Origin of the sequence: Hungatella hominis (assembly GCF_014288005.1) — a bacterium.
Taxonomy (GTDB): Bacteria; Bacillota; Clostridia; order Lachnospirales; family Lachnospiraceae; genus Hungatella; species Hungatella effluvii.
Genome location: NZ_JACOPB010000021.1, coordinates 1 through 57,671 on the forward strand (window position 1 = coordinate 1; position 57,671 = coordinate 57,671).

Genomic DNA, 57,671 nt, shown 5'->3' on the forward strand with positions numbered 1-57,671 from the left:
AATTGGACATCTAATTTTAAAATCTCCATGTAGCTAGGCTTATTTAAGTTACCCTTTTTTAGGATAATAAAAATATCAACTTTTTTCACATCACCTCTTGACATTTCTTAGCTGGACTTTAATTTTTAGATATATTATTTTTTCTGTGAAAACATCTTTAAGATGAGGCCAACTACCAGCCAGCCTGCTACGATCAGCCACTCTACCGGCTTTAAGGCCGCCGGGCTCATCGGGATAACCATTAATGCAATAATGATGGAACCGGCCAGGCAGGCGGCTCCGATTCCCAGCTTGCCGCCGGGTACTTTATACGGTCTTGGAAGATCCGGTTCCGTCGTTCTCATACGCAGACAAGCGAAGCTCACCATGGTGCAGGAGAAAATAAATGCCAGCGCAGATACATTGGTCAGCGGGACCAGCATTTTCTTGCCCAGGAACGGTCCGACTATAGTTAAGCATGCAAGAAGTATGTTGGCCATTTTCGGCGCACCGCTTTTCGGATCAATTTCAGCAAATTTCTCCGGAAGCTGACCCTTTCGTCCCATGGCAAGCATGATTCGGCTGGTGGCGCCATAGAAGGAGTTCATCGGTCCCATCGGCCCCAGGGTTGCGATTACCAGCATAATGACATACAGGAACATGTTGATGTCTCTTAAACAGGCCAGAGCCGGTACGGAGCTCTTTACAAAATCGGACCATGGAATAATGGTTCCGAAGGAATAGATACAGATCATATAGAAGCCGCCGGCAGCCAAAAGCGCCATGCTGATTACCTTGCCGAACTTATTCCAATCGAGGCCTTCCGCCGCCTCCTCCGCCTGCTGCGGAATCGTATCAAATCCCGCATAGAAGAACGGTGTCATGACAAGGACGGATACAATTCCGGCAAACATGTTTGTTGCGCTCGTAGAGGAACCGGCACCATCCACCTGTCCGAAAGCAGGTAAAATATTGTGCGGACCGCCTTTTACAAAAGATATAGCCATAGCCAGAAGCATACCGCCCAGCAGCGCCTTTGTTAAGAACGCCTGCAGCTTGGCGGCGGAACTCGCGCCTTTAAAGTTTAAGAAGATTACGTAGCACGCAAAGCCCAGAGCGATGATTGTCGGGAACAGATACACATCGGCCCCCATAATCGTATAGAGCTTTACGGAGCGAAGAAACGGCAGCATATCGCCGAACATATCAGAAACCAGTGTGGAGATTGCGATTGCCTCCCACGGACATAGGATTCCGTTTCCAAGCGCCAGGAACCAGCCCGTTATGTATGAAACGTTTTTGCCGAAGGTTCTGTCCACGTACTCGACGATACCTCCGGATATCGGTATTGCCGCCGTCAGTTCTCCGAACACCGCGCCAATCGGAAGCAGAAATAACGCACCGATGAAAAATGCAATCATTGCAGCGATGGGACCGCCGCCGATAATCATCCAGTCACCCACCAGGAGCACCCAGCCCGTCCCGATGATCGCGCCGAAACCTATTGTGAAATAGTTCCAGATGGATAGGGTTTTCTGCATACCCGTTCCTTCCGGAGCTGTCTGTTTGGAACCAACCATAGAATTAATTCCCCCTTTTATTTGGTATATGTGTCACTTGACAAATGCCATTTTAACTCTTATGATTTTATAGTCAATTATCTGTGCAGAAAAGACATTTTTCATGTCAGAAACGGCACCTGATTTAGCTATTTTTAATCTGTCCGCACCGGCGGACGGATTCGGAAAGGGGAAGCCATATGTATAAAGTTGCAATATGTGATGACAATCCGGCAGACCTGCAGTTAATAACGGATTATCTGACAGAACCTGAATTTCACTATCCGCTGGAGCTGTCCTCCTTCCACGACGGAGTAGAGCTGGCGCAGGCATATAAAAAGGAAGGACAGTTCGACTTAATTATCCTCGATATGATGATGGACCGGTTAAACGGGATCGAAACTGCCTTGAAGATACGAAAAGTGGATCAGAATGTGGCCATTCTCATCGTGACGGCAACTGTGGAATACGCCATCGAGGGCTATAAGATCAATGCGGCCCGTTACATCGTCAAACCTGTATCAAAGCCGGAATTTCAGAAAATCACAAAGAACATCTTCGCCTCCATCGATAAAAAGAGGGGGGCTTATTACCGTTTTCCCAGCAAGAGCGGGACTACCGTCATATCCATGGAAGATATCTTCTATTTTGAATCGGATATCCGGTCTATCCACATCTCCTCCAGACAGGGCGACTATACCTTTACCGGACGGATCAGCGCCGTTGAGGAGCAGACGGAAGGCCATGGCTTTCTCAGGATTCATAAGAGCTTCATCGTAAACCTGAAGCACGTTCACAACATTTTTAAGGATTCTGTAACACTGGATAACGGAGAAGTGATTCCCTTGAGCCGTCACCGCCACAGGGAAGTAAACCAGAAATTTTTAGATTATATGGAGGAGCAGATCATATGACGGTTTATTACCAGCTGCTTCTGGACACAATTCTGTCATGTGCCGAGACACTGATTCTGTTTCAGATGTACCGTGCCTTCTTAAGGCGTAACTCCCGCCCCAATCAATACTATTACCTGGGGCTTTTTTCGTATTTCGTTTTTCAGCTTGTCACGTATGCCGGCCGCTGGCCGCTGTTTTCCGCGTGGACCTACTATCTTTTGTTTACGCTTCTGCTGGCCTGCCTCTTTTTCGCGGATGCGCTTCAGATTAAGATCCTCGTGACGTACCTCTTTGTCACCCTGCATTACTCCTGCAAGCTGGCCTGTTCCACATTTTTCATGGCGCTAAAGCACGCGGATCTGCCGTCGGTCCCTTCCAATCTGATTCAGAGCCCTCTGTCACAGATTGCGGCCTGCGTCGTCTTTATCCTGTTTACCTGGCTGTTCATCTACTTCCGAAGCATGCGCCGCCACAATAAATACAACCTGTATTCCGCCATCACCTACTTAGCACCGGCCGGAATCCTCTTTATCGTCATACATCAGTTTTATCTGCGGACCATCAACCAGACCGCTCCGTTTTATTTATCGGAATCCGGGATTCTCATGTGTACGTCCTTCGCGCTGTTCTATCTGATCGACAAGACCGAGATGATCGACGAGGCCAGCGAGCGGAGTCTGATGGCGTCCAAGCTTCTGGAACATCAGAAAGATTATTACAAGAGTGTGGAAAAGTCCCAGCACGAGGTCGCGGCCATGCGCCACGATCTGAAAAACCATCTGCACTGCATCGCATCCTTCATCGAACTGGAGCAGTATCAGGATGCGCTTCATTACATCGACGAGATTTACACCGATTCCAGACACCTGTCTTCCACGGTCAACATTGGGAACAATTTGATCAGCATCCTGCTGAACGATGCCAAAGAACGAGCCTGCCTGAACAGCATCCGCATGACAGTAAATGTCATGGTTCCGCCGGACTTACCGATCGACAACGTGGACTTATGCATTATTCTGGGAAACTTACTGGACAACGCCCAGGAAGCCTGCTGCCGCATGGAGGGAGACACGGAGGACCGTTTTATTGACGTGGAAATTCTGTTTAAGAAGTCCTTTCTTATTATCAAGGTCACAAACTCTTATAACGGCCAGTACATCCTGAAGGAAAACCAGTATGAAAGTGTAAAAAAAGGCCAGCATTTCTGCGGAATCGGACTCTCCAACGTTCGCACGACGGTGGAAAAGTACGACGGAGAGATGAAGGTCACACCGAACGAAAAGGAGTTTGTCGTTACGGTGATGTTAATGCTGCTGGGTAACTGAAAAACCAGGGCAGAGAAAACAATTTTCCTGAAACAAGAATTGTTTTCTCTGCCCTGGTTTTCTATTATAGATTCCCGTCATCCCACAGGCTGCCTCTCACAATTACAAAAAGAACATCTTCCAGAGAGCGGAGCCTGTCATGATCAGGGCGAAGGCGTAACTGATCACCATACAGATCTGAAGTACCCTCGGAGTCTTTAATCCGGCATTAACGTCTTTGCGGAAAATCAGCCGGCAGACGAAGAATCCGCCAAACGGCGTAGCGATCGCAGTTGCAATATTGGCAATGAAGATCAGCTGAGTGGGGGAACCGCCGTAGCTGTAACAGATGACTGCCGCAAAAGCGATGCAAAGAAGGCAGCCCCAGCGGATAAACTTCGTCTCCAGCCCCACCGGCTTATCGATTCCGGCGGCAAGCAGCACCATACCGCGCTGTGTATTTCCAAGCAGTGAGGAAAACCCTGCTGCAAGCAGCGCAATGCCCATGACGACCGGCGCGGCTTTGCCTAAAAATGGAATCAGCAGATCGCCCAGCTGGGCCGGAGCCTTGATTGCCGTTCCTGTCGGATGCAGTACTATCGCACCGACTAAAACTATCGCCCCTGATATCAGGATGACAGCGGCCACATGGGCGATGGCGTCAGCAAGCATGATTCCGTTGAACAAATCTTCTTTTTTCCACTTCTTTTCAACGCCCAGATACGTTCCGTAAATGCCCGCTGTGATGGCCGCATTGGTGCTTATGTAGGCCAGCGCCGTAGTGAGGCTGCCATCCGCGACCTTCCAGTGGGTAAGCCCCCTGCCAAGCTCTCCCCATGCCGGTCCGCCCGTGGCAGCCAGCGTGGCATAAAAGCAGATAATCATTCCCAGAATACACAGCGTGATCAGTTTTTCCACTTTGGAATAAACCCCTTTGGTAAAATAACACACCAGAATAACAGCTATCATAATAAGAGAGCCCAACTTCCAGTTCATTCCAAAGATGAGGTTCATACCGGCTCCCGATCCTGTGATATTACCCATGGTAAAGAACAGGCACGAGAAAAATGTGGCCATGCCAACAATCACTGCCGCCCCTTTTCCATAGTAATGCCGTATTGCATGGATTACCGGCATTCCCGTAAGCATAGAGAGCCGATATGTCGTAAGCATAAATGTGATTCCCATAAATGCGATGGGAATCACCAGCCATATCATGGAATACCCATAGTTGGAGCCCAGCATTGCAGATGTCGTTATGTTTCCGGGTCCGATTACGACCCCCGCCAGAATAATACCCGGACCAATACGTTTTAACAGTTCCAGAATTGATGCTTTTTTGACTTTTGTCTGGTCAAATTCTTCCCCCATATTTTCACCTCTCCTGTAAAGAGGCGGTGTCGGCTGCCTCCGGCACCGCCTCTTTATAATCCTTTCGATTCTCTGATTTTACAACTGGATTTCATTACTGATTACTGAAACTGGCTCATGTCCACTTTTTCCATGCCGCTGTTCTTAAGTCCCAGCGCGATCCAGTCCTTCTCTTCCTGGTTCAGGGGAAGCACAGGCTTACGCATTAAACCGCTGGAGAATATGCCGCGCTGTACGAGTGCCTCTTTCAGCCGTGCATGGGCCTCGCCGGATGGCTGGCCGCCGCCGTAAATAGCCTGTGAAATGTGATAGATCCGGTCTGACCAGTCCTGGGCCTCTTTTAATGTGTGATTTTCCGGATTGGCGAATACCTCGCGGGCCGGGCAGATGATCTCCGGTACACAGCCTGCAAAGCCGATTAAGGCGCCGTCCATTCCCGGGAACCAGCTGACACAGAGTGTCTCATCATGGCATGTAATCAGAGAGATATCCGGGCATTCCTGACGAAGGAGGCGAACGTCGTGCTCATAGATGGAGGTAACACGGGTTCCCATCTTGATACATTTTACGTGGTCGATTTCTTTACACATCTTAATCAGTGTCTCGACCGGATAAAACGCCTTGCTGGTGGCCGGATAAAGGTGAATGATGATATCAATATCCGCGCCCTCTGCCACGTCCTTCACATACTCAAACGGCGCGTCCGCATGCATGCCAAAGCGCAGCCACATGTGAGGAGGCATCAGCAGGATTCCGTCCGCTCCGGCTTCCTTTGCTTCCTTTGCCATCTCAATGGATTCTATGGTGTTCTCGCAGTTGATTCCGGAAATGATCGTCATAATATCGCCGCATTCCTCGCTGCAGATTTCAACCACACGCTTCCGCTCCGCACGGGAAAGGCCTGTGATCTCACCTGTATGGCCGTTGCACACCAGTCCCTGGATTCCCTTATTATAGAAAGTCTTCATCCAACGAAGGTAAGCACGGAACTCCGGTTCATTGATTGTATAGTCATCATTTAAAGGTACGGATACTGCCGGGAAAATTGTTTTAAAATTTTTTACTTTTGCCATAATTCTAATCTCCTTCTCATTTTATAAGCCTGATCTGTTTTATTCAATCTGCCTTATTTAATCTGTTTTTCCAATCTGTTTATTCAATTTGAATGTCATCTGACACAGCGGTCTGCCCCGAAATCTACTTCACCATCGCGCGCTGGTGTTTCAGCTTCGTTTATGCAATCGTTTGTATGTCTGTAGCTCCTTTATACCATACCGCAATGCGGTGGTCAATAGATATGGCCCGACCTGCAATTTATTGCATACAGCCTACAAATATTTGTATAAAGTATAGTATATTTTGTTTATACCTATAGTTTTTGTGCAAATTCACCGTCTTTTGTATAAATCGGACCGTGTTACGCTTAAGAAAAGAAGGTTTTAATCTTCCCCGTAATTCTTTCGTATTTCTCCCGCATTTTGCTTGTAATCCGCTTTAAACTGTACTATATTGTTATTATAGGCAAACGATTGTATATAATGTTCTGCAAAAATAAATGGAAAAGGATTGATCTTATGGCTACTTTAAAAGATGTTGCAAGACTGGCATGTGTCGATGTAAGCACGGTTTCCCGGGCGCTGAACAATACTTCCTATGTCCATCCAGATACAAAGGCCCGAATTTTCGCAGCCGTGAAGGAATTAAGCTATCAGCCCAACGTTCTTGCCCAGGGACTGCGTCAGGGAAAACGCCATACCATCGGCGTCGTCGTTCCCCGCCTTCATTTGACGCTGTTCGCCGATATTACTCAGAGTATCGAATCGGAATCCCGAAAGCTGGGGTATGCGACGCTCATCTGTCACACGGAGGATGACCCGGTCATCGAGAAAGAGTGTTTAAACCGCCTGCGCAATGGTTTCGTGGATGGCATTATCATAGCCGGTACAGGGCGTAATGGCCACCTCCTGCGGGATATCCACGCCGGAGGCATTGCGGTGACCCAAATCGTCCGGAAGCAGGAAGGAAGCATCAGCAGCGTCATTGCCGATTACGACGCCTGCGGCTACGACACCGTCAGATATCTCTATTCCAGGGGCTGCCGGGAAATCGGCCTGATTAACGGCACCACAAGCCTTGCGCCCTACCGGGAACGCTATAACGGCTATCACCGGGCCATGGAAGAGCTGGGGCTGACAGAAACCTGCGCCACCTCTCCGATGCCGGGCAACAATTTTGAATACGGGTATCAGTGTACAGAAGATCTTCTGAATCAGAATCCGGAACTGGACGCCATCATGGCGGCCGTGGATATTCAGGGGATGGCGGCGATCCGCGCCTTAAAAGACAGAAATATCCGCGTTCCGGAGCAGATCCGGCTGGTAAGCCTAACCGGTCACTCCATTGGCGGACTCTTAGAGACGACCATGACATCGCTGGAGATTCCCGCCCACGAGATGGGCGAAAAAGCGACACATATGGTCATCGATGAAATTGAAGCGCCTTCCGATAATAAACCGAGCGTGCAGCATCTGGTATTCTCTGCATCGCTGGTGGAGAGGGAAAGCAGTTAAACCGGCTCAGGTTTAACTTATACGAAGCTTTCTCCTCTCTCCAGAAGGCTTTGAAACATATCTAAAATAACTCCATCATTAAACAGCTGGTTATTTTTCTCCTCCCTAAACTCATAATCATCTTCTTCGTCTTCAAAATCATGGAGCTCAAAAAAACGTTCCTCGGCTGCCATCCTTGCTCCCGAAAGGTCTATCTTAAATAAACTCTGTAATGCTTCTATACTTTCCAGGTATTCATCACAGTCACTTTCATAATCAATATTCTGTATATGTTCTTCTGCAATATTGTCTCTGAAATCCTCCAAAGCCAGATAAACATCAGGAAAATTTAACGCGTCAATTTCGAGAGGGCATTCAGACAATAAGTCACGAAACAACATAAAATCCTCTATAGAATAAATGATAGACCAGAAAAACCATGCCTGTAAATATTCAAACACTTTATCATACTTCATTCGTACCAGACTCTCTCCGTAACCGGCAGCTTTTAATCCTTCCAGTATCTCCCGTAATTCATGTGGCGCTACTTTCAAGCAGCAGTTTTCGTTTGTCATATTTTTTTGCTCTTCTTCTAACAGGTCTGGTATCTTATCAATGAATTCTTTTACCATCTTATGAAATTCCGGAAACTTGAGATTTTTATTAATACGTGCTAATTTAACTGCCCTGTTTCCCATCACTTGAAATCCGCCGCACTCATACTGGACTCCACTGTTATATGTCCTTTTAACTGCATCAATCAGAGAATTCCGTTGAGCTATACATAAATCTTCATTAAATCCGGCTAGCTGAATGCTTAAATCAAAATCTTGCGCCCCCTCGCAAAGCATCCGATACTCCACATCATTTTCCAGTAAATACCCCTGAATAAAGTCGCGTACGGAAGGATTATGATAGGAAATATGCGACCTGTCGATTATAATAAAAGTTCCTTCTGTCTCCCTCAAGGCATCCTTAAAGTCGATACTTGACAAAGATCGGTTTTCCAAAATAGTCTTATGACGATGGTAAGGTTCATAACACTCTTTTAGCCTGGCAACAGAGACCGGACTACTGAATGAACACACCAGAAGCAATAAGTCTCTTGCGGCGGGACTGATCTGACGGCAGAACGACTTTTCCCACAGCTTATCCGGATGAGATAAAGTATTCATAAAGAACTCGTAAAATTTACCACCGCCACCACTATGGTAAAGATTCATAACACTTTCAATCAACCGCGGACTATAATTGGGATGATTAATAATATTCATAATCCGTTTGTTTACTAACAGATCCTCAATACATGCGTTAGAAATGTTATAAAAACATAGATGATTATACAAAATCCGGGCCCGGTCAGCTTTCGTATAATCCTCCAAAGAAATCACACATTTATCATACTTAAAGTCCTGCCTTGCAAGCTCTTCATCACTTTGGCATGCCTGATTAAGAATATACTCTCTGGTAGTCAGGATAAACTTTTTTCCCTTCTGCCTGGAAATATGTTTCATAAAAGAGATCAGTTCTTTCCCTTCATTTTTATTAGCCTTTATCTCCAAAGCCGTATCTCCCAAAAAATCGTCATATAAAAAAACCTGTTTGACACCGGGAGTATACGCCTTAAGCGCCTCCTTTATATCCGATTGAATTTTAACAATTTGATAATCCTGATCAAGATAGTATATCAACAGTATCTCAGCAAGCGTGGTTTTTCCAATTCCTGGAATTCCCGATATAATACAGCAATTATAATTATCAAGTACTTTTCTAGCCTTTCCATATGCAGTCTGGCTTTGAACATACAATTTAAGTTTATCTTTAATTTCTTCCTGAAGAATCTCGCTCTGCTGATAAACCTCACTATGAAGAATTTTCTCTAAAACTGCAGTACTGGTAAGCCATAATTTATAATGAACACGCTCTACTTCAGGATGCTCACGAAGAAGAGAATTCACTTCATTTCCACCCAATATATCATCGATTGACTTACAGTATGGTTTTAAGACATCAAATAGTCTTTCTTTTTCTCCAGGTGTTAAAGGATAGGATGTTATTAGCAGATAGCGCTCAGGATTAAGCTTCTTAATTTTGGAATATTCTTTAACCACAGCGCGATAAAGACCAGAAAAAGGCGTATTAGCAAAATGCTTACACTGAACAACAATTCGCCCTTGAGACGTTCCGGCATACCGCAGATCGATACCTAAGTCCTTTCCTCTGCGAAAGTTTTCTATCCTCTTTTTTAATAACGCACTTAACAAATCACAGCACAACAACTCAAAATCATAGTCAAACAACGATTTAAAATCATACTCCATAACTTGTCCTCACTCTGTTATTACACTTTCCCTCCGCTTTTATTTTATTAAAAACAGAGTTTCCTTAGTTAAATTGTAACATATTTTGGGGGAAATATTTATGAATGGGAATCTTTCATCAGCTTAAATCACTCTTTCGAGAACAAACAGATTGTGACAATACGAAATAAAAGCCCCAACCCCGCAACTCTCAGTCTGCAAAATCGGAACTTTTTCGTGCGCCTTCAGGGACTCGAACCCTGGACAAATAGATTAAGAGTCTACTGCTCTACCAACTGAGCTAAAGGCGCTTCTCTTCAGTTTTGTGTGCCTGTCTCGGTGACACGTGTGTTATTATATAACTGCGTTTGACAAAAGTCAACCCCTTTTTTACAAAATATTTACAACTCTTTCATAATTATTTATTTTTCTTCTTTTTAGGGGAGGAAGTACCGAGAGTTTTGTTCACTTCCACGAAGGATTTCTTCCATTGCAGTGCCTTCTTGTTGAGCTCCGTCTTATCGCTTGTCGCCTGGAGAAGTTTTACGGTTACCTTGTCTTTCATTCCCATATGGACCGCTCCTGTCATATCCTGTTAACTCCATTATATGACAGGCGGTCTCCGGCGTGCCAGTCCCTTTTCCCGGTTACTTCCTTTTCCGTTCCGCAACCAGCTTAAATATGGCGTTACCCATAGAAGAAAACTTTTCCTCATATTCCGTCATGATATTTCCCTCTGCCATGTCGGAATGGTGTAAGTCGTACGTATACTCTCTGATCTCCCATCCGGCCGCAGGCACGGATTCCAGGGAATAGTCAAACAGTCCGCGGTTGTCCGTCTTAAACTCCACGACACCATCCGGGGCCAGAATCTTATTATACACTTCCATAAACGGTTCCGATGTCAGACGCCTCTTCGCGTGGCGGTCCTTGGGCCATGGATCGGAAAAATTAAGATAAATCTTCTTTACCTCGCCCGGAGCGAAAATATCAGAAAGCTCTCTCGCATCCACACACATAAAGTAGATATTGGAAAGCTCCATCTCCTGGCGTTTCTGAATTCCTCTCAGCAGGACGCTGCAGTACCGCTCAATACCCACATAATTGATCCCGGGGTTTTTGGACGCCAGTTCCATGATAAACCGTCCCTTTCCCATGCCTACTTCTATTTCAATTGGATTATCATTACCAAAGAACTCGCTCCAGCGCCCCTTCTTCTCTTCCGGGTTTGAAACCACGTAAGGGCTGTTTGCGATCTCTTCCTCCGAGCCTGGAATATGGCGTAATCTCATATTCATATCCTCCAGTACCTGTATAATTTTTTCGTTCTGATTGTACCATAGAATACGATTCGAACGCAAGTGCGGGCTTTTTGAAGGGGATTTATTATGGTTTTGCTATTTTTTACTTTTCTCTTACAAATAAAAAACTTCAAAATAATAGGTGCACAATTACAGATAATCTAGTATAATATCTGTATATTGGTATACGATCGTTTTTTGCAAAGGAGGAAGCATATGGGAACTACAGACAACAACAACTGGACAAAGGTCCAGCAAAGTGTCCGGGAGGCAGAACGTCTCATCGGCCAGAAGCAGTATAATCTGGCCATGATCAAATCCCGCCAGGCACTGGAATTTATGGTAAACTGCCTTGGAGAGAAGGCTTTGATTGTAGATGGGGATCTGGCGGACAGCATCGATCAGTTGTTTGAAGGCCACTGGATATCCCAGGCCACAAAAGACCACTATCACAGAATTCGGGTACTTGGCAACAAAGCTGTTCATGATGGTAATGACAGCCCTTATGATGCGAATGAAGCGTATCAGCTTCTTTCCCAGGAAGCTGCTGCCTTTGCAAATATCTATAGCGGCAGACGCCGCAGTACCACCCCCGCCAAGCCACAGCAGCGGCCTGCGGCAAGATCCGCACAGTCGGCTCAGAGAAGCACCGGCCAGAGGAGTTCGTCTCCCCAGAGAAGCGGTCAGCGAAGCAGCCAGAGACCGTCTTCGGCAAACCGGAGCAGGCGGCGCTCAAAGAAAAAAGGATTTGATCCCTACGACCTGTTAAGACCGGCAGTAATCTTCCTGATTATTCTCGTTATCGTTCTGGCGGCCATGGGCCTCTTCAAGCTTTTCGGCGGCAAGGATGATAAGAAGGAGACAAGCGCTCCGTCCAGTTCTCCGGAAGTTACCACCGAAGCGACTGTAGCGCCGGAACCGGCGACAGAACCGGAGCCATCGACGGAAGCCCCGAAGATTTATAAGACCACAGCCAGCCCCAGACTGAACGTCAGAGCAGAACCTTCACAGACCGGCGCAGTATTGGGAACACTGGTTCCCGGAACAGTGGTCGAATACGTCCAGGCCCATGATCAGGATTGGGCGGTCATTATGTTTGAGGGCAGGCAGGCCTATGTATCCAGTAAGTATCTGGCCGCAGAAGAAGCGCCTCAGCAGTCGGATTCCGAGACAGAAGCGACAACTGCAGCCCAGTAATATTCCAATCACAGATTCACGGTACGATCAATCACTCCGCGAAAAACGAATGTTTAGAACCGCGATGCGGACAGACGTCATATGACGGCACTGTCCGCACCGCGGTCTTTTATATTTTAAGAAAGTACTTTCGCCGCCGTTTTTGTGCACCATTTTTTTCCTTAAAAGCAAGAAATTGATAATTTTTAATCAAAAAAGTTAAAAAATATTGAATTTCCATAATTTTTAATATCCTATTTCTAAAATTACTATGGAAAATTTTTAAATTTGTAGTATGATTATAAGTTGAAACTTGTGCGTGTACGAGTTTTATTATAATTAGAGGAGGGCAATATATGGATACTGTTATTGAAAAGATATCCGAGATCGAATCTGCTGCTACCGCCATCATGGAGGATGCCAATGAACGCAAGAAAGCATTTGCCAAAGAGATGAAAGAGCGGACTGCAGCTTTTGACGCTCAGCTGGAAGCCGAGACGAATAAACGGATTGAAGAACTACGGGCCAGAATGGAGATCGAGATGAACGAACGTCTCGAAAAACAGCGGAACGATTCCCAGAACGTCCTTCACGCAATGGAACAACGTTATCAGGAACATCACACAGAATATGTGGAGGATCTATTTAAAAAAATGACAAAGGAGTGATCATATGGGAGGCCTGCTATCCTACAGCGGCATCACTACCAAGGTCCGGGCCATGGAGAGCCATCTGATCACCGACCGCCAGTTCGGCGAGATGTCCACGCTTGAATCAGTATCCGACGCAGTGGAATATTTACGGCGGCTGCCCGCTTACGGCATGATTTTTTCCAATCTGGAGGGAGTCGAGCTGCACCGGGGCGCCATCGAACAGCGTCTGATTCTGTCTCAATACCAGGATTTTGCAAAGCTCTATCGTTTCGCAAACCTTTCGCAGCGCAAATTCCTGGATTTATATTTCATGCACTATGAGATCGATATCCTGAAGAAATGCTTCCGCAACGCGCTGGGCCACCAGAAGCCTGAAATAGACTTATCGGTGTTCCAGGACTTTTTCGAGAAGCATTCAAAGCTTGATTTAATAAGGCTTTCCTCGTCGGGAAGCGTACAGGAATTTATCTCTAATTTAGACGGGTCGATCTATTACGATTTGCTGACCCATTTGGATGACGTGGAACATCCTTCCCTGTTTGATTACGAGATCCATCTGGATCTTTTGTATTTCAAAACCATCTGGAAGGTCAAGGGAAAGTATCTTTCCCGAAAAGAACAGAAGCTCCTCACCGACTGCTTCGGCAGCAAGCTGGACCTTTTAAATATTCAGTGGATATACCGTTCAAAAAAATATTATAACCTGCAGCCGGCAGACATTTACGCACTGCTCATTCCCATCGAATTCCATTTAAAGAAGGAGCAGATCACAAAGCTTGTGGAAGCCGGAACGCTGGATGAATTTTTCCATGCATTGCAGACGACGTACTATGGCAGACTGGAAGACATGGACTACTCGGATAATACCGAGCTGGAGATGCTGGCCGAGGAAGTTCTGGGCAGGATCTACAGTGCCACCAGCCGCAAGAATCCATATTCCATCGCCACATTGAATTCATACCTCTATTTCAAGGAGGAGGAGATTCAGAAGATTATTACCGTCATAGAGAGCATCCGTTACGGCGTCAGCCCGGATGAAATTCTCTCCTATGTGGTAAAGAACCAGTAAAGGGGGTTATTATCCGTGATAGAAAAGATGAAGTTCTTAAGTATCACCGGGCCCAAAGAAGACATCGACCGGGTCATTGACACGTATTTGTCCAAATACGAGATTCATTTGGAAAATGCGCTGTCAGAATTAAAGACGGTAAAAGACTTAAGACCATATATTGAGATTAACCCGTACAGGGACACATACCAGCGTGCCGCCGAGTTGGTGGAACTGCTTCCGGCCACAGCGCCGAAGACCACAGCCGCCGTAGTTTCCATTGAAGAGGCCATCGACACCATTAAAAAACTGGACACGACGATGACAGAGCTTACGGAAAAGGAGACCATGCTCACCGGTGAACGCGATTCCTTCCAGGAATCCTTAGACAAGGTAGTTCCCTTTACGGGGCTTAACTATGATTTGAGTTCTATCCTGCATTTCAAATACATTAAATTCAGGTTCGGACGCATTTCTCATGAGTATTATAAGAAATTTGAAAGCTACGTTTACGACTCCATCGACACCGTGCTCTATAAGTGCCGTGAGGACGAGGAATACGTCTGGGTCGTTTATTTCGTGCCTGAGACCATTTCCAATCAGATCGATGCAATCTACTCGTCCATGCATTTCGAGCGGTTCTTCCTTCCGGATGAGTATGAAGGCACGCCGTTAGACGCCATTCACACCCTGGAGGACAAGATCTCCGCGCTTCAGGCGGACATCGACGCGGTACACAGTCAGATGGCCGAGGTGCTGGGCAGCCAGCGCGATAAACTTCTGGCCTCCTACGAGAAGCTTTCCACCTTCTCCACAAACTTTAATGTCAGGAAGCTGGCGGCCTGCACGAAGCAGAACATCAATACCTTCTATATTCTGTGCGGCTGGATGAGTGAAAAGGACGCCAAGGCGTTCCAGAAGGAGATATCGAACGACGAAAAGACCTTCTGCATCGTGGAGGATGACCACAACAACATTATAAGCAGACCACCGACAAAGCTTCATAACCCGAAGCTGTTTAAGCCGTTTGAAATGTTTATCCAGATGTACGGCCTTCCGGCCTATAATGAGATCGATCCGACCATGCTGATCGGCATCACCTACTCCTTCCTCTTCGGCTTCATGTTTGGAGACGTGGGACAGGGACTCTGCCTCCTGCTCGGCGGCTTTTTGCTTTACCGGTTCAAGAAGGCGAATCTGGCGGCCATCATCTCCTGCTGCGGATTCTTCTCCACCATCTTCGGTTTTATGTTCGGAAGCGTATTCGGCTTCGAAACGATAATCGACGCCGTATGGCTGCGCCCCATGGAACACATGACAAATCTGCCGTTTATCGGCAAGCTGAACACGGTATTTATCGTGGCTGTCTCCATCGGCATGGGTATCATCCTGCTGACTATGGTGCTTAACATCATCAACAGCCTCCGTGACCACGATCCGGAAAAAACATGGTTTGACACCAACGGTGTGGCCGGCCTCGTCTTCTATGCGAGCCTGGTCCTTACAATCGTTTTATATATGACGGGCAATCCGGTACCGGCGACCGTTCTGTTAGTCATTATGTTCGGAATTCCGCTCCTCGTCATGTTCTTCAAGGAACCGCTTACACATGTGCTGGAAAAGAAGGCGCAGATCATGCCGGCCGGCAAGGGCATGTTTGTGGTTCAGGGATTTTTTGAACTGTTTGAAGTACTGCTCAGCTACTTCTCCAACACGCTTTCCTTCGTCCGAGTGGGCGCTTTCGCCGTGAGCCATGCGGCCATGATGGAGGTTGTTCTCATGCTGTCCGGCGCAGAAGCCGGTAATCCCAACTGGGCAATTGTCGTTCTCGGCAATTTATTCGTGTGCGGCATGGAGGGCTTAATCGTGGGCATTCAGGTGCTCCGTCTTGAATATTACGAGCTGTTCAGCCGTTTCTACCGCGGAACAGGCCGTGCATTTAAACCATACGGAAAGACAAATTAAATTAAACCGATCAGGAGGTATCTTATTATGTCAACTTTAGTAAAAATAACCTTAGCAGCAGCTTTAATCTTAAGCATCGCAGTTCCTTTCGGCGCATTTGCCATGGGTGAAAAGTCCAAAGGCCGTTACAAAAAGGCACTGGGCGTTAATGCGTTCTTATTCTTCGGCACCCTGATGGTATCCGCAGTCTTCATGTTCTCCGGCAGTGCAGCAGCCGCGGAACCGGCTGCTGCAGCTTCCGGCGTGGCAGGCATGGGATATTTAGCTGCCGCACTTTCCACAGGTCTGGCCTGCATCGGCGGTGGTATCGCCGTATCCGCAGCTGCTTCCGCAGCTCTTGGCGCCATCAGCGAAGATGGTTCCATCCTTGGTAAATCACTGATCTTCGTAGGTCTTGCCGAAGGTGTTTGTCTGTATGGTCTGATCATTTCTTTCATGATCTTAGGTAAGTTATAATCTATGAAAATGTATTTAATCAGCGACAACATCGATACCTGGACCGGCATGAGGCTGGCCGGGGTGGAAGGCGCTGTCGTCCATGAAAAGGCTGAGTTAAAACAGGAGCTGGATAAGGTCCTGGCCGACAAGGAGATCGGAATTGTTCTACTGACAGAAAAATTCGGACGGGAATTTCCGGACATCATCGACGATGTAAAGCTGAACCGGAAACTGCCGCTCATCATAGAAATCCCCGACCGCCATGGTACCGGCCGCAAGCCGAACTTTATCACGGATTATGTAAACGAAGCCATCGGATTAAAACTATAGGAAAGAGGTGGTCATCTTGACAACTGAGGAAAAATTACAGCATTTCCTGGATTTCTGCATGGAAGATGCGAGAAGCCGCAGTGCAAAGATGCTCGATGAATATACCGCCGCCCTGGAACAGACCTTTGCGGAGCATCAGGCAGATGCGAGGCGGAGAGCCGAACAGCAGGTGGAACTGGAAAGCGAACGGATCGAACACGAGACGAACAAGAAGCTTTCCCTGGAGCAGATTGGCATCAAACGGGAGCTCGGACATAAACAGGAAGAACTGAAAGACAAGATTTTTGTGGAGCTTAAAGATGTGCTGGAACAGTACATGGAAACTCCCGAATATACACAGCTTTTGGAGAAGCAGATCCGCCACGCCAGAGAATTCGCCGGAAATGAATTCTTTACCATTTACATCGATCCGGCAGACGAGACCAGGCTTAACCGGCTGGCGCTCCACAACAGCGCCGACATCCGCGTGAGCGAATACTCCTTCGGAGGCGGCACAAGGGCCGTCATCCCATCCCGGCATATCCTGATTGACGACTCCTTCCAGACAAAACTGGAGGAGGCAAAACGGGACTTCCGTTTTAACTTAAAGGATCTGGAGGGAGGTATCACCAATGATTAATACTGGCACTATTTCCGGTATCAACGGCCCTGTCATCTATTTGAAGGGCGACCCCGGATTCAAAATGAATGAAATGGTTTACGTCGGCAAGGACAACTTAGTCGGCGAGGTCATCGGCCTCACCTCCGGACGCACCATCGTCCAGGTATACGAGGAAACCAGCGGATTAAAGCCGGGCGAGACTGTTACCTCCTCCGGATCACCGGTTTCCGTAACGCTGGCGCCCGGTATTCTGAACAATATTTTCGACGGTATCGAGCGTCCCTTAACCGAGATCGCCAAGACCGGCGGCGCCTATATCGACCGCGGCGTCCATGTGGATTCCCTGGATGGCGGTAAGAAGTGGGAAACCCATATCACCGTAAAGAAGGGCGACCGTCTATTCCCGGGTTCCATCATCGCGGAGGTTCCAGAGACCCCGGCCATCGTGCACAAGGTCATGATTCCGCCGGACATGGAGGGCTACGTCCTCGATGTGGTATCAGATGGTTCCTACACGATTCACGATGAAATTCTAACGCTTCAGCTCCCGGATGGATCCGAGAAGAAGCTTACCATGACTCAGAAATGGCCGATCCGTGTTCCGAGGCCTACGTTAAAGAGATATCCGGCCTCCCGGCCGCTGATCACCGGCCAGCGTATCATCGATACCTTATTCCCGCTGGCAAAGGGCGGCACCGCCTGTATCCCCGGCGGCTTCGGTACCGGAAAGACCATGACCCAGCATCAGATCGCCAAGTGGTCCGACGCAGATATCATCATCTACATCGGATGCGGCGAGCGGGGCAACGAGATGACCCAGGTTCTGGAGGAGTTCTCCGAACTGATCGACCCGCGTTCCGGCAATCCGTTAATGGACCGTACCACGCTGATCGCCAACACCTCCAACATGCCGGTTGCCGCCCGTGAGGCCAGCCTTTACTCCGGCTTAACGCTGGCGGAGTACTACCGCGATATGGGTTATAACGTCGCCATCATGGCCGACTCCACATCGAGATGGGCGGAGGCCTTAAGAGAGCTCTCCGGACGTCTGGAGGAAATGCCCGCCGAGGAAGGTTTCCCGGCTTACCTTGCATCCCGCTTATCCGCATTCTACGAGCGCGCCGGCATGATGCAGAACATGAATGGAACGGAAGGCTCCGTCACCATCATCGGCGCCGTATCCCCGCAGGGCGGCGATTTCTCCGAGCCGGTTACCCAGAACACCAAGCGTTTTGTCCGCTGCTTCTGGGGTCTGGACAGGAACCTGGCAAATGAGCGCCATTTCCCGGCAATCCACTGGCTGAGCAGCTACTCCGAGTATTTAACCGACTTAGCCCCATGGTACGTGGAAAATGTTGACAAGAAATTTGTGGACTACAGAAACCGCATCGTCTTTTTACTGACACAGGAAAGCAGCCTGATGGAGATCGTCAAGCTGATCGGCGGAGACATGCTTCCCGACGATCAGAAGCTGATTCTGGAGATCTCAAAGGTCATCCGAATCGGATTCCTTCAGCAGAATGCGTTCCACAAGGACGATACGTGCGTTCCAATGGAAAAGCAGTTTAAAATGATGGATTTAATCCTCTATCTCTATAAGAAATCCCGTTCCCTCGTCTCCATGGGCATGCCGATGTCCGTGCTCAAGGAAGACCCGATTTTCGATAAGATCATCTCCATCAAATACGATGTACCTAACGACAGACTCGACATGTTTGATGACTACAGGAAGCAGATTGATGCCTTCTATGAATCCGTCATCGAACGCAACGCATAAGGAGGCGGCATAAGATGGCAATTGAATATTTAGGCTTAAGTGCTATTAACGGCCCCATGGTCGTTTTAGAGGGCGTCCAGGATGCGGCTTTCGATGAGATTGTGGAAATGACAGTAGAGGGACGCGATAAAAAGATCGGCCGTATCATCGAGGTCTACGAAGACAAAGCAATCATCCAGGTCTTCGAGGGAACGGAAGGACTGGCCTTAAGAAACGTTCATACCAGGCTGACCGGCCGTCCCATGGAGCTGGCTGTGTCCGAGGATATGCTGGGACGTACCTTCAACGGTGTCGGAGACCCCATCGACGGACTCGGCGACATCAGCTCCGATATCCGCCTGGATGTCAACGGCAAACCATTAAACCCGGTTACGAGAGAATATCCCCGTGACTATATCCGTACCGGTATCTCGGCCATCGACGGCCTTATGACACTGATCCGCGGCCAGAAGCTGCCGATCTTCTCCGGCAACGGACTTCCCCATGACGACCTGGCGGCTCAGATCGTAAAACAGGCATCCTTAGGGGACGACGCGCAGTCCAGCGAGAAGTTCGCAGTCGTATTCGCCGCCATGGGTGTAAAGTACGATGTGGCAGACTTCTTCCGCCGTACCTTCGAGGAAAGCGGTGTTTCCGACCACGTCGCCATGTTTATCAATCTGGCCAACGATCCGGTCGTTGAGCGTCTGATCACCCCGAAGGTGGCGCTGACGCTGGCTGAGTATCTGGCCTTTGAAAAGGGCATGCATATCCTTGTTATCCTGACGGATATGACGGCCTACGCGGAGGCGCTTCGTGAGGTATCCTCGTCCAAAGGCGAGATTCCCTCCCGAAAAGGCTATCCAGGCTACCTTTACAGTGAGCTGGCCGCCATCTATGAGCGCGCGGGCATCGTAAAGGGACGCCACGGCTCCGTGACCCAGATACCGATTCTCACCATGCCAAATGACGATATCACCCACCCGATCCCTGACCTTACGGGATATATCACAGAAGGGCAGATCGTTCTGGACCGCAGCTTATACGGCCAGTCCATCTATCCGCCGATCAACGTACTGCCATCCCTGAGCCGTCTGATGAAGGATGGCATCGGCGAAGGCTTTACGAGAGCGGACCATCAGGGTGTGGCAAACCAGCTGTTCTCCTGTTACGCCAAGGTAGGCGATGCAAGAGCGCTGGCATCCGTTATCGGTGAAGATGAGTTATCTCCGATCGATAAGAAATATCTGGTATTCGGCAAGGAATTCGAACGCCGCTTCGTCGGCCAGGGAAACCATGCCAATCGTAATATCATAGAGACACTGACCATCGGCTGGGAGCTCTTAGGACTTCTCCCGAGAGCAGAACTCGACCGTATCGACACCAAGGTTCTGGATCAGTACTATAAGCCGACAACCGCAGAAGCTTCCGAAGAATAGGAGGGACGCGTATGGACCCGAATACATTTCCCACAAAGGGTAATTTAATTCTCGCCAAGAGTTCCCTCACGCTGGCCCGTCAGGGATATGAGCTGATGGATAAAAAGCGGAATATCTTAATCAAGGAACTAATGGGTCTGATCGAGGAAGCCAAGGGAATCCAGTCTGAGATCGACACCACCTTCACAGCGGCCTACAGGGCCCTTCAGAAGGCCAATATCGAGCTGGGTATCAATTATGTGCAGGACATCGCCGCGGCCGTCCCTGTGGACGATACGGTGCGTATCAAGACCCGCAGCATCATGGGTACGGAGATTCCGCTCGTCCAGCACGAGGAAAAGCCGTTAAATCTGACGTATGCCTACTACAGCACAAAGGAATCCTTAGATGAGGCCAGATACCACTTTGAAAAGGTGAAGGAGCTTACGGTAAAGCTGTCCATGGTGGAAAACTCCGCATACCGCCTGGCAAACAGCATCAAGCGTACACAGAAGCGTGCCAATGCGCTTAAGAACATCACGATCCCACGTTACGAGGCGCTCACCAGAAACATTACAAACGCGCTGGAAGAAAAGGACCGCGAGGAGTTTACAAGGCTGAAGGTTATTAAGAGAAATAAGACCAGCGCCTGATTCAGCGGACAAAATATTCGTATAAATAAAAAACACCTCACAGACAGACCTGATTTGTAATCATAATCTGCCTGTGAGGTATTATTTGTATATATCTTCCAGGGTGAGAAGCGTACCCCCTTCCACCGCCTCCCCCTCCTTATACGGTGAGATATCATGGCAGGCCAGAAGAAACGCATCCCTGTCCCCCCACCGGATCCGCGAGGAGTCGGTCAGCGTCCAGACCTTCAGCACCGGATTATAGATCTCCATCGCGCTGCTGCCCGTTCCCGCGCATTCCCTGACAGGACAGCGCTCACAGGGCTTGTCCCGATGAAAGAACGCATAGTAGCAACACATACCCAGTCTGGATTCCGGCACGAGCCGGTACGTCTTTTCATTAATATAACGCAGTTCATACGTATCCTCGTCGATCACATAGATCCAGGAGTTCTGGTTGTTTAAAATGCACTCCAGATTCTGCATGGATTCCCGCACCCGGTCCTCGGCCCTCTTCTTAAGAAGGAAGGTGGACAGCATTTTTGACAGAAACACGAGGCAGTCCACCTGCTCCTGCGTCCATATTCTCCCCGTCCCGCACTCATCAAAGCCTACAAATCCCTTAAAAACGCCATTCGCGGTAATCGAACACTGTAGCACGGAAGCAATCCCCTGATCTGCCAGCAGGCACTGCAGCTCTGGCGTCAGTTCTGTAATATCTAGGCAGTAGAACACGCCCTCTTCATTAAAGTTATCCCTGTAGTCACCGCCCATCTCGCCATAGGCAAGGTTCCGCAGTTCATCCCGCTGCGGCCGTATCCCTTCCCTGCACCATTCAAACGTGTTTGTGCAGCGTTCCTCGCTGTCGGCGCAGTTTTCAAATATATAGACGCGGCTGACGTGAAACAGCCTTCCCGTCATCTCTAGAATGGAATTCATAGCCTGGTCGAAGTCTGCCGCATCATACAGTTCCTGAAAGGTCATGCTGATCACTTTGGCCACGGTAACCTGCCCTCTCTGCTCCGCGTTCTCCCTCTCAGCCTCCGGCCTGTCCGCCTCTTCTTTAAATTCAAAGGCCGTATTCACAGCGGACTTACAATACTGCATACAGCGGTTCTTTCCCTCCAGCTTCGCCTGATATAAAGCTGCGTCACTGTTCTGAAAGAGGCTCTGGAAGTCAGTGCCGTCGTCCGGGCTGTAAGCGATACCAATGCTGCACGAAAATGGAACATCCTTAAGATTACTTTTAAACATAGTCTGAAATGAAGCCATCAGCCGCTCCGCCCGTTCCATTGCCATCTCACGCTTTCCGATCCCGGGCATAAAGACCATAAACTCATCACCGCCAATGCGCGATACGATATCGCTGTCCCGGAAATGCGATGATATCCTGGAGGCCATCTCCGTAAGCACGGCGTCGCCAAACATATGGCCGTACCGGTCATTCACCAGCTTAAAATTATCTACATCTATCATGAGCATGGCCGAGCAGTCTCTTCCCTGGCTCAGCTCTAGAAAGCGGTTGATCTTATGTCTGGCCGCCCGTTTATTATACAGCTTCGTCAAAACATCGCGCTCCGCCCGGTCTATTAATTTCTCCGTAGCCCGCTTCTCATCGTCGATATCCGTAATAATTCCGACGACTGTCCTCGGTTTTCCGGCCGTATCAAACTGAGCCGTGGCCCGCACTCTGCACCAGCAATACCGTCCCTCAGGGTTTGCAAGCCGGAATTCCAGTTCACCAAACGGCCTGCCGGTCATCATATCATTGGAAAACTTAAGAACATCCGGAATATCATCCGGGTTAATATGGGAAGCAAAAGGCAGACGGCGGCTGATTCCGTCTATGATAGGCTGATACCCGTATTTATGTTCCCAATTGCTGGAATACGATATTTCATCCGACGCAATATTCCACTCGAAGATCACGTCTTTCGTCTGATCCAGTATGATCTTGTAGCGTTCCACTGACATCTGCAGCTCTTCCATCGCCTTATGCGACTGGGTAACGTCCACCAGAAGCGTATAGATATACTCCAGCCCGTCCTCTTCCATCACAAGAATGCTCCGGTCCATCACCCAGATCAGCTTTCCTTCCTCGGTGACCAGCCGGTATTCCAGCTCCGTGATACGGCCCTCCTCCAGCTGCGACACCATCTCCTGGCTCACCCGGTCCCTGTCTGCTGGGAATATGATCTCCAGATAGCGGTTATGGTATTTTTCACTGAGGTCCTGCTCTGTACAGCAGATTAAGTCACACAGCCCTCTTCCGTTGTCCGCCAGTGTGTACCATTTATCATTCCTGCACTTCATGACACCGCCAGCCAGGCGGCTGATTACCGTTCCCCGGTACATGCCTTCCTTCACCGTGCCAGGCAGTAATTCCTCCTGCTGCCCATCCGATGCCCGGTGCCAGACCAGCATCACCTTTTTCTGACCCGGATTGCCGATATCCACTCGCAAAAGGGTGGCATAGCACCAGTAATAGGTGCCCGTCGTCTGGTCCAGCACCCGGTATTTCCTCGTCCGCTTCATGAGGCCATCTGAGAAGAACTGTGTCATATAATCTCCCAGGAGTCCCAGAACTATGCCTCTGTCATCGGGATAGACCGATCCCTGCGCAAACGCTCTCACCGAATCTTCAAACCGGCTCCCCGAGCGAAGCAGTTCAAAATCGCGGTTAGGCATGTAGACGACGTGGTAGATCCCCGTATTCAAATCCACCTCCATGACTGTGGAATCCACATACCGCAGCAGCGTTAAATACTTCATCTGCCCCTGCTCCATGGTATTGACCGCATCGATCGTCTCAGGCTTTCTCAGTTCTTTCCTCTCCGGCTTCAGCTTAGGGCCGACTCCGTCCGCATACGCCCTGGACAGAGCCGCAAAATCCTCACGTACATTCTTAAAGCACTCCAGCAGCCGCGGAGAAAACTCGCCGCACTCCCCATTCAGAATCATGTTGAACGCCTGCTCCGCCGGAAGCGCCTTTTTATAGACCCGGTCCGTAGTCAGCGCATCGTAACAGTCGGCAATAGCCACGACCTGCGCGCAAATCGGGATATTGTCGCCCTTTAAACCATCCGGATACCCTTTTCCGTTCCAGCGCTCATGGTGGTAACGGCAGATGTTATACGCGTAGCCGATATACTCCTTATCGTTCATGCGCTCCAGACCGGAAAGCATCTCACACCCCTTTGTGGTGTGAGTCTTCATCAATTCAAACTCCTCCCTCGTCAGGGACCCCGGCTTGTTTAATATAGAGTCGGGAATCGCAATCTTGCCAATGTCGTGCATTGAGGAGGCATCCGCGATAATCTCTATGGTTCTGCTGTCTAAATTATACTCCTGGTAGGCCTTCGCCACATCCTCCAGAAGGATCTTGGTAAACATGCGGATTCTGCGTATGTGCTGTCCCGATTCCACACTCCGGTACTCTATGATAGAGGAAAGGGCGTCGATCATGATGGCGTTGGACTCCCTTAAACTGGCCGACTGCTCCTCCACCAGTTCCTCCAGATGGAGCTTATGGCGGCACAGATCCACTGCATTTTGTACCCTTCTCTTTACTACATGGGGTTCAAATGGCTTCATGATAATATCGGCTGCCCCCAGGTCAAAGGCCCGTACCTCGCTTTCCGCCGTATCATCAGAAGTAATAACAATAACGGGTATGCGCGACACAAGACCGCTTTTTCCCATCTCCTCCATGACCTCGTAGCCGTCTTTGACCGGCATGACCAGATCCAGCAGCATGGCTGCCACGTGTTCCTCATATTCATGAAGAAGAAGCAGAGCCTGTTCACCGTTTTCCGCTTCCAGAAGATTATACTGGCGTTCAAACAGGCTTCTCAGGATTGCGCGGTTTACCTCCATGTCATCCACAATCAGAAGGGTATCACGCTTTTTCATCCACTGATCCCCTCCATACTGTTAATTGCTTCGCAGACCATCTCGTATTTCTCCTTCACAACCGTATACGTAGCTAACGCGCCTTCCATACTGTTACTTCTCAGCTGACCGACCATCTCGGCACAGGCATTCATTAAAGCATTAAAGCCCAGATTCCCGGCAACTCCCTTTAACGTATGGGCCGCCATCAGCATCTCCTGGCTCTCCCCCGCCTTAACCGCGTCTCCAATCTTTTTAAAATTATCATCCTGAAGGAATTTCCCAAGAAATTTTTCATACAATGCGCTGTTTCCGCAGAAGCGGGCCAGTGCTCCCTCCACGTCCACCTCTGCTTCACGCATCATTGCCAAGGTTTCCTCTGTCATCCTTTGTACCTCTCTTTCCATATCCGTTCCACCGTCCGGAGTCTTTCGGGTCAATAGTAGTTTTATTATAGCGCTTTCAGGTACAAAACTCAATGAAATCCTATTATGCCGGCAATTAAAAAGTTACAGTTCAGCCTTCGCTTCCGGGGGCCGGACAGCGGCAGCCGGAAGCGAAGGCTGAACTGTAACATTAAAAACGACTGCAGACCAGCCGGATCCTCTCCGCATTCTGCAGCCGTTTTATTATGACAACTCTATTAAGTCCCTATCTCTCATCGAGGCGTGTATACTCCTCTTCCATCATTACGCTGGTATAAGCCGGGCGAATGATCTTATCCATGTTGATCAGCTCCTCAATCCGGTGTGCGCTCCAGCCAACGATTCTGGCAATTGCAAAAATCGGAGTGAACAGCTCCTTCGGAATATCAAGCATGCTGTAAACAAAACCGCTGTAAAAGTCCACATTGGCGCTGACGCCCTTGTAAATCTTTCTCTCATCGGCAATTACCTGCGGCGCCAGACGCTCGATCATGGAATATAAGTTAAAGTCATCCATGCGTCCCTTCTCTTCAGACAACTGGTGTACAAAGCCTTTAAATATCTCAGCACGCGGATCGGACTTGGAATAAACGGCATGACCCATACCGTAGATTAAGCCCTTCTTATCGAATGCCTCTTTATGTAACAGTCTTCTTAGATAGAATTCTACTTCTTCCTCGTCCTTTAAGTCATGGACTTCCTTCCGCAGGTCTTCCATCATCTCAACGACCTTGATGTTGGCGCCGCCGTGTTTCGGACCTTTTAAGGAAGCCAGTGCTGCCGCTACCACTGAATACGTGTCCGTACCGGAGGATGTTACGACGTGGGTTGTAAATGTGGAGTTGTTGCCGCCGCCATGTTCCATATGGAGAATCAACGCCAGATCCAGTACGTGTGCCTCTACCTTGGAGTAATTCTTATCCGGACGAAGCAGACGCAGCAGATTCTCAGCCGTGGACAGATTCTCATCCGGACGGTGGATATACATGCTCTCGTCACACTCATAATGATTATAGGCGTGGTAACTGTATACGGCTAACATCGGCATGACGCTGATTAACATCAGGCTCTGACGCAGCACGTTTGGAACGGAGATATCGCTGGCCATATCATCGTAGGAAGAAAGCGTTAAGATGCTTCTCGCCAAACAGGACATCATATCCTTGCTTGGAGCCTTCATGACCACGTCCCTGACAAAGTTTGTAGGCAGGGTACGGCTGTAGGCGAGTGTCTGGGAAAAGCGTTTCATCTGTTCCTTATTCGGCAGTTCGCCGAACAGCAGCAGATAAGCGATCTCTTCATATCCAAAACGGCTGTCTTTCACAACGCCCCCTACCAGGTCATAGATATTATAACCACGGTAGAATAACTGGCCTTCACACGGCATCTTTACGCCATCCACAGTCTTGCTGGACAAAATCTTTGACACCTTCGTAAGACCCGCCACAACACCGTTGCCGTTCTTATCTCTGAGCCCTCGTTTTACGTCATATTTTTCATATAACCCCAAGTCGATCCTCTCATCGTTTAAACAGATACTGGACCACTCATCAACATTTTTTACAAACTCTTTCTGATCAATCATGCAAACACCTCTTTCTTAAAATTAATGATTAAGTTCCGCCGCTTTCCCGGAAGTCCTCCGGCATGATCCCATGCCTTCGGCCCCCTTGGGCCTTCGTTAGATATGGTCACCTCCCAATTGTTCACTTTTGAACTGTTTCACTTTCAATAATAAATAATTTTCCGAAAAAATGCAAGTAAAATATTTTAAAATTATCAATTTTTTACATTTATCCCTATAATACTATATCACTTTACCGTGTTAAAAACAAGAAAATACTTTTTTCCCTTCCTCCATATTTATTGACAAAATTCGAACAGAAACGTATACTTTTGTTGATTCACCGTACAAAATGCTTAATATAGAACATTCGGGGGTTTTTGAATATGGAACTGCAGTTGTCGTTACTATTTTTCGTGGAAGCGGTCGGGACGATCGCCTTTGCCTCTTCCGGAGCCATGGTGGCCATCAAAAAGCAGCTTGATCTTCTGGGAGTCATCGTCCTCGGCGTCACCACAGCCGTAGGCGGCGGAATGCTGCGCGATATCATTATCGGAAACGTGCCGCCAAATCTCTTTAAGGACCCGGTTTATGTATTACTTGCCTTCATTACGGTCATGATACTGTTTGTTATTGTACGACGCAACCAGATGATTCTGGCCAGCCGCTCCATCGAAATGTATGAGAAATTCATGAACATCTTCGACGCCGTCGGCCTGGGCGCCTTCACTGTGGTAGGCATTGACACCGCGGTGCTGGCCGGCTACGGGCGATACCATTTTCTGATTATCTTTCTCGGCGTAATCACCGGGGTGGGCGGCGGACTCTTAAGAGACATCATGGCCGGTGAGACGCCTTATATACTAAGGAAACACGTCTACGCCTCTGCTTCCATCACAGGAGCGGTTCTCTACGCGTATCTTCAGGACTACATGAACAATGACGCCGCCATGCTGATCGGCGCCGGCTCCGTCATCCTGATCCGGATTCTGGCCACCCGCTACTGCTGGAATCTTCCGACGGCCACGAAAAAATAACCGCTACACCATTAACAGGAGGACTTACTATGAAAACACTGATCCATTACGCCGCAGGCATCATCTTCTCACTCTGCCTGATGGTTACGCTCTTAATCACTTCGGTGGAGGCGGTCGTCTACTGGACACCCGGATATTTTGAGAAGGAATACGCGAAATACAACGTCACCGAAGCGGTGGACATGACAATGGAAGACTTACTCGATGTGACGGACCAGATGATGGCCTATCTGCGCGGAAAACGGGCTGATCTCCATGTAGACACCACCATGGGCGGAGTTTCACGGGAATTTTTCAATGAGCGGGAAATCGCCCATATGGAGGATGTCCGCGGACTCTTCTTAGACGCGCTCGCCATCCGCCGTGGCTGCCTGCTCCTTATGGCTCTATGCATCATTATCCTGTTACTGCTGAAAGCCGACTTTAAGCGGGTATTCCCGAAATCGGTCTGTCTGGGGACCGGTCTGTTCTTCGGCATCACCGCAATCCTCGCGGCTATTATTTCCACGGATTTTTCGAAATATTTCATCATGTTCCATCACATCTTCTTCCGCAACGATTTATGGATTCTGGACCCTGCCACGGATATGCTGATCAATATCGTACCGGAGGGATTTTTCAGCGACACGGTGCTCCATATTGGAATCACCTTCTTTCTCTGTGTCGTCATTGTCTTCGGTCTGGCCCTCTTTTTCCTTAGAAAATCAAAGAAAAATAGCGTTTGAACCTTTACTTGTTACAGGAAATAACCTATACTGTAAAGTGGACCTTTTTATGAAACCGAATGAAAATACGGAGAGATTACACGATATGACGCAATTGATAAAACGAATGTCGGCGTTCCTCTTATGTCTGATGCTCCTTATGGGTGTATTTACGGAAACTGCACTGGCGGCCCCTGACTGGCCCTCCGATGTTTCCGTTCAGGCGGAAAGCGGTATCGTCATAGACGCGGACACCGGAACCGTACTTTGGGGACAAAATATTCACAACCAGTATTTTCCGGCCAGTATTACGAAGATTATGACGGCTCTGATCGTCATTGAAAAATGCAGCCTCGATGAAACCGTCACCTTCTCCCACAACGCGGTCTTTAACGTGGAAGCAGGAAGCAGCAACGCAGGGATCAACGAGGGGGACAAGCTGTCCGTCAAGGACTGTCTCTACGCCCTGCTTTTAAAATCGGCCAACGAATCGGCCAACGCCCTTGCGGAGCATGTGGCCGGAAGTACAGAAGCGTTTGCAGATATGATGAATGCAAAGGCGAAGGAACTGGGCTGCACTGACACCCATTTCGCCAACCCCAGCGGTTTAAACGACCCGGAACACTATACTTCCACATACGACATGGCATTAATTGCCAGAGCTGCCTTTTTAAATCCCACCTTCGAGGAAATCGATTCCACCACCTATTATAAGCTTCCGCCCAATTCCATCAACCCGGAAGGTCTGACCATCTATCCGGGCCATAAGATGCTTAAGAAGAGTACGCCGTACTACTATCCCGGCATCGTGGGCGGCAAAACCGGCTACACCACACTGGCGGGCAACACGCTGGTCACCTGTGCCAAAAAGAACGGTTTAAAGCTTATTGCCGTCATCCTCAAGGGATCTACGCCTCAGTACTGGACCGATACTAAGAATCTGCTGGACTTTGGATTCCAGAACTTTGTCTCCGTCCGAGCGGCGGATCACGAGACGAAATACAGCCCCGTAAGCAGTGATTTAACCTTCGGCGGCCTCACCCTGGATAAGCCCGCAGCGCTCATTTTAGATCCTGACGGACGGATCATTCTTCCGAAAACGGCCGAATTTTCCGACGCCGAGGCAACGCTCAGCTATGATATCTCAGACAGCGACCCCGATAACGCGATTGCCAAAATCTGCTACCGTTACAATGAACGCCAGATCGGCTGTACCTATCTGGAGACCAACCAGGCACTGTTTGAAAGCGCCGCGTCCTCCCATCAGGTTCCGGCCGCCCTCAAGGAAGGCGAATCCGCGGCAGGAGCCGGGCAAACTTCGGATGGCTCCAATCAGACTGCTGCCGGTTCGGAGAACTCCGGCGCCCAGACAGAAGCTGCCGCACCTGATACAGCCAGCAGCGGAGAGAACGGCGGAGCCGCCGCACCGTCATCAGACGGAACCAGTGTTCCGGAGGGAGTGAACCCTCAGGGCGAGACAGAGCTTCCAAAAGAGACGGAGGATTACAGAGAAAAGGCATTAAGACCCTTTGAGATACCGGTCATCGCCTGGATCATTCTCGGCAGTGTCGCCGGCGTCGTGCTCCTTGGCGCGCTCATCGCCTTCCTGATCCTCAGAAAGAACAGGGAGGCCCAGGAATACCATTTCCGTCATGAACAGAGGTTAAAACGTCTGCAGGATTCCGGCGTATCCGCCGATGAATTCAACAACCTGATGGAACAGAGGCGCAGCGCCTACACGTCCAAACGAAAGAAAGGCCGCGGAAACCGGCATTTAAAATTCAAATAATCCGCGGAAAGGCAGTAAAAGACAATGAGGATAAAAAGACAAGGCAAGATGCCAAAAGAAGATTTAATCCGGAATATCGTCGTCACATCGGTTTTCCTGCTTGGTGCTACCTTCTGTTCGATTCTGTTTCTCTTTGTCGGGGGAAACCGGACAAATGTGGGGATCGTCTTCATGCTGGCGGTCATGCTGACGGCGCGCTACACCGACGGCTACGTACCTGGAATCGTAGCCTCCGTTTTCGGTGTTATCTGTGTGAATTACGTGTTTACGTATCCGTTTATGGAACTGGATTTTACACTGGATGGCTATCCGGTAACCTTCATTGCCATGCTTCTGATCTCCGGTATTACAAGCACCACCACCACCCATTTAAAAGAGCAGAACCACATCCTGATGGAGGCCGAAAAGGAGACGATGAGGGCCAACTTGCTGAGAGCTGTCTCCCATGACCTGCGGACTCCGCTGACCGGCATCATCGGCGCCAGCAGCGCCTACCTGGAAAACATGGACCATATGACAGAGAACGAAAAGACCGTCATGGTGTCCAACATCAACGAAGATGCCAACTGGCTTCTCAACATGGTGGAGAATCTGCTCAGCGTCACCAGAATCCGCGATACCGAGACCCAGGTGACGAAATCCTCAGAACCGCTGGAGGAGGTGGCCTCAGAGGCAGTACAGCGGTTTCACAAGCGCCTTCCCGACGCTACTGTTCATGTCACCGTACCGGATGAATTCATCATGGTGCCCATGGACGCCACCCTGATCGAGCAGGTTATCATAAACCTGCTGGAAAACGCGGTCTATCACTCGCACTCGGATGAACCCATCGATTTTAATATCACCGTTCACGACGGTCTGGCCTGGTTTGACATCACGGATCATGGCACCGGAATTCCGCCGGAGCGGCTGGACACACTGTTTGACGGCTACACGCCATCCCCGAACAGCAGCGGAGATTCCCACAAAGGAATGGGGATCGGGCTGTCCATCTGCAAAACCATTATTACCGCCCACGGCGGCACCATAACAGCCGCAAATGAAAAACAGGGAGCCCGGTTCACATTTACGTTACCGTTAGGAGAAGATATCTATGAGTAAGTTAACGATCGTTATTATAGAAGATGAGAAGAACATACTGAGTTTTATCGAGGCGGCACTGGAGACTCATGATTACAAGGTACTCACCGCCGTCAGCGGAAAAGAGGGCCTGTCTCTGATCAACGCCTGCTGCCCGGACATGATCCTTCTGGATCTGGGGCTGCCCGACCTGGATGGAATCGACATCATCAAGAATGTGCGCAGCTGGTCCAACATCCCGATCATCGTCATATCCGCAAGAACCCAGGAGCAGGAAAAGGTCGCGGCCCTGGATTTCGGCGCAGACGACTACATTACGAAGCCCTTCGGCACCAGCGAGCTTCTGGCGCGCATCCGCACCGCGCTTCGTCATGGCAAGCCAACCGTCAGCACCGGAGATGGAACTCTTGTTCAGCCAACCTACCGCAGCGGGGATCTGGTCATTGATTTTGACAAACGCCTCGTCACGCTTAAGGATAAGGAAGTCCACTTAACCCAGATTGAGTACAAGCTGGTCTCCCTGCTGGCCGAGCAGTCCGGGAAAGTTCTCACCTATGATTACATCATCAGCAGAATCTGGGGTCCATTTGCGGACAGCAACAATCAGATCCTGCGGGTCAATATGGCTCATATCCGCAGAAAGCTGGAGATCAATCCTGCGGAACCTCAATATATTTATACAGAAATAGGCGTTGGATACAGAATGCGGGAAAGCGAAAATTAATCGCTTCCCCGCATTTTTATATTCGTCTTCTGTTTTCTGTGTTTCGTCTTTTCAATGCGCTTCTTCTTCGCTTCTTCCTTCTTCTCGCTGATCTGACGCGCCCCCTCCTCGTCTACCAGCTTCATGGTCTTTACGGCGTAGACTCGTCCGTCGTCACTGCGCTTCATGCGGATCTTCCCTTTTAAGTATCCGTGCTCCGGGCAGACACCCAGGGCAAAGTAGAACTTCTGATTCACAGAGAACCAGCGGACCTTCTTTCTGAGCATACGGTTGCAGCGGTAACAGATTAAATCGGTGACCGTCTTGTCCGCAATCGCCTCCTCTTTCGTCTCAAATGTCCTTGAAATGTATTTAGAGTATCCGGGAAATATGAGGTAGACCTCCTCTTCCTTACTCTCAGGAAGCCGGTAATAATCGGTGGACCAGTATTCCATCACCCGCTCAAAGTCCATGGCTGCCATGACACGCCCCGTGTAATGGGCATCGTCAAGCGCGCGGTGGAAGGGACGGTCTTCCATGATTCCCAGTTCCCGGGCCGTGATATCCAGCGACTGCTTCTGTTTTCCATCTCCCTGAAGAAGGCTGTAGAGCTTCTGGACATCGTAATAGAGAAGGGGCTTGTCGAATGGAATCTCCACGCCGTAAAACGCCATGTTTCTCTGCAGCTCCGTCAAGTCCATGGACCCCCAGGTACAGAACACGCAGTCGTTCCCGCACCATTCGAGAAAGTCCCTGATGACAGCCACAAACGTCTCACCATTGCGTTCCAGCTCGGCCATGTCCATATGGGTTACCTCGGAGATCCGGTAGTGCATCTGCGGATAGACCCGCGGCCGGATCAGACGGCAAAACTGCCCGGTCTCCTGAAACGCTTCATCCAGGCGGACCGCTCCGATTTCTATAATTTCAAAAGGAAAATGGTCAATCGTCCCCTCTTTTCCGTCAGGGCTCTGATTCCATTCCAAATCCAGTACAATATAATTCTTCATAAAATTCTCCTTTGTGCTATTATATGATAGTTTATCCATTCATACAAGTTCATGCCTCCTATTTCAAACAATTATTTTTTGCTTAATAACGGTCATTATGGAACAAGCTCTTTAAATTGTATTTACAATATGAATTTTCTGTGAAAAAAGCATAAAATTAGCACTCTGATGTTGACAGTGCTAACAAATGGTGCTATAACGTAATTGTAACAAAAAGGAGCACCACAATGAAAAAGGTGGCCGACTTTTAACCATATATGTGCTGCCGACAAGGTGTCAACACATATAAGAAATTCATTTTAGGAGGAATGACTTATGATGATGCCTAGTATTTTTGGAGAAAACTTATTTGACGACTTTATGGAAGATGCTTTCAAGAGCCCGATATTCGGGAAACGGGAAAAGAATCTGATGAAGACCGATATCAGAGAGAATGAAAACGGTTATGAACTCGATATGGATCTGCCCGGATTTAAGAAAGACGAGATCACCGTCAGCCTTCGCGACGGCTATGTAACCATCTCCGCCGAACGCGGTATGGAACGAAGCGAGAAGGACGAGAAAACCGGTAAGTACGTTCGCCAGGAACGCTACAGCGGTTCGTGCCAGAGAAGCTTCTATGTCGGCGAGGCTGTAAAACAGGAAGATATGAAGGCTCGCTTCGAGGATGGTATCCTTCATCTGGAATTTCCGAAGACCTCCCAGAAGCAGGTTGAGGAAACACACCGCATCTTAATCGAATAACAGGCAAATCCCGGGACGAAAAAGCCCTCCATCCCGGAACAGGGCGGGCCGCAGAAGACGGCCCGCCCTGTTTTAACAAAACACCGGTATCCCAATGTCCAATTACAAAAGGAGAATTACTATGATCTGGAAAGAAATGAAACGCTCATACCTTGTCATATCCATCTGCGCCGCATTGCTGGGCCTTCTGCTGCTTCTGCTGCCCGGACCCACACTGGCGACGGCCGGCATCTGTACAGGCGTCTGTTTCATCGTCTACGGCGTCACAAAACTGTTTGAAGTTACACGGTTCAAAAATCACTTTGCCAATTACTGGCTGCAGTGTGTGCTGGCGGTTCTGCCCATCGTATTCGGAGTAATTTTTCTTTTTAAACCGCTGGCCGCAACCTCCATACTTCCGCTTATCCTCGGCATCTTTCTGGCCGTCTATGGAATTATGGGTCTTAAGACCTCTGTGAAGCTTAAAAAGTTTGGCCTGGATTCCTGGTGGTTTAACTTAATCACGGCTGTTTTAACCATCCTCTTAGGCGCTCTGGCTGTCTTCAATCCTTTTGCCACGGCAGCTGCCATGATCATGATGATGGGCGCTATCCTGTTTACACTCGGTGTCTTCCACGTAGTACAGTACTTTGTAGCCTCACACCGCTTTAAAAAGATCGGAAGACAGATTTCCGAGCTGGAGAAGGAATGGGATTCCTTCGACTGGTTCTGGTTTTAATATTACACCGAGAACTGCTCCACCTCCACGGGTTTGCTGTAATAGTAGCCCTGGATGGTGGTGCAGCCGTAGGCCTTTAAGAGCTCCAGCTGTTCCTTTGTCTCCACCCCTTCCGCCACACAGTCCACATGAAGGCTGCGGCACATCTCGATGATACACTTCACAACAATCTGATTCTTTTCATTCCCCACCAGATTTTCAATCAGCGATTTATCCAGCTTCACCTCATCAAAATGCATGATGGACAGGATGGACATATTGGCGTAGTCCGCCCCAAAATCGTCCAGTGATATGCGGAACCCCGCTTTCCGGAGCTTCGAACCGACGGCCTCTATCACCTTGTGTTCGAAATCCCCGATACTCTCCGTGATTTCTATCATCACCAGGCTGCTGGGAACATCATATTTGTTCTTAATCTCTGTCAGCATCTGGAATAAATCGCTTTCCAGCAGAGTAATTCTGGAGAAATTCACAGAGACGGGAATCAGGGGCCTGCCTTCCGCTTTCCACCTGGAGAGAAGACGGAACACCTCCTCCAGCATATAAAAATCGAGATACCGGATAAGCTTCATCTTTTCCAGCAGCGATACAAATTTAACCGGGGACTGCAGCTCATGGCCCGGCGCCTGATACCGTGACAGCGCCTCCACAGAATGCACCGTTCCCGTCTCCGGATCGAACTTGGGCTGAAGATAGAGCCGGTAATATCCCTGCTCCACATCATGGACTAAAAGCTTCATCCCTTCCGGTGAATAGTGTTTGCGCACATCGTCGCTATTCTTGTAGTAAATCTGTTTATTCACCAGCATCAGCTCTTCCGCGTGATGAAGAAGCATATCGAAATCAGTTAAGTGTTCCACCCACGTGGAACCTAAGGATACTCCATTGGGCGTCTTCGAATCCAGCTCTATCCCCATCTCCCTGACATGCTTCATGAAGACCTCATACTCCTGGTTCATGGCGATGATCACGAACTCGTCGCCGCTCAGGCGGAATATCTCCCCATCCGGGAAACAGGAACGCATGACCGCAGTTACCGTGATGATGGTTTCATCTCCCCTGGAATGTCCGTAATCCTGGTTTAGCTGTTTCAGTCCGTTAATGTCCGCTGTGATCATTCCGCAGGACTCCCCGTACTTTCTCTGAACCCTGTTCTGGTAGCGGACGAAGCTGCTTCTGTTTAAGAGGCCGCTCAGCGTATCGTGCCCGGCCTCGAACTCCAGCCGTTCATATAGGCGCCTTTTCTTAATCTCATTTGCAATATTATAGGCGATTGAATCCAGGAAACGTATGGTATCCTGGTTAATATTCGGATTATCCACTCCGATATATCCGCAAAACGCAGATTCATCTTCAAACGGTACGGCAAACAGACTGTGTGCGTTCCGCCTCGTTAAGAACTGGTACTCACTGGGATACGTGCATTTAAGTTCTTCCACCTGCGATATGATCAGATGCTGTTTCTTATTGAAAGTCTCCACAATATAAGGGATCGCGTCCAGGGCAACGTTCTGTAACGATGCCTTCTGGGGCGGCACCCCTTCCCTGCACCATTCGTAGATGTTATGGGCATACCCATGTTCCCGGTCGATCTCGATGATATAAGACCGCTCACCGTCGTAAAAACGGGTGATCAGCTCCAGAATACGTGTGATTCCCGTCTCTAAGTCGTCGGCACTGTTCAGAGTCCTTAGACTCTCCAGCATAACCGTCTCCATGTGGTATTTGGCGGTTGTTGACCGGTTCCCCATCATATGGTTTCCCATGTCCACGGCGATCTCCATGCGCACTGGACGGCCATTCCACTCCACCAGCTTGTCCTTCACAATAAAATATTTCTTTAAATAGGGATTCTCATATTCCCACATGAAAAACTCGTCTTTCACCAGCTTCGCGTTATTGCAGAACGGACACGGCGTGTTTCTTCCCTGAAGCATCTGGTAACACTTCTTTTTTTCGAAGTCTTCCAGCTTCATACCGAACAGATCGCGCCCCACCCGGTTCACATAAAGTAAGGTATAGTCCTGTATATCACTGATGTATACAATCTCCTCCAGTTCATCGAGCAGCCATTCCCGGTTCACATACTCCATGGGGACGACTTTCGATATCTTGTCTCCAAACACGCTGTAGCAGGACTTTCCGGACTGTTTGGCATACCGCAGGGCCGTATCCGCTTTTACATACAGCTCCTGAAATCTGGTTCCGTGGCGGGGGCTGACGGCGATACCGATGGAATTATTGACTGCAATGCGGTTTTCCCCCTCCTCCTGGATAGTCTGAAGCTCTCTGGCCACCATCTGTGCCTTACGGTATACAACATCCTCATCCTGGATATTGAACAGAAAGACCAGGAATTCGTCTCCTCCCAGCCGTCCCACTATGGCATCCGTATCAAAGATATTCTTCAGCTTGTACGCAATTCCTGCCAGCACCTTGTCGCCGTACATATGGCCGAAGGTATCGTTGACATTCTTAAAATTATCCACGTCGATGATGAGAAGTGCGCTCTCCTTCTGACCGTTCTCATTTAAAATGTAGTTGATCTCCTGAAGAGAGGCTGCCCGGTTAAGTAGATTGGTCAGCGGATCGATTCTCGACTGGCGAAGCAGTTCCAGCTCCCTCCGTTTCTTCTCCTCGATGTTCTTCACATAGACAAAACCGGTCAGATGGCCTCCTGACTCGATTAAATAGATGGTGGTATTGCACCAGATCATCTCCGCGTCCGCGTTTAAGCTGCGGTATTCGCACACTGCCTCCTGGCGGCCTCTCTCATACTGGCTGCGGAGAAATTTCGGATTCATCTCCTGCAAAAAGAGAAAGCGGTCCTCCGGGTGAACATTCTTTTCCGCCCAGCATTTTAAAAAATGTGAATATTTGCAGTTGACCGACAAGCCGACCGAGGCCAGCATGTCCTTTTTCTTCTCAATGATCTTTTCAATGATCATGTCGTTATCAATATCAATCTCATAGGAGGCCAGCGCGTCTCCCATCAGAGCCTGGCGGTACTTCTCTTCCTGCTGGTATTTCTCCTGTTCTTTCTGTTCCTTACTGATATCCTCGACTACGCCTATGGCGATGTTGTCCGGGCCGTTTCCGTCGTGAAGCATCGTATGGGTAACCCTGTACCAGCTCTGGACGCCGTCGGGCTGACTGGTGTGCAGAAGCGCACAAGCCATAAGCTTCCCCGCCCTTAAATCAAGAAACATCTGGTGTACGGCAGGCAGGCTCTCTTTGTCCAGGTACCGGTCCCTCATCATCTTCTTGCTGAAGTCCTCGATCTTCCCGGACTGGACAAAGGGCAGGCTCCGGAGCCCCTGCAAATAGGCACAGTCCTCATCCACATGGTATTCCCATATAATATTATTGCATCTGGACAGCGCTATTTTATATCTCTGTAAATTCAGGGAAAGTTCCTGTTCCAGACGCCTTTTTTCCCTGTCCCCGCTCTTTTGGAGTATAACGGTGATTTCCGGCATAGCCTGATCCCGGCCGGAATCAAGCCGCTGAACGGCCAGATGGTACTCTTCTCCCTCTCTGGTAAAGAACACCTCCCAGCTCCTCTCATCTGGCTTGAACTCCATCCGCTGTTCCGCAATATCCCAGATCACTTCGGAAAGCTCCCTGCCGGAGCAGTCTGACACGGGATATCTCAAAAATGTCTGCATTTTTTCATGTACATATATCACCTTCTGCTCTGAATCCGCCGCGATGGCAATCAGCGGTGAGCCAGTCTGCAAACTGTTTTGCGGCATATAGAATTACCTCCCAAGAACAGGCATCCGTTCTTTCTCTGTTGTATCGGCGCTACTGCACCAGAGCCCCGTCGGCTCCTACCGTATGTCCGTCAGGCGTTGTCGTATTGACCAGCATCTTACCATCAGCGGCGTCACAGTAATACTGCGTACCGTTCCAGTCCACCCAGCCGGTGGCCATGTATCCCCGCTCATTAAAGAAGTACCATGCACCGTCAATCTGCTGCCAGTTGGAGACGGTGTAGGTTCCATCCCCGTTTCTGTACCACCATCCGGATTCATCCTGCTTCCACTCGCCCGCAGGGCTGCCGTTCTGATAGATGGCTGCGGCCGTATCGTTGTCAATATATCTGGAGGGGGATTCCACCCACTCTCCCTTGTTTTCCGGTTTCAGTCTGTTTACCGGACGTACGCGATAGAAATACGTTCCGGCCTTCGTCATAGCCGCGGAAAAGTCGTAGGAATTCCCCGCTGTGGTCTTCGTAGTTCCCACCGTCTTTCCATCCCGGTAAAGCTTCACCTCATAGCTTCCGGCTCCTGTGGACTGGCTCCAGGATACTCCCGTCGTGGAGGTCCAGGCGGCCTGTTCAATAGCGGATGTCTGCTCCGCCAGCGGCGGCAGCTGCATGGTAATAACCAGCGTGTGAGACTCATCCTCACGGCTGTAATCTACGAACGTTGCACCCTTTAAGGTGATTTTATCCTTCGATACCGCGAACTTGTATCCATCTTCCGCGTAGATGCTCACCTTGACAACCGGGATATCCTCCTCCGACCAGGAGAAGCCTGTATTGAGGAACTCATATTCTCCTGCAGAATACTTATCGCTTTTCGGGGTGATTTCTATTTCCTGATCCTGTATATTCTGTCCGACCTCCATATCCGCTTCTACCACAAGAGATACCGAACTGATCTTCGTCTCTACCACTGCCAGTGCCGTCATCCCCGTCATACCTGATATCAGTGCCGCGCAGAGCAGCGCAGCCGCTACCTTTTTTACTCTCATTTTTCTGTCTCCTTTAATTGTTTATCGTGACGCCCTGTACTTCTCATTTTATTCGTATTTCCAATAAAAATCTCCATTTCCGTATTCATTCATTATATATAAAATGAGGCGATAATTCAAGCCTGCGAGGCCTGATAAAGAAGAAAAGCCGCCAGGCGTAAATACGACCTGACGGATACCAGACATGTCTTCTGCTTTTTCTTCCAGTGCTTTCCATTCAGCAGACGATAATCTCGATTTTTCTATTGTGCACAGGACGCCCGCAGACATTTCGCCGTCAGCGTCTCTGCAGACCGTATCATATCCATGGGTGTTCCTTCAAATACGACCTCCCCGCCGTTTTTACCGCCATCAGGCCCGATGTCGATGATCCAGTCCGCCTGCTTTATCACATCCAGGTTATGTTCAATGACAACCAGACTGTTTCCGCGGGATACGATCAGATCGAAGAGTTTTAAAAGATTCTGAATATCCGACGCATGCAGCCCGGTGGTCGGTTCGTCCATGACGATTATACTTCCCTTTTTCCCCAGATTCTTCGCAAGCTTGATTCTCTGGCGCTCTCCGCCCGACAGGGTGCTGAGAGGCTGTCCCAGCGTCAGATAAGAGAGCCCGACCTGCTGCATTACCTTCAGATGTTTTCGAATCTTCGCATCCTCAAACAGATCCATCGCCTGTGATGCGGTCATTTCCAGCAGTTCAACAATATTTTTGCCTTTGTACATGCAGGCCAGGGCTTCCTCATTATACCGCATTCCGGAACAGGCTTCACACTCCGTGACGATAGGATCCATGTATGCCAGCTCGGTGACAATAACGCCTTTTCCGCCGCATACCGGGCATGCACCGGTGGAATTGAAGCTGAACAGTCCATCCGGCCTCCCGCTTTCCCTGGCCAGCAGCTTTCGTATCTCATCGAAGAATCCCAGATAAGAGGCTGGTGTGGAACGGTTTGTTGCCGTGATGGGACCCTGATCGACCATCACGATGTCGCTTTCATACTGTCTGGCAAATACCTGGGATATGAGTGTGCTCTTTCCCGAACCGGCGACTCCGGTCACCACGGTCATAATCCCCAGCGGTATGTCTGCATCCACATTCTTCAGATTATGCAGACAGGCTCCGCGAACCGGCAGACTTCCGGTTCGCTTTCTCGGTTCCATCTTGACCGGCAGCGTCTCCATCATTGCATTTCCCGTCAGACTGCCGGACCGGAGCAGTTCCGGATACGTGCCTTCAAAGACGATCTCCCCGCCATTCTGCCCCGCCTGGGGGCCTACGTCAATCACATAGTCGGCGATCGAGATTACATCCTTGTCATGCTCCACCACCAGCACCGTGTTGCCCTTGTCACGAAGCTGTTTCAGAAGGCTGTTCATGCGGTAGACATCCCGCGGATGCATCCCGGCGCTGGGTTCGTCGAAGATATACGTCAATCCGGTCAGACTGCTTCCCATATACCGGACCAGTTTTAGGCGCTGGGCCTCGCCTCCGGACAGGGATGGGGTATCGCGGTTTAAATGGAGATACGGCAGGCCGATCTCGATCATCCGGTCCAGTCCTTCAATCAGTGTCTGCACCAGTACATCCACCGTCTTATCGGTGATCTGCAAAAGCACCTCACGAAGCTGAGTGAGTTCCATGCCGCATAAATCCGCAATGGAACAGCCATTTATTTTACAGCTCAGGGCCGCCTGATTCAGCCGCTGTCCATGGCATTCCGTACACACGGTCTCGGCAATCAGGTTCTGTGACTTTTCCTGTGTATGCCTGCTTTTATTGCTGATATCCCGATTCAGGAGTGTCTTCGTGTACTTGTGATAGATTCCGGTCACCTTCGGGTTCTCCGGCTTATCCATGCCGTTCCGGGAACCGTACAGCAGAAGATTGTACTCTTCGTCCGAGTACTCCTTTAACGGTTTATCCAAATCAAACAGGCCCGACTTGGCGTACTGTTTCCAGTACCAGGTTCCGGGGCTGTACAAAGAATCCTTCACGCAGCCTTCATTCCACGATTTGTCCCGGTCCAGGATAGCTTCTATATCAACCTGAGTGATCTTACCGATCCCGGAACAGGTCCTGCACATCCCGTTGGGATCGTTAAAGGAAAAATAGGATGCAGTCCCCACATAGGGGCTGCCGATTCTCGAAAATAATAGGCGCAGGCTGGAGTACAGTCCGCTAATCGTCCCTACTGTGGACCGGGCGTTCCCGCCCAGAGGCGACTGATCCACAACTACAGAAGCCGTCAAATGATCAATGCGCTCCACCGCAGGCTTCGGGTACTTTGGAAGCCTGGACCGCACAAATGCCGGATAGGTGGCGTTCATCTGCCTCTGTGATTCGGCGGCTATGGTATCAAAAACAATACTGGACTTCCCGGATCCCGACACGCCCGTAAATACCGTGATCTTCTCCTTTGGAATTCGGAAAGATACATGCTTTAAATTATTTTGAGTCAATCCCTGGACAATGATATCTGCCATCTCTTTACCCCTCTTTCTCATCTGCGAATACTCTCATACAATTTCAGATTTTTCACAGTCTGCTTCATTATAGCAGATTGAGATAAAGGTGTCTTGATATTTCCTGCTCGTTTCCGGTTTTCAAACTCAAAAAGGACGCCGTAAAACCTGGCAAAACCAAGGTTTTCGGCGTCTGTCGCAACGTTCCTGAGCGGATTCGAACCGCTGGCCTTCCGCTTAGGAGGCGGACGCTCTATCCTGCTGAGCTACAGAAACATCCCCTGTGCCGCGGGTCTTCCGCGAACAGGCTGTATATTATTATATTAACAATTAGGCGTTTCGTCAAGTTTTACTTGAAGAATCTTTCAAAATCCCCCATCTTAGGGTGTTTTTAAAAATTCATATTCAAACACGGCCTAGTCCGCCGCCTCATCAAACACCACATTGCCCTGCATCCAGATCTGTCCCTTAAACCGTCTGCCAACCGCCGGTTCTCCGGTCAAATCCTGCTTTGCGATTCCCACATGAAATACGATGTCGCTGCATTCCAGCTTCAAATCGTAAACGTCTTCTCCGGTAATCTGGTTTTTCTTCTCTACTATTTCCGTAATCTCACCGATTACCGAGTACTGGTCACATTCAATTCCGCACGGCATAAAACAGGAATCAATGATCGAATACAGATCTTCCTTCATCACCCGTCTGGAAATCTGGGAATACATGTCGATGTCCTCGATGGTCAGAGTCTCCATGGCGTCCTCATCACCGTTCTTGGCTGCCTCCAGAAGCGTGTTCCGCTCCTTTGCCGTAACCTTTGCATTCTCCCGCTGCTTCTCTGTCTTCTGAATCGGCAGAAGAATCTTACCACTGACCGCCAGCCCGGTTAAATTAGCCCGCTTTGTCTCCAGGGAACTCTTATCCATGATTCTCTCCCTGCATTCGAATGAATTATCGATATAAAAAATCAGGGAAATACCGACCTTATACTCATCAAGCAGTCCCGCATACGTCTCGCGCTCTGTATGGCGCTGAATGGAACAGGACACATCCGATGTCATATCCTCGCTTCTCAAAAAAGGATAGTAATAATTCCGGTGAAATACTCCATCCCGGTCCATCTGTCCAAATACGGCGATTCCCATTCCAGGCGCTACCTCTTTTCTGATCTCACAGAGGTTCGTCTCCTCATCCAGCTGAATCCGCTTCATGCCGGATAAATCTTCTGTCATTTGATCTAACAATTTATCGATATCCCGGTCCTTCTGGTAGAGGCTGAATCCAATAGACCTTAAGAATTTATGCATAATGTCGTCACCTGCCTTTGTTTTTCTGAAATTTACTTCTTTGCTCAAATTTACTGCTTTCCTGTTCCCCTGTCTCTATTTTCTCACATTTCAGGAAAGAAAACAATGAGGCGAAGAAAACTCCGCCTCAAGTCTTATCGCTTATTATATACTATAATATGAGATAATGCCAGTAATATTTTATAAAATTATTATGATTTTATCCCCAATTATAACAGTCCAGACGGCTTTCCACAGATTGTCAGCAGCTGTGAAAATGTCTCCATGCCGTAACTTGCCTTTTCGCACAATGCCGCATCACCGATACCGGCGCTGTCCATCCCGGCGCGGCACGCCGCCTCGATGCCTGCCCTGGCATCTTCGACGACCAGACAACGCTCCGGATCAACCGCCGCGTACTGCGCCGCCAGAAGAAATACTTCCGGGTCCGGTTTGGATCGCGTGATATTCGTTCCATCTGAAATGGCGTCAAAATAGCCGTCAAGACCGATCCGCTCCAAAATCTTTTTCGCATTTTTACTGGAGGAACCGATCGCCAGCTTTATTCCCATGGCTCGCAGACCGTCAAGCGTGTCCTTCACCTCCGCGCTTAAATCGTCTGGTGACATCTCATCTAAAAGTCCCTTGTAGATCTCATTTTTCTCAGCACAGGCCCGTCGTTTCTCCTCATCCGTCAATGTGGTCAGCCCGCCATGCTTTAGAATAACCTCCAGGCTCTCCTCCCGGGACACGCCCCGTAAAAGATTATTGACCTGTTCGTCAAACGGCACTCCCAGCCGGTCCGCCAGCGCCTTCCATGCCTGATAATGGTATGCGTCCGTGTGACAGATAACTCCATCCAGGTCGAAGATTACCGCGTCATACTGCGGTGCATTCTTCTCTCCCATGGAAAACACAGCAGTTCCCGTTAAAGAACACTGTTTTCCGTAAATCGTCACCGTCTGCGGCTTTCCTTCCAGCAGAGTAAGCCTGCATCCCTCCCGGTTCACCTCCACCGAAATCAGGCTTCCGAGATAAACAAACGAGAAACGGTAGGCGTTCCATTTTTCAGGCAGATACGGGTCAAGGAACAGCCCCTGCTCCTTAACCTTCAGGCCGCCGAAGCCATAGACAACCGCCATATAGACGCCGCCCATGTTGGCTGTATGGATTCCATCCCCAGTGTTATGGTGCGTATTGAACAGATCCAGCTTTGCCGAGTCTCCGAAATAGCTGTATGCCTTTTCTCTTCTGCCCAGACGGGAAGCCATTATGCTGAAAATACACGTAGACAACGAGGAATCGTGCGTTGTGATCTTCTCATAGTAGTCGAACGACTTCTCCATGGTTTCCCTGGACTGCATGTCCTCAAACAGTACGTGGGCCAGAACCGTGTCCGCCTGCTTGCACACCTGATGGCGGTATAAATACAGCGGATGATAATGAAGGAGAAGTGGGAAATTTTCCCTTGGCGTATGGTCTAAGTCCCAGATCTTTTTAGACAGAAATGTCTCATCCTGCGGATTGATGCCCAGTTTCTCGTCATACGGCAGGTACATGGCCTCCTCCGCCTGCCGGAAAAGCGCCGCTTCCTCATCACTCATCCCGATCTTCTCCGCCACCGGTCCCAGTGTTCCCGCTTCCTTTAAAATCTCCCAGGATCTTACGGCCCAGTGCAGGTTGTATTTTGCACACGCATTTGTATAGTAATTGTTATCCACCAGGCACGTGTATTCATCCGGTCCTGTCACTTCATGAATCTCAAAACGGCCCTCATGGAAATTCCCTGCATCCATCCAGAGCCTGGCTGTCTCAAACAGAATCTCCGCCCCCATATCCGCGAGGAACTCCCGGTCCTCTGTCACCAGATAATACGCCGCCACCGCATAGGCAATGTCCCCATTGATATGGTATGCGGCCGTTCCAGACGGAAAATATCCGGAGCACTCCTTTCCCATAATGGTTCTCCACGGATATAATGCCCCGCTTTCGTGTCCGGCGATCCGGGCATTCTTCCTGGCCTCGTCCAGCGTTCTGTACCGGAACGACAGAAGCCTTCTGGAGATATCCGGATTTGTCAGAGTGAAAAACGGCTGCATATACATCTCCGTATCCCAGAAGTAATGGCCTTCGTACCCCTCTCCGGACAGCCCTTTTGCTGCAATATTACAGAACTCATCCCGGCCTGCGGACTGAAGCAGCTGATAGAGATTGTAACGCACCGCCACAGCCGTCTCTTCATCCCCATCAATATCGAGATCCGAACGCCTCCAGAATTCCGCCAGGTACTCCTGCTGCCTCTGATACCAGTACTCCAGTCCCATTCCTACGGCCTCACTCATCTCATCCATAGCCCCGGCCAACACCTCCGGACGGCGCACAGAATCCGTAAATACCGTGTATTTCGTCAGGGAAATGGTCTCACCCGCCTTCATCTGAAAAGCATACGTCCGGGTGATCCGGTGTCCCGCCGTCTCCCTTATCTCCTTTGCCGGGACGGAAAGCCGGTGGCATACCGCACTGCAGGCCAATAGGCCGGAAGCCGCGGCCGCGGTGACCAGACAGGACACATCTCCTTCCACCACTGCCTTTACCGGACGCAGGTGAGAGATACTTTCCCCCGCGACTCTCGGATCGTCGGGATTACAGTAATTGCTCACCTCCCCGTTATGATCCGATATAATTTCAGCTTCTCCGCTGTAATTTAAGGATTTCACCTGATACTCCATCGTGAAAAGCGGTAATTTAACAAAAGAAGCCATACGCCGGCAGATGATCTCCACCTCTTTCCCTTTGGGAGAACGCCAGACCATACTGCGCTCCGTCACACCTTTTTCCATATCCAGACGGCGGCAGAACCGGAGGACGGTTCCCTCAAACAGGGAAAATTCCTCATTGCCCAGTTTTAAGCGGATTGTCTGGGTATCGGCCACATTGACCATGGTCTGCTTTTCCTCAACAAAGCCGCAGAGCTTTTCCGCCTGGGGCATTTTCATAAAATCGTAAAATCCATTGATATAGGAGCCGCGGATGGTCTTCTGTCCCTCCGGATACCCCTCCTCAAAATTAGACCGCACACCGATATAGCCGTTCCCGTTATGGAACACGGTCTCGTGCAGCACGCAGCTTTCCTCATCGGGGCTGAACCCGTCTGCCTGATAGACCCATTTGCTCATGGATTGTCTCCTCCTTCATGCTCATCTTTACTGTGAATACCCGTTTTCTTAAAATAAAGCACACGGCCAGAGCCGCGGCAGTCATGGCCAGCCAGCCGAAGATCGTCACCTGCCAGCCCACATGCTGTACCAGCACACCAATTCCATAGGTGGAGATGGCGCATCCCAGGTAGGCCATCGCATTTAAAAATCCCGAAACGGTAGAAACTCTCCCCTCCTTCTCGAAATGGAGCGGGAGCAGATTGACAAACAGCGTATTGACCGCCATCATGGACGCTGTAATAACGGACAGCAGTCCCGCCGTCAGAAACATATTGACCGCGCTGAACCGCCAGAGCAGAACCAGCGCGCCGGTGGCAATGAGAAAGAAAAAGGACGCCGTCTTAACCTCATGCTTCTGAAAGAATTTCCGGTACATAAACTGGGCGGCATAGGCCCCGGTCAGGTTGATGACCGGAAGCATGGTCGTCACCAGTATGGACAGCGTCGGCGAGGCCATAAATGTCTCGCTGATATACGTTGGAACCCACGAAGTCACACCGTCCTTTAAAACGCCGTGAACCACCACCGGGATCAGAAGGAATAGAAGGCCGGATGCGGTCAGAAGCCGTCCAAATGGCATGGAGCCGGTGTCTGCCGTTTTCCCTTGTTCTGTCCTCTCCTCATATTCTATTACCTTCCCCCGTTCTGCCCTCTCCTCATATTCTACCACATTCCCACATTCTACCACACCCCCATGTTCATCCGCAGCCCCATGTCCCATCGAATACGCCTCGACCCTTGCAAACCCGCGCCAAAACACCAGCGCCGCCCCGCACATGCATACGGCGGCAGCATAAAACACAAACCGCCAGCCCGCAGCCGCGATCATCGCCGCGGACAACAGATAGGAGGCAAGCGTTCCTACTGCCATGGTGGAGGTGATATGCACGCAGTACTTTACTTTTCTCTCTTCGGTCATCATCTTTGCAAAGATTCTCATAATTGGAGGCCAGATCATCGCCTGGGTATACCCGTTGACACACCAGAACAGCGCCATCATCCCAAAGCCTGATAAGAAACCCATGGCCAGATTCAAGAGACCGGAGGCAAACAGCCCGGCAAATATCATTTTCCCCGGATGGAGGCGGTCTGCCAGCATACCGTTGAGAAACTGCCCCGCACCGTAGGCAAAAAAGTAGACCATACTGATAAACCCGGCCTGCGAGGCGGTAATCACAGAACCGCCGATCATGGCCGGCATGGCCGATGAATAGTTAAGCCTGCCGATATAGGAGGCAAAATACACCAGCCAGCACATCCAGAATAAAAGCGCCTGCATATGGCCGTCATAAATCCGATTTAATTTTTTCTGCATCTTCTTTCTCCCGTCTTTCGTCCTATACTTCCGCTGTAAACCCGTCGCAGGCTACCAGAAAGCCTTTTGGCGCCGCCAGCGCCTCCATCTCCTCATGGGAGAGCCCGTGACCGCAGTTATGGGAGAAATGATTGAGGATAAACACGGTATTGTCATGGACGCAACCCATGGCCTCCAGCCTTTCCTTCGTTCTTACGTCCCCATTCCAGCCCATATGGGTCGCTCCGTCCCCCAGAATCCCCATGGTGCAGTCAAGGCTGACCAGATCCAGCCGCCGGCCGCGCAGCTGCTCCCACGTCTCCTCCGGAAAATACGCCGTATCATTTCCATACAGAAGCGTCTTTCCCGCCTCATCCTCGATCAGAAAGATCAGACAGCACTCCGCCGGATCATGGGCGGCCCGAAGAGGCGTCACCCGGTAATTTAAGACGGAAAATGGCTGAAACGGGTAAATCTCAAAGAGTTTTACACAGTCATCCAGATTTTCACAGTCGTCATCCACATCCCGCATGCGTTTATACAGTTCCCCGATCCGCTTTGTACCATAGACATGAAACGGCGCGGCACTTCCGGACTGGGCATAGGGCCTGGCCTTCATCATCAGATCCGTGGCATAGAAATGGTCGCAGTGCCCGTGAGTCACGATACAATGGTTTATTTCATGAAGCTTCAGACCGTCTCTGATCACATGCAGATACGTATCCGGTCCAAAATCGATTAAGAGTCTGCCATCCACCACCGCCTGGGCGCGTGTCCGGATATTTTTACCGCCCAGCTCCCGCGCCATCTGGCAGGATGGGCAGTCACAGAACAGCGCCGGCCAGCCTTCCGCGGCCGCGGTTCCCAAATACTTTATTTTCATGGTATAATCTCCTTTCCAGCGGTGTAAGCCGCCGCATCACTCAGCCCTTGACCGCCCCGTTGGTCAGCCCGCCAATGATCTGTTTCTGCAGGACCAGATACACCAGGAACACCGGGAGCATGGACAGGATGAAGGTGGCAAACACCAGCGCATAATCCACTGTAAAGGTGCTCTTAAAGTTGTACTGAAACAGCGTCAGCGTCCAGTACTTCGTCGATTTATTCAATACCAGCAATGGAAGGAAAAAATCGTTCCAGATCCATAAGCCCATCTTGATCAGCACCGTGGCCGTCATGGGTTTTAAGAGCGGCAGAATAATCTGGAAATACGTCTTGGCCGTGGATGCTCCGTCAATGTAGGCCGCCTCCTCCAGCTCCGTCGGTACGCCCTGGATAAACGCCACGTAGAGGAACACGCCCTCACAGATGGAGCTGGCTACATATACGATGATGATTCCAGTGGGAGTCAGCATATGAAGGCTGCTCATCGTCTTGATCAAGGGCATCATTTTTACCTGGAACGGCACAAAGATGCCGACTAGCAGGAAAAAATAGAGGTATTTATAAAAACGGCTGACATCCATCTTTCTGGCAATGGAATAGGACACCATGGGAAGAACCACGATCATACCGGCCAGAGACAGAATCGTTATGTATAAGGTATTTCCAACCGCCTGATAGTAATCGGGACGGCTCAGTATATTTTTGAAGTTCCCCAGGTAAAAGCTTTCCGGCAGCGCCAGAAAATTCTTTGTAATCTCCGGTTCCGTCTTGAAGGCCGAAATGACTGTCAAAAACAGGGGATAGATGATGAGCAGGATGCCAATTCCCAGAATGAGATACGTGCCGGCTGCCCGTTTCGTCTGTGTTTTCATAGGTCCTCCCTCCTAATAGACTTTCTTTTTATTGTTGACGGCAATCTGGATAAAGGAAATCGTACACACCAGAATGCACAGAATAATGGATTCCGCAATACCGTAGCTAAACTTCATTTCCTTAAACCCGTGGTTGTAGATGAGGAGCGCCACACTCTCCGTGGCTCCCGCAGGTCCGCCCTGCGTCAGGCCCACCACGTAGTCAAACAGCATCAGACCGTCTTTAAACATCAGAACGACCACCACAGTCACCACCGGGAGTACGAAGGGCAGCGTGATGTGTTTAAACAGCTGCCATTTATTCGCGCCGTCCAAAGAAGCCGATTCAATCAGTTCCTGCGGAATCGACTGAAGCCCCGCCATCAAAAGTACAGTAGGTATGGCCACGCTCTGCCATACGTGAACGAACAGAATCCCGTATTTCGCCAGGCTGGGATTGGACAGGATGCTGGTCTTCAGTACTTCGATGTTAAAAAGCCCGCCAATCCCCGGGAGCACCCGGTAAAAGAACTCGTTGAATATCAGGCCCGCAGTCAGCATACTGATGACGGCCGGGAAGAAATAAATGGCGCGGAAGGCCGATTTATACTTAATCTTGCTGTTCAAAAGGAGCGCCAGCACCATGCTGATCACCAGAACCAGAGCCAGGAGCATCAGCGCATAGACCAGGGTAAACAGGAAGGACCCGCGGAAACGGGCATCCTGCACGATGGATAGATAGTTGCCCAGCCCGATAAAATGAAACTTCTTCGTGATCCCGTTCCAGTCCGTCATGCTGTAATATAAACCATTGATAATGGGGTAAATAAAAAACATGCAGTAGAGCGCCACTGCCGGTATCACGAACAGAAACAGCGTGATATCCCTGTTGTTTGTCTTTTTCTTACTCTTCATAGTAACCCTCTCTTTTTGAAAGAAGGTGCTGTGCCTGCTTTCTTATGAAGCGTAAGCACAACACCTTTTGTTTTAGAACGTATTCAACGTCTGCTCTCAAGTATATCTTAAATTAATTTCCAAATACCATCTAGGATTCTTTGTAGTACTGTTTCACAATCCTGTCGGTCTCTTCCAGAAAATGGTCCACATTCTGGTCGATCAGAAGCTGCTGCATCGGAATCGCCCACTCGTTGCGCATACCGGCCGGCCAGTAGTTGACAAGGGTCAGGAAGGTCTTGTCTCCCGCCATCTTCTCTTTCATCAGGGCCAGGGGGGCAATGTGGTACTCTACGCCCTTGATGACCGTAGGCGTTCCCTCCTTGTCCGCCAGAATCTGGTTGATCTCCGGTCTTGCACAGAATTCGATAAACTTAAGCGCCTCCTCCGGATGCTCTGTCGTCGCAGAGTATCCCAGGGCAATGTCCACATTGATTGGAAGGGACTGCTCTTCCCCTGCGGGATTAGGAATCGGAACCATGGAAAGGTTCATTTCAGGCGCTGCTTTTAAGATGGCCGCCAGTCCCCAGGTTCCGCTGATGAACATGGGATATTTGTTATTGACAAAGTCAGAGGTGGCCTGCTCTCTGCCGATAGCAAGAGAATCCTTGGGACCGTACTTTCTCAGCTCCAGCATGGCTTCCGCCATGGTACGCACGTAAGAAATATCCGCGTCCGTAAATGAAGCGTCACTCGTTCCAACCGTCTCAAAATCGTTGTAAACATCATTTTTAATGATACCGATGATTCGCTCCGCCTCCTGTCCCAGTGCGACAGAATCCTTATCATTGCAGGCGATGGCGGTAATTCCCGCCGCCTCGAAGGTCTGGCATGCCTTTATCAAATCATCCCAGGTCTCCGGAAGCTCCAGATTCTGTTCCTCAAACATGTCCTTATTACAGAAAATGCCGAATGAACTGAGGGCAAATGGCATGGTATATACCTTTCCGTTATGCTCGCACATCTTCACGGCTGTAGCTTCCGCGTTCTCAAGTACCTTCTCACCGGTCATATCCGCCATGATGCCTTCGTCCATAATGCTCTTATATGTCGCCTCCGCCGGATAGACACTCATGATATCCGGAATATCGCCGGTGGAAATATTGGTTAAAAATACGGTCTCGGAGTCTGCCGGGGATATCTGATTAATCTTGACACCGGGATTTTCCGCCTCAAACTTTGCAATAATCTCATCATAAACGGATTTAGCTTCATTTTTCATCTGAAAGAAATCCAGTGTGACAGATCCCGCCGCCGCTTTGGAACTCTCACCACCTGTTTGATCGGATGCCCCTCCGCATCCTGTCATAACGCCTGCCGCCAATGCTGCTGCTGATAAAACTGCCATTATCTTACGATATCTCATAACCTTTTCTCACTTTCCCTTTTTTCAAACGTGCACGTCTTTTTGATGATCTAATCATAATCAATTTTTTACAGGAAATGAATACCCCTACTTTATATTTCTTACCATTTCTTCACATCCTCGCTCCGCCGGCTTGCATCCTGTCATTTTCTGTTGCTATAATAGGTCTGTACCACAGAACGGTCAGATTGGGGAACGCCATGAAAAAAAAGATATCACTGAAGCATTTAGGAGTCCGCAAACGTCTCTTCATTATATTGTTTTTAATCGTCCTGCTGATGGCAGGCTGTTTTACCTATATCTTTATAACGCTTCGCAGGCAGACCTACGCCCGGCTGGACACCGCCGCCTATCAGACGGCTGCGACCCTGCTGGAACAGGCCTCCGGCAAGGTGGATACTCTGGATAAGGTGACTTCCTATCTTCTTCAGGAGCATTATCAGAATAATGGAAACGGTTCCATTTTCCCTTATTTATCGGATTATGCGACTTCAGAAGAGACGAGCGCCGCTCTCTCCAAGACATTTACCACTGCCACGAGAAAGCTCTTCTACCTATTTCCCTCCCTGGAAGGCCTCTATCTCTACACCAACGATGGTGATCCCATCATCTTCGACAGCAGGGACTTCACCCGCCTCACCGCGTCCTCTCTCACAGAGGCCCCCTGGCGGGAGCATGTCATAGACCGGAAGGGCAAACTTGTGCTGCTGAAATCGGACCAGATCCCCTCTGATTTCAATGAATCCGGGGAATATCCATCCGGCAGAGCCTCCCGGCACTACCTCTACGGCACCCGTGTCCTCATTAACCTGCGCAGCTCATTTGCCCCGCTATGCCTCGTCCTTGCCCAGTTGGATATCAATGACCTCCAGTCCTCCTTTACCCGCCTGCATTCCTACAAAGGCCAGTCCTATGCCCTCTTAGATGCAGATAATGGCTTGCTGTCGTCCTCTGACAGTTTTCCGCTGGAAACCATGTCCAGCCGGATGCCTGCCCCCGGAACCTCCGAGGCGTCGTCCGAAGCGCCTTATACTTATGTAAACTTCAAAGATAACATAAATTTCAAAGGAAACGGCTATTTCTTCCATATGGTGACCGATCATTCTACCGGCCTGTCCTGTGTGATATCCACTCCGGCCGCCGTAATCTCCTATATGCCGCTGGTAATGATCCTGGTGTCCCTGCTGCTTCTGCTCTTTCTGATCATCCTCTTCGTCCAGTACACCTTCCGCGGTATCTCGAAACCGATCGAGACCCTGGTGTCCGCCTGCGGAAAGATCGGACAGGGGAATTTCTCCGTCCGTGTCGGGATTCCTCCGGATGCGGAGCTGGGATATCTGACCAACTCTTTTAACCAGATGGCCGGACAGGTGGAGCATCTGATCAATACAGTTTACTTAAAGGATATTGCAGAACGCGATTTGGAGCTTCAGATGCTCCGTAATCAGATTAATCCTCATTTCCTTTACAATACGCTGGAAAGCATGCGTATGGCGGCCTACACGGAAGGCGCCCACGATATCTCCCAGATGTGCCTGCTGCTGGCCGATGTCCTGCGCTACGGGGTCTCCTCACCGACCGAGCTGGTGACTCTGAAGGAGGAAATTGAGCATTTAAAGGAATATATTACACTCCAGCAGTACCGCTTCCACTACGCCGTGAAGATCAATGTCATGGTGAGCCAGGACTTATATGAATTCCTGTCATTAAAACTCATGTTCCAGCCCCTCGTGGAAAATGCGCTGAATCACGGATTCGAGGGCTTTACAGGAAATGAACGGATCGGTATCTTCGGATATCAGAAAGAGGGAATCCTCTATTTTCAGGTAACGGACAACGGCGTGGGGATGGCGCCGGAACAGGTGGAGGCACTGAACGGCTATATCAGAGGTGAAAATGAGGCATTTACAAGCATTGGCTTAAAGAATGTGCACCGCCGGATCGAGCTATATTATGGAATCGGCTACGGGCTGACGATCGAGAGCCAGGAGGGACGCGGAACCTCAGTCTGCATTAAAATTCCGCTTACTTCTGCGAAGTGAGGCGTGCAGATGACAGGAATGAATTTTAAGACACGTTCCAGCAAGGAGGAGGAAAATCATGTATAAAATACTGGTGGTTGATGATGATCCCAACATCCGGATCGGACTGTCCCGGATGATTCAAAATGCTTATCCGGACACCGTTATTACGGACACCGCGGAAAATGGACGAATCGCCTACGATCAGGTGGTTAAGTTTCATTTTGATGCCGTCATCACCGACATCAAGATGCCTGTGTGGGGCGGTTTAGAGCTGCTCACTCATTTAAAGGAAGAATACGTCATCCCTCCGACACTGGTGCTGAGCGGATATGACGACTATAATCTGGTCCGCAGTTCCTTAAAGCTGGGAGCCATCGATTATCTGTTAAAACCGGTAAATGAGGGACTGCTCTTAAATGCCCTGGATTCTATCTTTAAATCGCTGGAGATCAATTCCTTAAATCCACCGGCCCTGGAGGCCGATTTAAAGAATCAGATTCTTCTGGAGGGCTTCTTCGGATCTGCCCCGGTAGACGAGGAGAAGGAAGCATTTTTGAGGCGCAGCCACATCACCCTGGATACGCCCTGCCGCGTTCTGTACGTCGATATGTCCCACGGCCTCTATTCCCGCAAAAAAATCATCCGCAATTTTATTGAGACCCGCTTCGAGTCCTGCTTTCCTCCTTCATCCTCCTACTGCCCGATATACGGTGAGATCGGCCAGTACTGGATTCTGCTGCTTTTTGAACTGGGAGAGACCGCCAGATGCGCGGCCCTTACAGCCGCATTTCTAAAGCAGCTGGAAGACGAGGGACTTTTCGTGAGCGCCAGCTTAAGCCCTCTGCCCCTGGCCGACTTATCCTTTTTAAAGGCGGAATGCCTGCGGGGCTTTGAGCGGTATTTCTTCGACCTGCCCTATACGGCTGATTCAAAGGAGTGGACCGGCTCAAAGGAAGGAGAGCAGACCGGCATGAAGCGGCATACAACGGCGGAGCAGGAGCTTTTAGACTTAACCACCGCCGCGCTGGCCGAATACGATTATGCCGGCGCCCTCGAACACCTTTCCCGGCTGTTCGCGTACTTTAACAGCCGCCGCCCCCCAGTCGCGCATCTGCGCAGGACCTTATCCAACGGTATTTATGACCTGATGGGACGCAACGCCAACTTCATCCCGGTCGTCAGTCAGTCCAGCCTGACAGACTATGACATTCTGGCGCAGATCGAGGATGCTTCCAGCTTAAAAGAGCTTCAGACCTCCATGTTTGCCACGCTGAACTTTTATGTGGAAAAGGCCATGGATTCCCTTAATAATAAAGAGGACTTCGTCATAAAAAAGGCTAGGGAATATATCCGGAATAATTACAGGGATACCATTACCCTGAACGATGTGTCCGCCTATGTATACTTAAACCCGAATTATTTCAGTACTCTGTTCAAAAGCAAGACAGGAATCACCTTCCGCCAGTACCTGCGGGATTTCCGCATCCAGACCTCCAAGGAGCTGATCCGCCAGGGAAACTTGAAAGTCTATGAGGTGGCCGACGCGGTGGGCTATCCCGAACCGGCGCATTTTGTGCGGGCATTTAAGGAGGTGGAGGGCATCAGTCCTACGGAGTATAAAAATTCATTGTGATTTGTATCAATTGCTATTTCTACGATTTACAAAATCAAAAAACCGGAAGCATGAAAGGATCGGTATCCCTTCCTGTCTTCCGGTTTTTAGTTATTTACGTTTGTCTCATAAGCAGTCTAATAGAAAACCTCAGAATCCTACACAACGCCCTGAGCCATCATAGCTTCCACAACCTTCTCAAATCCCGCGATATTGGCGCCGGCCACATAGTTGCCCTTTACGCCGTATCTCTCAGCCGCATCCGCTGCTTTCGCGTAGATGCCTACCATGATGCCGTGAAGCTTCTCATCCACTTCCTCAAATGACCAGGAAAGTCTTAAGCTGTTCTGGCTCATCTCCAGTGCGGAAGTCGCCACGCCGCCTGCGTTAGCTGCCTTGCCAGGCATAAACATCATGCCATTCTCCTGGAAGAAGTCCGTTGCTTCTCTTGTAGAAGGCATGTTAGCGCCCTCTGCCACTGCGAAGCATCCGTTTGCCTTTAAGGCCTTTGCATCGTCTAAATTCAGTTCGTTCTGCGTCGCACATGGAAGAGCGATGTCACATGGAATGCTCCAGATTCCCTTTCCTTCTGTATAAACAGCGGTAGGAACTGCATCCACGTACTCTTTGATACGTCCCCGGCGAACCTCTTTGATATCCTTGACAATATCAAGCTTAATGCCGTCTTTATCGTAAATGTATCCGTTGGAATCGCTTAATGCAACCACCCTGGCGCCCAGCTGCTGTGCCTTCTCTGTCGCGTAGATTGCCACGTTGCCGGATCCGGATACGACTACTGTCTTTCCAGCCAGTTCATTTCCGTTGTGCTTCAACATCTCATCTACAATGTATACGAGGCCATAGCCAGTCGCCTGTGTACGTGCCAGGGAACCGCCGTATGTTAAGCCCTTACCGGTCAGAACGCCTTCATATAAGCCGGTCAGTCTCTTATACTGTCCGTACATATAGCCGATCTCTCTAGCGCCTACGCCGATATCGCCGGCCGGAACATCCTGATCTGCACCAATGTACTTGTAAAGCTCTGTCATGAAGCTCTGGCAGAATGCCATAACCTCTCTGTCAGATTTACCCTTTGGATCAAAGTTGGAACCACCCTTGCCGCCGCCGATCGGAAGTCCTGTTAAAGAGTTTTTAAATACCTGCTCAAAACCTAAGAATTTTAAGATACCCTGGTTTACGGACGGATGAAGACGTAAGCCTCCCTTATACGGTCCGATTGCGCTGTTGAACTGCACGCGGTATCCCTTGTTGACCTGTACCTGCCCGTTGTCGTCAACCCACGGAATACGGAAGGAAATGACTCTCTCCGGCTCTACGAGACGCTCTAGGAGTGCCATCTTACGGTACTTCTCCTCATTAGCGTCAATGACCAGTCTCAAAGAATCCAGCACTTCCTTTACTGCCTGGTGGAATTCGGCTTCTCCCGGATTCTGTTTTACCACTCTCTCATAAACTTCATCAACATACGACATAGATTTTTCCTCCTTGTGATTTTCCACATTTACCATACGACTTCACATCAGTGAATATTGCTTCCAAAAGGGCAAAAAGGGGCCAGAACATACGTTCCGGCCCCTTTGCCTTTTGTAACTGATAGAAATTATAGCAAGTAAAGATTATAAAGTCAATAATTACCAAAACTTTATTTTATTAATTTCAGCTAAATTTAAACTGCTTATTATTATTCCCTTCCCACTTTTAATACCATGGCAAAATTGTTAACTATATATCATTTTTAGTTGACATCTTTTCATATGCATGATACAATTTTTTAATAAAATTCTTACCATAACTATAGATAAATTAGGAAGGGAGTTTCTATCATGATATTACCAAACACTACTCACACTGCCGCACCATCAAGACGCATTACCACGAGAGATTTAGTATTTGCGGGAATGATTGCAGCCATTCTTACTATTATATCACAGATATCAGTCCCCATGCCTACCGGAGTTCCCATAACAATTCAGGTATTTGGAATCACTTTAATTGG

Annotated in this window: 44 protein-coding genes, 2 tRNA genes and 1 pseudogene (1 of these 47 running past the window's edge); 24 read left to right on the plus strand and 23 right to left on the minus strand. The window is 49.4% G+C overall.

The window, feature by feature from the left end; all coding sequences use genetic code 11:
• Nucleotides 1–134: 134 nt before the first annotated feature.
• Complete coding sequence (locus H8S75_RS27570) at nt 135–1,559, minus strand: APC family permease (protein ID WP_187024273.1); 1,425 nt, start codon at nt 1,557–1,559, stop codon at nt 135–137.
• A 179-nt stretch (nt 1,560–1,738) separates the two neighbouring features.
• Here H8S75_RS27570 and H8S75_RS27575 point away from each other — a divergent pair, with 179 nt between their 5' ends.
• Both H8S75_RS27575 and H8S75_RS27580 read left to right on the plus strand, forming a co-directional pair.
• Nucleotides 1,739–2,452, plus strand: a complete 714-nt coding sequence (locus tag H8S75_RS27575) for a LytR/AlgR family response regulator transcription factor (RefSeq protein ID WP_187024274.1) — start codon at nt 1,739–1,741, stop codon at nt 2,450–2,452.
• Nucleotides 2,449–3,759 carry a sensor histidine kinase gene (locus H8S75_RS27580; RefSeq protein ID WP_187024275.1) on the plus strand — a complete coding sequence of 437 codons (1,311 nt, stop codon included), beginning with the start codon at nt 2,449–2,451 and terminating at the stop codon, nt 3,757–3,759. Before H8S75_RS27575 ends, H8S75_RS27580 begins: the two co-directional genes overlap by 4 nt.
• 102 nt (nt 3,760–3,861) lie before the next feature.
• Here H8S75_RS27580 and H8S75_RS27585 read toward each other — a convergent pair whose 3' ends face one another.
• Together H8S75_RS27585 and H8S75_RS27590 are read right to left on the minus strand one after the other, a co-directional pair.
• Entirely contained in the window at nt 3,862–5,109 is a 1,248-nt protein-coding gene (locus H8S75_RS27585) for an Nramp family divalent metal transporter (protein ID WP_187024276.1), read from the minus strand.
• Between the two features lie 101 nt (nt 5,110–5,210).
• Nucleotides 5,211–6,182, minus strand: coding sequence for a dihydrodipicolinate synthase family protein (locus H8S75_RS27590; RefSeq protein WP_187024277.1), 972 nt, complete (start codon nt 6,180–6,182; stop codon nt 5,211–5,213).
• Between the two features lie 501 nt (nt 6,183–6,683).
• Between H8S75_RS27590 and H8S75_RS27595 the strand changes: the two genes are divergently transcribed.
• Nucleotides 6,684–7,679, plus strand: a complete 996-nt coding sequence (locus H8S75_RS27595) for a LacI family DNA-binding transcriptional regulator (RefSeq protein ID WP_187024278.1) — start codon at nt 6,684–6,686, stop codon at nt 7,677–7,679.
• 17 nt (nt 7,680–7,696) lie between these two features.
• Here H8S75_RS27595 and H8S75_RS27600 read toward each other — a convergent pair whose 3' ends face one another.
• From H8S75_RS27600 to trmB, 4 genes are all read right to left on the minus strand, one after another.
• Entirely contained in the window at nt 7,697–9,979 is a 2,283-nt protein-coding gene (locus tag H8S75_RS27600) for an nSTAND3 domain-containing NTPase (protein WP_187024279.1), read from the minus strand.
• 217 nt (nt 9,980–10,196) lie between these two features.
• A tRNA-Lys gene (locus H8S75_RS27605) sits at nt 10,197–10,269 on the minus strand.
• Between the two features lie 107 nt (nt 10,270–10,376).
• Entirely contained in the window at nt 10,377–10,529 is a 153-nt protein-coding gene (locus H8S75_RS27610; RefSeq protein ID WP_002605347.1) for a hypothetical protein, read from the minus strand.
• 76 nt (nt 10,530–10,605) lie between these two features.
• Complete coding sequence (trmB, locus tag H8S75_RS27615; RefSeq protein WP_187024280.1) at nt 10,606–11,250, minus strand: tRNA (guanosine(46)-N7)-methyltransferase TrmB; 645 nt, start codon at nt 11,248–11,250, stop codon at nt 10,606–10,608.
• A 225-nt stretch (nt 11,251–11,475) separates the two neighbouring features.
• On the opposite strand from trmB, the gene H8S75_RS27620 reads away from it, so the two are divergent.
• The 10 genes from H8S75_RS27620 to H8S75_RS27665 all read left to right on the plus strand — a co-directional run bounded on the left by H8S75_RS27620 (nt 11,476) and on the right by H8S75_RS27665 (nt 21,297).
• Nucleotides 11,476–12,456: an SH3 domain-containing protein gene (locus H8S75_RS27620; protein ID WP_187024281.1), complete on the plus strand. Its 981-nt coding sequence runs from the start codon at nt 11,476–11,478 to the stop codon at nt 12,454–12,456.
• 335 nt (nt 12,457–12,791) lie between these two features.
• Complete coding sequence (locus tag H8S75_RS27625; RefSeq protein WP_187024282.1) at nt 12,792–13,103, plus strand: ATPase; 312 nt, start codon at nt 12,792–12,794, stop codon at nt 13,101–13,103.
• A 4-nt stretch (nt 13,104–13,107) separates the two neighbouring features.
• On the plus strand, nt 13,108–14,157 hold the full coding sequence (locus H8S75_RS27630; protein WP_187024283.1) for a V0D/AC39 family V-type ATPase subunit: 1,050 nt from the start codon (nt 13,108–13,110) through the stop codon (nt 14,155–14,157).
• Between the two features lie 15 nt (nt 14,158–14,172).
• Nucleotides 14,173–16,101: a V-type ATP synthase subunit I gene (locus tag H8S75_RS27635; RefSeq protein ID WP_187024284.1), complete on the plus strand. Its 1,929-nt coding sequence runs from the start codon at nt 14,173–14,175 to the stop codon at nt 16,099–16,101.
• A gap of 27 nt (nt 16,102–16,128) precedes the next feature.
• Nucleotides 16,129–16,557, plus strand: a complete 429-nt coding sequence (locus H8S75_RS27640) for an ATP synthase subunit C (protein WP_002605353.1) — start codon at nt 16,129–16,131, stop codon at nt 16,555–16,557.
• A gap of 3 nt (nt 16,558–16,560) precedes the next feature.
• The gene (locus H8S75_RS27645) at nt 16,561–16,869 is read left to right on the plus strand and encodes a V-type ATP synthase subunit F (protein ID WP_002605354.1); all 309 of its coding nucleotides are present in this window, start codon (nt 16,561–16,563) and stop codon (nt 16,867–16,869) included.
• A gap of 16 nt (nt 16,870–16,885) precedes the next feature.
• Entirely contained in the window at nt 16,886–17,488 is a 603-nt protein-coding gene (locus tag H8S75_RS27650) for a V-type ATP synthase subunit E (protein ID WP_002605355.1), read from the plus strand.
• Nucleotides 17,481–19,247: a V-type ATP synthase subunit A gene (locus H8S75_RS27655; RefSeq protein WP_029467019.1), complete on the plus strand. Its 1,767-nt coding sequence runs from the start codon at nt 17,481–17,483 to the stop codon at nt 19,245–19,247. The genes H8S75_RS27650 and H8S75_RS27655 overlap by 8 nt, the downstream gene beginning before the upstream one ends.
• Before the next feature lie 14 nt (nt 19,248–19,261).
• Nucleotides 19,262–20,665 (plus strand): V-type ATP synthase subunit B, encoded by a 1,404-nt coding sequence (locus H8S75_RS27660; RefSeq protein ID WP_187024285.1) that lies wholly within the window; start codon nt 19,262–19,264, stop codon nt 20,663–20,665.
• An 11-nt stretch (nt 20,666–20,676) separates the two neighbouring features.
• Nucleotides 20,677–21,297, plus strand: coding sequence for a V-type ATP synthase subunit D (locus tag H8S75_RS27665; protein ID WP_025531253.1), 621 nt, complete (start codon nt 20,677–20,679; stop codon nt 21,295–21,297).
• 81 nt (nt 21,298–21,378) lie between these two features.
• Here the strand turns inward: H8S75_RS27665 and H8S75_RS27670 are convergent, their stop codons facing one another.
• From H8S75_RS27670 to H8S75_RS27680, 3 genes are all read right to left on the minus strand, one after another.
• Nucleotides 21,379–25,188: a diguanylate cyclase domain-containing protein gene (locus tag H8S75_RS27670; protein WP_187024286.1), complete on the minus strand. Its 3,810-nt coding sequence runs from the start codon at nt 25,186–25,188 to the stop codon at nt 21,379–21,381.
• Nucleotides 25,185–25,553, minus strand: coding sequence for an Hpt domain-containing protein (locus H8S75_RS27675; protein WP_187024287.1), 369 nt, complete (start codon nt 25,551–25,553; stop codon nt 25,185–25,187). Before H8S75_RS27675 ends, H8S75_RS27670 begins: the two co-directional genes overlap by 4 nt.
• Before the next feature lie 265 nt (nt 25,554–25,818).
• Nucleotides 25,819–27,177, minus strand: coding sequence for a citrate/2-methylcitrate synthase (locus tag H8S75_RS27680; protein ID WP_187024288.1), 1,359 nt, complete (start codon nt 27,175–27,177; stop codon nt 25,819–25,821).
• A gap of 365 nt (nt 27,178–27,542) precedes the next feature.
• Here H8S75_RS27680 and H8S75_RS27685 point away from each other — a divergent pair, with 365 nt between their 5' ends.
• From H8S75_RS27685 to H8S75_RS27705, 5 genes are all read left to right on the plus strand, one after another.
• Nucleotides 27,543–28,193, plus strand: a complete 651-nt coding sequence (locus H8S75_RS27685; protein ID WP_187024289.1) for a trimeric intracellular cation channel family protein — start codon at nt 27,543–27,545, stop codon at nt 28,191–28,193.
• Nucleotides 28,194–28,222: 29 nt separating this feature from the next.
• The gene (locus H8S75_RS27690) at nt 28,223–28,918 is read left to right on the plus strand and encodes a TIGR01906 family membrane protein (protein WP_187024290.1); all 696 of its coding nucleotides are present in this window, start codon (nt 28,223–28,225) and stop codon (nt 28,916–28,918) included.
• An 85-nt stretch (nt 28,919–29,003) separates the two neighbouring features.
• Nucleotides 29,004–30,686 (plus strand): D-alanyl-D-alanine carboxypeptidase family protein, encoded by a 1,683-nt coding sequence (locus tag H8S75_RS27695; RefSeq protein WP_243270496.1) that lies wholly within the window; start codon nt 29,004–29,006, stop codon nt 30,684–30,686.
• 24 nt (nt 30,687–30,710) lie between these two features.
• A complete protein-coding gene (locus H8S75_RS27700) occupies nt 30,711–31,787 on the plus strand; it encodes a sensor histidine kinase (RefSeq protein ID WP_187024292.1) in 1,077 nt (358 codons plus the stop codon).
• The gene (locus H8S75_RS27705; protein WP_187024293.1) at nt 31,780–32,490 is read left to right on the plus strand and encodes a response regulator; all 711 of its coding nucleotides are present in this window, start codon (nt 31,780–31,782) and stop codon (nt 32,488–32,490) included. Before H8S75_RS27700 ends, H8S75_RS27705 begins: the two co-directional genes overlap by 8 nt.
• Here the strand turns inward: H8S75_RS27705 and H8S75_RS27710 are convergent.
• Nucleotides 32,487–33,479, minus strand: coding sequence for a 3'-5' exonuclease (locus H8S75_RS27710; RefSeq protein ID WP_187024294.1), 993 nt, complete (start codon nt 33,477–33,479; stop codon nt 32,487–32,489). The two genes, H8S75_RS27705 and H8S75_RS27710, sit on opposite strands and share 4 nt — an antisense overlap.
• 315 nt (nt 33,480–33,794) lie before the next feature.
• Between H8S75_RS27710 and H8S75_RS27715 the strand changes: the two genes are divergently transcribed.
• Nucleotides 33,795–34,223 (plus strand): Hsp20/alpha crystallin family protein, encoded by a 429-nt coding sequence (locus tag H8S75_RS27715; protein ID WP_187024295.1) that lies wholly within the window; start codon nt 33,795–33,797, stop codon nt 34,221–34,223.
• A gap of 121 nt (nt 34,224–34,344) precedes the next feature.
• Nucleotides 34,345–34,941 carry an HdeD family acid-resistance protein gene (locus tag H8S75_RS27720; protein ID WP_187024296.1) on the plus strand — a complete coding sequence of 199 codons (597 nt, stop codon included), beginning with the start codon at nt 34,345–34,347 and terminating at the stop codon, nt 34,939–34,941.
• Nucleotides 34,942–34,943: 2 nt separating this feature from the next.
• On the opposite strand, the gene H8S75_RS27725 is transcribed toward H8S75_RS27720, so the two are convergent.
• The 11 genes from H8S75_RS27725 to H8S75_RS27775 all read right to left on the minus strand — a co-directional run bounded on the left by H8S75_RS27725 (nt 34,944) and on the right by H8S75_RS27775 (nt 52,018).
• Entirely contained in the window at nt 34,944–38,696 is a 3,753-nt protein-coding gene (locus H8S75_RS27725) for a bifunctional diguanylate cyclase/phosphodiesterase (protein WP_187024297.1), read from the minus strand.
• A gap of 52 nt (nt 38,697–38,748) precedes the next feature.
• Complete coding sequence (locus tag H8S75_RS27730; RefSeq protein WP_187024298.1) at nt 38,749–39,702, minus strand: PspC-like choline-binding domain-containing protein; 954 nt, start codon at nt 39,700–39,702, stop codon at nt 38,749–38,751.
• A 242-nt stretch (nt 39,703–39,944) separates the two neighbouring features.
• Nucleotides 39,945–42,188 (minus strand): ATP-binding cassette domain-containing protein, encoded by a 2,244-nt coding sequence (locus H8S75_RS27735; protein ID WP_187024299.1) that lies wholly within the window; start codon nt 42,186–42,188, stop codon nt 39,945–39,947.
• A gap of 181 nt (nt 42,189–42,369) precedes the next feature.
• Nucleotides 42,370–42,443, minus strand: a tRNA-Arg gene (locus H8S75_RS27740).
• Between the two features lie 140 nt (nt 42,444–42,583).
• Nucleotides 42,584–43,471: a DUF3881 family protein gene (locus H8S75_RS27745; RefSeq protein WP_055657698.1), complete on the minus strand. Its 888-nt coding sequence runs from the start codon at nt 43,469–43,471 to the stop codon at nt 42,584–42,586.
• A gap of 209 nt (nt 43,472–43,680) precedes the next feature.
• On the minus strand, nt 43,681–46,626 hold the full coding sequence (pgmB, locus tag H8S75_RS27750; RefSeq protein WP_187024300.1) for a beta-phosphoglucomutase: 2,946 nt from the start codon (nt 46,624–46,626) through the stop codon (nt 43,681–43,683).
• A complete protein-coding gene (locus H8S75_RS27755) occupies nt 46,583–47,983 on the minus strand; it encodes an MFS transporter (RefSeq protein ID WP_187024301.1) in 1,401 nt (466 codons plus the stop codon). Before H8S75_RS27755 ends, pgmB begins: the two co-directional genes overlap by 44 nt.
• A 22-nt stretch (nt 47,984–48,005) precedes the next feature.
• Nucleotides 48,006–48,845 (minus strand): MBL fold metallo-hydrolase, encoded by an 840-nt coding sequence (locus H8S75_RS27760; protein WP_187024302.1) that lies wholly within the window; start codon nt 48,843–48,845, stop codon nt 48,006–48,008.
• A gap of 40 nt (nt 48,846–48,885) precedes the next feature.
• Entirely contained in the window at nt 48,886–49,719 is an 834-nt protein-coding gene (locus H8S75_RS27765) for a carbohydrate ABC transporter permease (protein ID WP_055657705.1), read from the minus strand.
• A gap of 12 nt (nt 49,720–49,731) precedes the next feature.
• Entirely contained in the window at nt 49,732–50,613 is an 882-nt protein-coding gene (locus tag H8S75_RS27770) for a carbohydrate ABC transporter permease (protein WP_187024303.1), read from the minus strand.
• A gap of 130 nt (nt 50,614–50,743) precedes the next feature.
• A complete protein-coding gene (locus H8S75_RS27775; protein WP_243270497.1) occupies nt 50,744–52,018 on the minus strand; it encodes an ABC transporter substrate-binding protein in 1,275 nt (424 codons plus the stop codon).
• Nucleotides 52,019–52,218: 200 nt separating this feature from the next.
• On the opposite strand from H8S75_RS27775, the gene H8S75_RS27780 reads away from it, so the two are divergent.
• The 3 genes and pseudogenes from H8S75_RS27780 (at nt 52,219) to H8S75_RS27785 (ending at nt 55,675) form a co-directional block, all read left to right on the plus strand.
• Nucleotides 52,219–54,060, plus strand: coding sequence for a sensor histidine kinase (locus tag H8S75_RS27780; RefSeq protein ID WP_187024304.1), 1,842 nt, complete (start codon nt 52,219–52,221; stop codon nt 54,058–54,060).
• Nucleotides 54,061–54,126 (plus strand): annotated as a pseudogene (locus H8S75_RS33655) (DUF6783 domain-containing protein); the annotation flags it as partial. It lies immediately after the preceding gene.
• Entirely contained in the window at nt 54,119–55,675 is a 1,557-nt protein-coding gene (locus H8S75_RS27785; RefSeq protein ID WP_187024305.1) for a response regulator transcription factor, read from the plus strand. The pseudogene H8S75_RS33655 and the gene H8S75_RS27785, both read left to right, overlap by 8 nt.
• A gap of 137 nt (nt 55,676–55,812) precedes the next feature.
• Here H8S75_RS27785 and gdhA read toward each other — a convergent pair whose 3' ends face one another.
• A complete protein-coding gene (gene gdhA / locus H8S75_RS27790) occupies nt 55,813–57,147 on the minus strand; it encodes an NADP-specific glutamate dehydrogenase (protein WP_025529395.1) in 1,335 nt (444 codons plus the stop codon).
• Nucleotides 57,148–57,498: 351 nt separating this feature from the next.
• On the opposite strand from gdhA, the gene H8S75_RS27795 reads away from it, so the two are divergent.
• Nucleotides 57,499–57,671, plus strand: partial view of a biotin transporter BioY gene (locus H8S75_RS27795; RefSeq protein ID WP_243005010.1) — the start only. The gene runs 418 nt beyond the window's last position; 173 of the gene's 591 nt are visible here — the first part of the coding sequence; the start codon lies at nt 57,499–57,501; the stop codon falls past the right edge of the window.

Coding starts and splice junctions, on each gene's coding strand:
- trmB (WP_187024280.1), bottom strand. CDS start 11,250: ATGAGATTACGCCATATTCCAGGCTCGGAGGAAGAGATCGCAAACAGC.
- H8S75_RS27640 (WP_002605353.1), top strand. CDS start 16,129: ATGTCAACTTTAGTAAAAATAACCTTAGCAGCAGCTTTAATCTTAAGC.
- H8S75_RS27595 (WP_187024278.1), top strand. CDS start 6,684: ATGGCTACTTTAAAAGATGTTGCAAGACTGGCATGTGTCGATGTAAGC.
- H8S75_RS27625 (WP_187024282.1), top strand. CDS start 12,792: ATGGATACTGTTATTGAAAAGATATCCGAGATCGAATCTGCTGCTACC.
- H8S75_RS27670 (WP_187024286.1), bottom strand. CDS start 25,188: ATGAAAAAGCGTGATACCCTTCTGATTGTGGATGACATGGAGGTAAAC.
- H8S75_RS27695 (WP_243270496.1), top strand. CDS start 29,004: ATGACGCAATTGATAAAACGAATGTCGGCGTTCCTCTTATGTCTGATG.
- H8S75_RS27720 (WP_187024296.1), top strand. CDS start 34,345: ATGATCTGGAAAGAAATGAAACGCTCATACCTTGTCATATCCATCTGC.
- H8S75_RS27685 (WP_187024289.1), top strand. CDS start 27,543: ATGGAACTGCAGTTGTCGTTACTATTTTTCGTGGAAGCGGTCGGGACG.
- H8S75_RS27665 (WP_025531253.1), top strand. CDS start 20,677: ATGGACCCGAATACATTTCCCACAAAGGGTAATTTAATTCTCGCCAAG.
- H8S75_RS27580 (WP_187024275.1), top strand. CDS start 2,449: ATGACGGTTTATTACCAGCTGCTTCTGGACACAATTCTGTCATGTGCC.
- H8S75_RS27570 (WP_187024273.1), bottom strand. CDS start 1,559: ATGGTTGGTTCCAAACAGACAGCTCCGGAAGGAACGGGTATGCAGAAA.
- H8S75_RS27710 (WP_187024294.1), bottom strand. CDS start 33,479: ATGAAGAATTATATTGTACTGGATTTGGAATGGAATCAGAGCCCTGAC.
- H8S75_RS27715 (WP_187024295.1), top strand. CDS start 33,795: ATGATGATGCCTAGTATTTTTGGAGAAAACTTATTTGACGACTTTATG.
- H8S75_RS27610 (WP_002605347.1), bottom strand. CDS start 10,529: ATGGGAATGAAAGACAAGGTAACCGTAAAACTTCTCCAGGCGACAAGC.
- H8S75_RS27690 (WP_187024290.1), top strand. CDS start 28,223: ATGAAAACACTGATCCATTACGCCGCAGGCATCATCTTCTCACTCTGC.
- H8S75_RS27725 (WP_187024297.1), bottom strand. CDS start 38,696: ATGCCGCAAAACAGTTTGCAGACTGGCTCACCGCTGATTGCCATCGCG.
- H8S75_RS27590 (WP_187024277.1), bottom strand. CDS start 6,182: ATGGCAAAAGTAAAAAATTTTAAAACAATTTTCCCGGCAGTATCCGTA.
- H8S75_RS27745 (WP_055657698.1), bottom strand. CDS start 43,471: ATGCATAAATTCTTAAGGTCTATTGGATTCAGCCTCTACCAGAAGGAC.
- H8S75_RS27620 (WP_187024281.1), top strand. CDS start 11,476: ATGGGAACTACAGACAACAACAACTGGACAAAGGTCCAGCAAAGTGTC.
- H8S75_RS27785 (WP_187024305.1), top strand. CDS start 54,119: ATGTATAAAATACTGGTGGTTGATGATGATCCCAACATCCGGATCGGA.
- H8S75_RS27765 (WP_055657705.1), bottom strand. CDS start 49,719: ATGAAAACACAGACGAAACGGGCAGCCGGCACGTATCTCATTCTGGGA.
- H8S75_RS27585 (WP_187024276.1), bottom strand. CDS start 5,109: ATGGGGGAAGAATTTGACCAGACAAAAGTCAAAAAAGCATCAATTCTG.
- H8S75_RS27600 (WP_187024279.1), bottom strand. CDS start 9,979: ATGGAGTATGATTTTAAATCGTTGTTTGACTATGATTTTGAGTTGTTG.
- H8S75_RS27775 (WP_243270497.1), bottom strand. CDS start 52,018: ATGAGATATCGTAAGATAATGGCAGTTTTATCAGCAGCAGCATTGGCG.
- H8S75_RS27700 (WP_187024292.1), top strand. CDS start 30,711: ATGAGGATAAAAAGACAAGGCAAGATGCCAAAAGAAGATTTAATCCGG.
- H8S75_RS27770 (WP_187024303.1), bottom strand. CDS start 50,613: ATGAAGAGTAAGAAAAAGACAAACAACAGGGATATCACGCTGTTTCTG.
- H8S75_RS27630 (WP_187024283.1), top strand. CDS start 13,108: ATGGGAGGCCTGCTATCCTACAGCGGCATCACTACCAAGGTCCGGGCC.
- H8S75_RS27780 (WP_187024304.1), top strand. CDS start 52,219: ATGAAAAAAAAGATATCACTGAAGCATTTAGGAGTCCGCAAACGTCTC.
- H8S75_RS27675 (WP_187024287.1), bottom strand. CDS start 25,553: ATGACAGAGGAAACCTTGGCAATGATGCGTGAAGCAGAGGTGGACGTG.
- H8S75_RS27645 (WP_002605354.1), top strand. CDS start 16,561: ATGAAAATGTATTTAATCAGCGACAACATCGATACCTGGACCGGCATG.
- H8S75_RS27705 (WP_187024293.1), top strand. CDS start 31,780: ATGAGTAAGTTAACGATCGTTATTATAGAAGATGAGAAGAACATACTG.
- H8S75_RS27575 (WP_187024274.1), top strand. CDS start 1,739: ATGTATAAAGTTGCAATATGTGATGACAATCCGGCAGACCTGCAGTTA.
- H8S75_RS27730 (WP_187024298.1), bottom strand. CDS start 39,702: ATGAGAGTAAAAAAGGTAGCGGCTGCGCTGCTCTGCGCGGCACTGATA.
- gdhA (WP_025529395.1), bottom strand. CDS start 57,147: ATGTCGTATGTTGATGAAGTTTATGAGAGAGTGGTAAAACAGAATCCG.
- H8S75_RS27735 (WP_187024299.1), bottom strand. CDS start 42,188: ATGGCAGATATCATTGTCCAGGGATTGACTCAAAATAATTTAAAGCAT.
- H8S75_RS27680 (WP_187024288.1), bottom strand. CDS start 27,177: ATGATTGATCAGAAAGAGTTTGTAAAAAATGTTGATGAGTGGTCCAGT.
- H8S75_RS27755 (WP_187024301.1), bottom strand. CDS start 47,983: ATGCAGAAAAAATTAAATCGGATTTATGACGGCCATATGCAGGCGCTT.
- pgmB (WP_187024300.1), bottom strand. CDS start 46,626: ATGAGCAAATGGGTCTATCAGGCAGACGGGTTCAGCCCCGATGAGGAA.
- H8S75_RS27660 (WP_187024285.1), top strand. CDS start 19,262: ATGGCAATTGAATATTTAGGCTTAAGTGCTATTAACGGCCCCATGGTC.
- H8S75_RS27760 (WP_187024302.1), bottom strand. CDS start 48,845: ATGAAAATAAAGTATTTGGGAACCGCGGCCGCGGAAGGCTGGCCGGCG.
- H8S75_RS27655 (WP_029467019.1), top strand. CDS start 17,481: ATGATTAATACTGGCACTATTTCCGGTATCAACGGCCCTGTCATCTAT.